The sequence below is a fragment of the Mycobacterium sp. genome, assembly GCF_965230835.1.
In the GTDB taxonomy this organism is placed as follows: Bacteria; Actinomycetota; Actinomycetes; order Mycobacteriales; family Mycobacteriaceae; genus Mycobacterium.
On the sequence record NZ_CBDDLW010000002.1, the window covers coordinates 4,727,677 to 4,785,347 of the forward strand.

The 57,671-nt window shown below is 62.5% G+C and carries 50 protein-coding genes, 4 pseudogenes and 2 riboswitches (2 of these 56 only partly in view); of the genes and pseudogenes, 17 read left to right on the forward strand and 37 right to left on the reverse strand.

Annotation, left to right across the window (positions count from 1 at the left end):
• Window positions 1-237, forward strand: partial view of an IS256 family transposase gene (locus ACO07W_RS21595; protein WP_421840121.1) — the 3' portion only. Its footprint begins 1,101 nt before the window's first position; only the last 237 of its 1,338 coding nucleotides appear in the window; its start codon lies beyond the left edge, outside the window; its stop codon occupies window positions 235-237.
• Between the two features lie 49 nt (window positions 238-286).
• Window positions 287-1,093, forward strand: coding sequence for an SDR family NAD(P)-dependent oxidoreductase (locus tag ACO07W_RS21600; RefSeq protein WP_421839996.1), 807 nt, complete (start codon window positions 287-289; stop codon window positions 1,091-1,093).
• Window positions 1,094-1,211: 118 nt separating this feature from the next.
• Here ACO07W_RS21600 and ACO07W_RS21605 read toward each other — a convergent pair whose 3' ends face one another.
• Window positions 1,212-1,454, reverse strand: a complete 243-nt coding sequence (locus ACO07W_RS21605; RefSeq protein WP_421845602.1) for a hypothetical protein — start codon at window positions 1,452-1,454, stop codon at window positions 1,212-1,214.
• 318 nt (window positions 1,455-1,772) lie between these two features.
• On the opposite strand from ACO07W_RS21605, the gene ACO07W_RS21610 reads away from it, so the two are divergent.
• The 3 genes from ACO07W_RS21610 to ACO07W_RS21620 all read left to right on the forward strand — a co-directional run bounded on the left by ACO07W_RS21610 (window position 1,773) and on the right by ACO07W_RS21620 (window position 4,955).
• On the forward strand, window positions 1,773-2,450 hold the full coding sequence (locus tag ACO07W_RS21610) for an SDR family oxidoreductase (RefSeq protein WP_421845603.1): 678 nt from the start codon (window positions 1,773-1,775) through the stop codon (window positions 2,448-2,450).
• Between the two features lie 40 nt (window positions 2,451-2,490).
• Window positions 2,491-3,414 carry an LLM class F420-dependent oxidoreductase gene (locus ACO07W_RS21615; protein WP_421845604.1) on the forward strand — a complete coding sequence of 308 codons (924 nt, stop codon included), beginning with the start codon at window positions 2,491-2,493 and terminating at the stop codon, window positions 3,412-3,414.
• Between the two features lie 140 nt (window positions 3,415-3,554).
• Complete coding sequence (locus ACO07W_RS21620; RefSeq protein ID WP_421845605.1) at window positions 3,555-4,955, forward strand: NAD(P)/FAD-dependent oxidoreductase; 1,401 nt, start codon at window positions 3,555-3,557, stop codon at window positions 4,953-4,955.
• Between the two features lie 104 nt (window positions 4,956-5,059).
• Here the strand turns inward: ACO07W_RS21620 and ACO07W_RS21625 are convergent.
• Window positions 5,060-5,215 (reverse strand): annotated as a pseudogene (locus ACO07W_RS21625) (PE family protein); the annotation flags it as partial.
• Between the two features lie 293 nt (window positions 5,216-5,508).
• Window positions 5,509-5,631: a hypothetical protein gene (locus ACO07W_RS21630; RefSeq protein ID WP_421845606.1), complete on the reverse strand. Its 123-nt coding sequence runs from the start codon at window positions 5,629-5,631 to the stop codon at window positions 5,509-5,511.
• Window positions 5,632-5,920: 289 nt separating this feature from the next.
• On the opposite strand from ACO07W_RS21630, the gene ACO07W_RS21635 reads away from it, so the two are divergent.
• The gene (locus tag ACO07W_RS21635) at window positions 5,921-6,502 is read left to right on the forward strand and encodes a WXG100 family type VII secretion target (RefSeq protein WP_421845607.1); all 582 of its coding nucleotides are present in this window, start codon (window positions 5,921-5,923) and stop codon (window positions 6,500-6,502) included.
• A gap of 111 nt (window positions 6,503-6,613) precedes the next feature.
• On the opposite strand, the gene ACO07W_RS21640 is transcribed toward ACO07W_RS21635, so the two are convergent.
• The 7 genes from ACO07W_RS21640 to ACO07W_RS21670 are packed head-to-tail and all read right to left on the reverse strand — an operon-like array spanning window position 6,614 to window position 11,393.
• Window positions 6,614-7,258, reverse strand: a complete 645-nt coding sequence (locus tag ACO07W_RS21640) for an urease accessory protein UreD (protein ID WP_421845608.1) — start codon at window positions 7,256-7,258, stop codon at window positions 6,614-6,616.
• A complete protein-coding gene (ureG, locus tag ACO07W_RS21645) occupies window positions 7,258-7,929 on the reverse strand; it encodes an urease accessory protein UreG (RefSeq protein WP_421845609.1) in 672 nt (223 codons plus the stop codon). Before ureG ends, ACO07W_RS21640 begins: the two co-directional genes overlap by 1 nt.
• Before the next feature lie 11 nt (window positions 7,930-7,940).
• The gene (locus ACO07W_RS21650; protein ID WP_421845610.1) at window positions 7,941-8,576 is read right to left on the reverse strand and encodes an urease accessory protein UreF; all 636 of its coding nucleotides are present in this window, start codon (window positions 8,574-8,576) and stop codon (window positions 7,941-7,943) included.
• Window positions 8,576-10,309 (reverse strand): urease subunit alpha, encoded by a 1,734-nt coding sequence (locus ACO07W_RS21655; protein WP_421845611.1) that lies wholly within the window; start codon window positions 10,307-10,309, stop codon window positions 8,576-8,578. Before ACO07W_RS21655 ends, ACO07W_RS21650 begins: the two co-directional genes overlap by 1 nt.
• Window positions 10,309-10,620 (reverse strand): urease subunit beta, encoded by a 312-nt coding sequence (locus ACO07W_RS21660; protein ID WP_421845612.1) that lies wholly within the window; start codon window positions 10,618-10,620, stop codon window positions 10,309-10,311. The genes ACO07W_RS21655 and ACO07W_RS21660 overlap by 1 nt, the downstream gene beginning before the upstream one ends.
• Window positions 10,617-10,919 carry an urease subunit gamma gene (locus ACO07W_RS21665; protein WP_421845613.1) on the reverse strand — a complete coding sequence of 101 codons (303 nt, stop codon included), beginning with the start codon at window positions 10,917-10,919 and terminating at the stop codon, window positions 10,617-10,619. Before ACO07W_RS21665 ends, ACO07W_RS21660 begins: the two co-directional genes overlap by 4 nt.
• 48 nt (window positions 10,920-10,967) lie before the next feature.
• Window positions 10,968-11,393 (reverse strand): PaaI family thioesterase, encoded by a 426-nt coding sequence (locus tag ACO07W_RS21670; protein WP_421845614.1) that lies wholly within the window; start codon window positions 11,391-11,393, stop codon window positions 10,968-10,970.
• Between the two features lie 325 nt (window positions 11,394-11,718).
• Here ACO07W_RS21670 and ACO07W_RS21675 point away from each other — a divergent pair, with 325 nt between their 5' ends.
• The 8 genes from ACO07W_RS21675 to ACO07W_RS21710 all read left to right on the forward strand — a co-directional run bounded on the left by ACO07W_RS21675 (window position 11,719) and on the right by ACO07W_RS21710 (window position 23,713).
• Window positions 11,719-12,135 carry a BlaI/MecI/CopY family transcriptional regulator gene (locus ACO07W_RS21675; protein ID WP_421845615.1) on the forward strand — a complete coding sequence of 139 codons (417 nt, stop codon included), beginning with the start codon at window positions 11,719-11,721 and terminating at the stop codon, window positions 12,133-12,135.
• Window positions 12,136-12,149: 14 nt separating this feature from the next.
• Window positions 12,150-13,100: a M56 family metallopeptidase gene (locus ACO07W_RS21680; RefSeq protein ID WP_421845616.1), complete on the forward strand. Its 951-nt coding sequence runs from the start codon at window positions 12,150-12,152 to the stop codon at window positions 13,098-13,100.
• Window positions 13,101-13,227: 127 nt separating this feature from the next.
• The gene (gene gndA / locus ACO07W_RS21685) at window positions 13,228-14,679 is read left to right on the forward strand and encodes an NADP-dependent phosphogluconate dehydrogenase (protein ID WP_421845617.1); all 1,452 of its coding nucleotides are present in this window, start codon (window positions 13,228-13,230) and stop codon (window positions 14,677-14,679) included.
• A 15-nt stretch (window positions 14,680-14,694) separates the two neighbouring features.
• A complete protein-coding gene (locus ACO07W_RS21690) occupies window positions 14,695-16,131 on the forward strand; it encodes a GuaB1 family IMP dehydrogenase-related protein (protein WP_421845618.1) in 1,437 nt (478 codons plus the stop codon).
• A 111-nt stretch (window positions 16,132-16,242) separates the two neighbouring features.
• The gene (locus ACO07W_RS21695) at window positions 16,243-17,625 is read left to right on the forward strand and encodes a hemolysin family protein (RefSeq protein WP_421845619.1); all 1,383 of its coding nucleotides are present in this window, start codon (window positions 16,243-16,245) and stop codon (window positions 17,623-17,625) included.
• Window positions 17,622-18,671, forward strand: coding sequence for a hemolysin family protein (locus ACO07W_RS21700; RefSeq protein WP_421845620.1), 1,050 nt, complete (start codon window positions 17,622-17,624; stop codon window positions 18,669-18,671). Before ACO07W_RS21695 ends, ACO07W_RS21700 begins: the two co-directional genes overlap by 4 nt.
• Before the next feature lie 268 nt (window positions 18,672-18,939).
• Window positions 18,940-21,138, forward strand: a complete 2,199-nt coding sequence (locus ACO07W_RS21705; protein WP_421845621.1) for a malate synthase G — start codon at window positions 18,940-18,942, stop codon at window positions 21,136-21,138.
• 94 nt (window positions 21,139-21,232) lie between these two features.
• Window positions 21,233-23,713: a substrate-binding domain-containing protein gene (locus tag ACO07W_RS21710; protein WP_421845622.1), complete on the forward strand. Its 2,481-nt coding sequence runs from the start codon at window positions 21,233-21,235 to the stop codon at window positions 23,711-23,713.
• Between the two features lie 12 nt (window positions 23,714-23,725).
• On the opposite strand, the gene ACO07W_RS21715 is transcribed toward ACO07W_RS21710, so the two are convergent.
• Window positions 23,726-24,601, reverse strand: coding sequence for an alpha/beta fold hydrolase (locus ACO07W_RS21715; RefSeq protein WP_421845624.1), 876 nt, complete (start codon window positions 24,599-24,601; stop codon window positions 23,726-23,728).
• A gap of 40 nt (window positions 24,602-24,641) precedes the next feature.
• Between ACO07W_RS21715 and ACO07W_RS21720 the strand changes: the two are divergent.
• Window positions 24,642-25,515, forward strand: a pseudogene (locus tag ACO07W_RS21720) (haloalkane dehalogenase).
• 78 nt (window positions 25,516-25,593) lie between these two features.
• Here ACO07W_RS21720 and gcvP read toward each other — a convergent pair.
• The 12 genes and pseudogenes from gcvP to ACO07W_RS21780 all read right to left on the reverse strand — a co-directional run bounded on the left by gcvP (window position 25,594) and on the right by ACO07W_RS21780 (window position 39,283).
• Window positions 25,594-28,407: an aminomethyl-transferring glycine dehydrogenase gene (gene gcvP, locus ACO07W_RS21725; protein ID WP_421846161.1), complete on the reverse strand. Its 2,814-nt coding sequence runs from the start codon at window positions 28,405-28,407 to the stop codon at window positions 25,594-25,596.
• A gap of 237 nt (window positions 28,408-28,644) precedes the next feature.
• A riboswitch (glycine riboswitch) is annotated at window positions 28,645-28,742 on the reverse strand.
• A 90-nt stretch (window positions 28,743-28,832) separates the two neighbouring features.
• Window positions 28,833-29,474, reverse strand: a complete 642-nt coding sequence (locus ACO07W_RS21730) for a MerR family transcriptional regulator (RefSeq protein WP_421845626.1) — start codon at window positions 29,472-29,474, stop codon at window positions 28,833-28,835.
• A 285-nt stretch (window positions 29,475-29,759) separates the two neighbouring features.
• On the reverse strand, window positions 29,760-30,254 hold the full coding sequence (locus ACO07W_RS21735) for a bifunctional nuclease family protein (protein WP_421845628.1): 495 nt from the start codon (window positions 30,252-30,254) through the stop codon (window positions 29,760-29,762).
• Window positions 30,255-30,369: 115 nt separating this feature from the next.
• On the reverse strand, window positions 30,370-31,125 hold the full coding sequence (locus tag ACO07W_RS21740; RefSeq protein WP_421845629.1) for a MerR family transcriptional regulator: 756 nt from the start codon (window positions 31,123-31,125) through the stop codon (window positions 30,370-30,372).
• Window positions 31,122-31,598 (reverse strand): glycogen accumulation regulator GarA, encoded by a 477-nt coding sequence (gene garA / locus ACO07W_RS21745; RefSeq protein WP_421845630.1) that lies wholly within the window; start codon window positions 31,596-31,598, stop codon window positions 31,122-31,124. Before garA ends, ACO07W_RS21740 begins: the two co-directional genes overlap by 4 nt.
• Window positions 31,599-31,839: 241 nt before the next feature.
• Window positions 31,840-32,244 (reverse strand): glycine cleavage system protein GcvH, encoded by a 405-nt coding sequence (gcvH, locus tag ACO07W_RS21750; protein ID WP_421846162.1) that lies wholly within the window; start codon window positions 32,242-32,244, stop codon window positions 31,840-31,842.
• Window positions 32,245-32,270: 26 nt separating this feature from the next.
• Window positions 32,271-33,090, reverse strand: a pseudogene (locus ACO07W_RS21755) (DUF881 domain-containing protein).
• Window positions 33,091-33,165: 75 nt separating this feature from the next.
• Window positions 33,166-33,498, reverse strand: a complete 333-nt coding sequence (locus ACO07W_RS21760) for a small basic family protein (protein ID WP_421845631.1) — start codon at window positions 33,496-33,498, stop codon at window positions 33,166-33,168.
• A gap of 58 nt (window positions 33,499-33,556) precedes the next feature.
• Window positions 33,557-34,480, reverse strand: a complete 924-nt coding sequence (locus ACO07W_RS21765; protein WP_421845632.1) for a DUF881 domain-containing protein — start codon at window positions 34,478-34,480, stop codon at window positions 33,557-33,559.
• Complete coding sequence (locus ACO07W_RS21770; protein ID WP_421845633.1) at window positions 34,473-35,102, reverse strand: CDP-alcohol phosphatidyltransferase family protein; 630 nt, start codon at window positions 35,100-35,102, stop codon at window positions 34,473-34,475. The genes ACO07W_RS21765 and ACO07W_RS21770 overlap by 8 nt, the downstream gene beginning before the upstream one ends.
• A 137-nt stretch (window positions 35,103-35,239) precedes the next feature.
• On the reverse strand, window positions 35,240-37,564 hold the full coding sequence (gene secA2, locus ACO07W_RS21775; RefSeq protein ID WP_421845634.1) for an accessory Sec system translocase SecA2: 2,325 nt from the start codon (window positions 37,562-37,564) through the stop codon (window positions 35,240-35,242).
• 57 nt (window positions 37,565-37,621) lie between these two features.
• Window positions 37,622-39,283 carry an acetolactate synthase gene (locus ACO07W_RS21780; protein ID WP_421845635.1) on the reverse strand — a complete coding sequence of 554 codons (1,662 nt, stop codon included), beginning with the start codon at window positions 39,281-39,283 and terminating at the stop codon, window positions 37,622-37,624.
• 93 nt (window positions 39,284-39,376) lie between these two features.
• Between ACO07W_RS21780 and ACO07W_RS21785 the strand changes: the two genes are divergently transcribed.
• A complete protein-coding gene (locus ACO07W_RS21785) occupies window positions 39,377-41,296 on the forward strand; it encodes an ABC transporter ATP-binding protein/permease (protein ID WP_421846163.1) in 1,920 nt (639 codons plus the stop codon).
• Here the strand turns inward: ACO07W_RS21785 and ACO07W_RS21790 are convergent.
• The 4 genes and pseudogenes from ACO07W_RS21790 to ACO07W_RS21805 all read right to left on the reverse strand — a co-directional run.
• Window positions 41,293-42,780: an FAD-binding protein gene (locus ACO07W_RS21790; RefSeq protein ID WP_421845637.1), complete on the reverse strand. Its 1,488-nt coding sequence runs from the start codon at window positions 42,778-42,780 to the stop codon at window positions 41,293-41,295. The genes ACO07W_RS21785 and ACO07W_RS21790 overlap by 4 nt on opposite strands.
• The gene (locus tag ACO07W_RS21795; protein WP_421845638.1) at window positions 42,777-43,277 is read right to left on the reverse strand and encodes a VOC family protein; all 501 of its coding nucleotides are present in this window, start codon (window positions 43,275-43,277) and stop codon (window positions 42,777-42,779) included. Before ACO07W_RS21795 ends, ACO07W_RS21790 begins: the two co-directional genes overlap by 4 nt.
• A gap of 137 nt (window positions 43,278-43,414) precedes the next feature.
• Window positions 43,415-44,098: a TetR/AcrR family transcriptional regulator gene (locus ACO07W_RS21800; RefSeq protein WP_421845639.1), complete on the reverse strand. Its 684-nt coding sequence runs from the start codon at window positions 44,096-44,098 to the stop codon at window positions 43,415-43,417.
• A gap of 75 nt (window positions 44,099-44,173) precedes the next feature.
• Window positions 44,174-44,689 (reverse strand): annotated as a pseudogene (locus tag ACO07W_RS21805) (hypothetical protein); the annotation flags it as partial.
• A gap of 117 nt (window positions 44,690-44,806) precedes the next feature.
• Between ACO07W_RS21805 and ACO07W_RS21810 the strand changes: the two are divergent.
• Window positions 44,807-46,081, forward strand: coding sequence for an IS256 family transposase (locus ACO07W_RS21810; RefSeq protein ID WP_421840071.1), 1,275 nt, complete (start codon window positions 44,807-44,809; stop codon window positions 46,079-46,081).
• Window positions 46,082-46,123: 42 nt separating this feature from the next.
• On the opposite strand, the gene ACO07W_RS21815 is transcribed toward ACO07W_RS21810, so the two are convergent.
• From ACO07W_RS21815 to mycP, 10 genes are all read right to left on the reverse strand, one after another.
• Entirely contained in the window at window positions 46,124-46,300 is a 177-nt protein-coding gene (locus tag ACO07W_RS21815) for a hypothetical protein (RefSeq protein WP_421845640.1), read from the reverse strand.
• A gap of 113 nt (window positions 46,301-46,413) precedes the next feature.
• Window positions 46,414-47,325, reverse strand: a complete 912-nt coding sequence (locus ACO07W_RS21820) for a sterol desaturase family protein (RefSeq protein WP_421846164.1) — start codon at window positions 47,323-47,325, stop codon at window positions 46,414-46,416.
• Window positions 47,326-47,386: 61 nt separating this feature from the next.
• A complete protein-coding gene (locus ACO07W_RS21825; RefSeq protein WP_421845641.1) occupies window positions 47,387-48,115 on the reverse strand; it encodes an MgtC/SapB family protein in 729 nt (242 codons plus the stop codon).
• Window positions 48,116-48,254: 139 nt separating this feature from the next.
• On the reverse strand, window positions 48,255-48,575 hold the full coding sequence (locus tag ACO07W_RS21830) for a DUF732 domain-containing protein (protein ID WP_421845642.1): 321 nt from the start codon (window positions 48,573-48,575) through the stop codon (window positions 48,255-48,257).
• A gap of 112 nt (window positions 48,576-48,687) precedes the next feature.
• On the reverse strand, window positions 48,688-50,097 hold the full coding sequence (locus ACO07W_RS21835) for a PPE family protein (RefSeq protein ID WP_421845643.1): 1,410 nt from the start codon (window positions 50,095-50,097) through the stop codon (window positions 48,688-48,690).
• Between the two features lie 79 nt (window positions 50,098-50,176).
• Window positions 50,177-51,457, reverse strand: a complete 1,281-nt coding sequence (locus ACO07W_RS21840; protein WP_421845644.1) for a PPE family protein — start codon at window positions 51,455-51,457, stop codon at window positions 50,177-50,179.
• A gap of 945 nt (window positions 51,458-52,402) precedes the next feature.
• Window positions 52,403-53,548, reverse strand: coding sequence for a PPE family protein (locus tag ACO07W_RS21845; RefSeq protein WP_421845645.1), 1,146 nt, complete (start codon window positions 53,546-53,548; stop codon window positions 52,403-52,405).
• Between the two features lie 385 nt (window positions 53,549-53,933).
• Window positions 53,934-54,109: riboswitch (M-box (ykoK) riboswitch) on the reverse strand.
• An 89-nt stretch (window positions 54,110-54,198) separates the two neighbouring features.
• Window positions 54,199-56,031, reverse strand: a complete 1,833-nt coding sequence (eccA, locus tag ACO07W_RS21850) for a type VII secretion AAA-ATPase EccA (protein ID WP_421845646.1) — start codon at window positions 56,029-56,031, stop codon at window positions 54,199-54,201.
• The gene (gene eccE, locus ACO07W_RS21855) at window positions 56,028-57,245 is read right to left on the reverse strand and encodes a type VII secretion protein EccE (RefSeq protein ID WP_421845647.1); all 1,218 of its coding nucleotides are present in this window, start codon (window positions 57,243-57,245) and stop codon (window positions 56,028-56,030) included. The genes eccA and eccE overlap by 4 nt, the downstream gene beginning before the upstream one ends.
• Window positions 57,242-57,671: the end of a type VII secretion-associated serine protease mycosin gene (mycP, locus tag ACO07W_RS21860; RefSeq protein ID WP_421846165.1), read on the reverse strand. 1,352 nt of this gene lie beyond the right edge of the window; 430 of the gene's 1,782 nt are visible here — the last part of the coding sequence; the start codon falls outside the window, past its right edge; it ends in the stop codon at window positions 57,242-57,244. Before mycP ends, eccE begins: the two co-directional genes overlap by 4 nt.

The following is a 57,671-nucleotide window of genomic DNA, read 5'->3' on the forward strand; positions in this document are numbered from 1 at the left end:
ACTAAGCGACGGACCAAGGTCATTGGCCGATTCCCCGGCGAGACCAGCGCCATCAGCCTGGTGTGGGCCGTGCTCGACCGCGCCTCGGCCGGTTGGCGCGGCCTCACCATGACACCGGTCGGCACCCGACTGCTGCAAGACCTACGCCGATCCCTGCTCGACTCACCCCGCCAACTGCGACCGCCTCAAAGTCAAGCACCTACCGGCCAGGCAGATCCCGTCTCCGCCACGGCGTAGCGAGGCGCACGCACGCGTGACGACGCCCACCCGGTCCCAGTAAGGGGAGGTGAGGGAAACCGTTTGCCACGGCGGCGTGGCCGTGGTCGATAGCCTGCACAATGTGGATCTGAATGGGATGACAGCGGTGGTGACCGGCGCAGCTAGTGGCATCGGGCGCGCGTTGGCGCATGCACTGGCCGACCGTGGAGCCAACCTCGTGCTCGCCGACATCGACACCGTCACATTGAGCGAAGTTTCGCAGTCACTGGGGGCACAAGCGGTTCCCACTGACGTTGCCATGCCGGATGCGGTCGAATCGCTCGCTGAAGCCGCCGGCGACGCCCGGGTCGTGTGCCTGAACGCCGGAATCACCGGTAGGAGCTTTGGTGCTCCGTGGGAAGTGGCCGCTCCTGACTGGAACAGGGTGTTCGCGGTCAACGTCGGTGGCGTTGTCAACGGCTTGCGTGCGTTCGTACCCAGACTGCTGGCCGCGAACCAGCCCGCGCACATCCTGATCACCGGCTCATTGGCTGGGGTGCTGACCTTTCCCAGCGGCGGCGCTTACGGACCCTCCAAGCACGCCGTCGTGGCCGTGGCCGAACACACCGCGCTGGCACTGGCCGACACGCCGATCGGCGTGAGCATGATCTGCCCCGCCCTGGTCTCGACAGGCATGTCCACCGACGGCATCGACCCCGCCGAGGTCGCTGCACAGGCGCTGGCCACTATCGACCGCGGAATCTTCGCTGCGGTCCCACCCGACTGGCAGCGCACCCTCATCACCGCGGCATCGCGTCGCGCCACTGGTCAGCGTCCCGAATCGCCTGCGGTCGCCACCTCGACCACGCAGAAACAACCACCAGCGCCCTCATAGCCCAAACATCGCCGGCGCACGAACCACGACCGGCCCGTACAACCCCCAACCCGCGAATCGACCTGCCGCCGAACCAGACGCCCGTATGCTAACAGCGGAGCGAAACTGGCCCTGCCTTTTACACCGGCATCTGGACGCAGCCGAAATCGAATTCGATACTTGCGCCGGGGTTATCGGTCCTGAACAGAACACCGAGCTGAGTGAACGCGGGCTTCAGCGAAGCCGCAGCGAACACCACAACCGGCCCGGAGACTCGCGATGGTTGGGCGGGCCGAGAAGAGGCTGCGTCGGAGTTGCACGCCGCCGAACCCATGGCCAGAATCGGCGCCACCAACGCTGCCAGCAGACCGACTCGACGCATGGGTCAAACCTATCCCTGCGACAATGTTCGAAACCGAGATGGGTAATCCTGGTCCGGCCAAAGCCGAGGAAAACGGCTCAACCTGATTTGTGACGCACGATTAGGTCTCCAAAGCACCTTCTGGCCGTAGCGGTACAGAATTTCGCCGAATTGCTACTGTCCAGTAACATCTACCAGGATTGACGCCATACGGCGCTTAGATCCCAGGCAACGACGCTGTCGTATGCGAACATCAGAACAGGGCCTAATGTGCTCGACGGCGGCATAACCGCTGGTAAGCCGGCAAGGCCTGGGTTCAACGTTGAACACGAGGAGGTCATGGCAATGGAGGTTGTGGTCACCGGCGGGGATACCGATCTGGGGCGCACTGTAGCCGAAGGCTTTCGCGACGATGGTCACAAAGTCACGCTGGTGGGAGCTCGCCGCGGCGACCTCGAGGTGGTCGCCAAGGAACTCGACGTGGATGCGATCGTCTGCGACACCAATGACCCGGCCAGCCTGACCGAGGCACGGAGATCGTTCCCACACCACTTGGACACTATTGTCAACGTTCCCGCGCCGTCGTGGGACGCCGGCGACCCCCGCACCTACTCGTTGTCCGACTCAGCCAATGCATGGCGTACGGCGCTCGACGCGACGGTCCTCTCGGTGGTGCTTACGGTGCAGTCCATAGGTGATCACCTGCGCTCCGGCGGCTCAATTATCAGCGTGGTGGCCGAAAACCCGCCAGCGGGTAGCGCTGACGCCTCAATTAAGGCCGCTCTTTCGAGCTGGGTTGCCGGGCAGGCGGATATTTTCGGCACTCGCGGCATTACGGTAAATGCCGTAGCGTGCGGGCGCAGCGTGCAGGCCGGATACGACGGCCTCTCCCGGACACCGGTATCGGTCGCTGCGGAGATTGCAAAACTGGCGCTATTCCTCACCACCCCCGCGGCTCGCCACATAACCGGACAAACTCTGCACGTCAGCCACGGCGCGCTGGCTCACTTCGGCTGATTCCCTTTCGCTTTCCGCAGCGATCGATACGGTAGACGGCGTGGCTATTCGGCTGGGTCTGCAGATCCCCAGCTTCTCCTATGGGACCGGCGTGGAAAATCTCTTTCCGTCGGTCATCTCCCAGGCGCAAGAGGCCGAAGCGGCCGGCTACGACTCGCTCTTCGTGATGGACCATTTCTACCAGTTGCCGATGTTGGGTACGCCCGATCAGCCGATGCTAGAGGCCTACACCGCCCTGGGAGCGCTGGCCACCGCGACCGAACGCATCCAGCTGGGCACGTTGGTGACAGGAAATACCTACCGCAACCCGACCCTGCTCGGCAAAATCATTACAACCCTTGACGTGGTCAGCGCCGGTCGGGCGATTCTCGGTATCGGGGCCGGATGGTTCGAGCTCGAACACCAGCAGCTGGGCTTCGAATTCGGTACCTTCACCGACCGGTTCAACCGGCTCGAAGAGGCACTGCAAATCCTCAGCCCGATGATCAAGGGTGAGCGTCCGACATTCTCCGGTAAGTGGTACACAACCGAATCCGCGGTAGCTGAGCCGCGCTATCGCGACCACATCCCGATCATGATCGGCGGCGGCGGCGAGAAGAAGACCTTCGCAATCGCGGCCCGCAACGCCGACCACCTCAACATCGTCGCGGCCCTCGACGAGTTGCCGCGAAAACTCGCGGCGTTAACTGCCCGCTGCGAAGAGGCCGGACGAGACCCTTCCACGCTAGAGACCAGCCTGATGCTGACGATAATCATCGACGAGAACGTCACCCCGGACGCCCTTCCCGCGGAGGTCGGTGGTCGCGTGGTGATAGGCAGCCCAGCACACATTGCCGCCCAAGTTCAATCCCGCGTGCTCGACGCCGGTGTCGATAGCTTGATCATCAACCTTGCCGCGCACGGCCACACTCCGGGGGTCATCACCACTGCCGGTGCGGCGCTACGCCCGTTACTCGACATGTAGCCGCCGGTTGCGCTCGGCAACGCAGCCGGATGTGGCTGATTGCACATGCCCCTGCCTGGGCTTGGAGGGGTCGAGTTGACTACCGTGGTAGTTAAATTGAATCGCCGTCAATAGGATCCCTTTATAGGAGCAGCGGAAACATGAATGCCCAGCCAGAACCCACAGTTGGATCCGGCCGTCGGCATCGAGTTGTCATCATCGGATCTGGATTCGGCGGCCTCAATGCGGCAAAGAAACTCAAGCGAGCAGACGTCGACATCAAGCTGATCGCCCGTACCACCCATCACCTGTTTCAGCCATTGTTGTACCAGGTGGCAACGGGGATCATTTCGGAGGGAGAAATCGCTCCCGCGACCCGCGTCGTCTTGCGCAGACAACGCAACGTGCAAGTGCTGCTGGGCAATGTCACCCACATCGACCTCGCCGGCCAGCACGTCGTGTCGGAGTTACTCGGCCACACGTACCAAACACCGTACGACAGCCTTATCGTCGCAGCCGGCGCTGGCCAGTCATATTTCGGCAACGACCACTTCGCCGAATTTGCACCCGGTATGAAGTCAATCGACGACGCCCTGGAGTTGCGTGGGCGAATCTTGAGCGCGTTCGAGCAGGCTGAGCGATCAGGAGATCCTGAACGGCGAGCCAAACTGCTGACCTTCACCGTTGTCGGGGCTGGCCCCACGGGGGTCGAAATGGCCGGGCAGATCGCCGAGCTATCTGAACACACGCTGAAAGGCGCGTTTCGGCATATCGACTCGACCAAGGCGCGAGTGATCCTGCTCGACGCCGCCCCCACTGTGCTGCCACCGATGGGTGAAAAGCTGGGCAAGCGAGCGGCTGCACAGCTCACGAAACTAGGTGTGGAGATCCAGCTGAACGCGATGGTCACAGACGTCGACCGCAACGGCCTCACCGTTAAGGACTCCGACGGCAATATCCGGCGCATCGAGTCAGCCTGCAAAGTCTGGTCTGCCGGGGTCTCGGCCAGCCCGCTGGGCAAAGACTTAGCCGAGCAATCATCCGTCGAACTCGATCGGGCCGGCCGCGTTCAGGTACTGCCTGATCTGTCGATCCCCGGACATCCGAACGTGTTCGTGGTCGGCGATATGGCCGCTGTCGAGGGCGTGCCGGGGGTGGCGCAGGGCGCCATCCAGGGCGGCAAGTACGTCGCGACTGCGATCAAGGCCGAACTCGCCGGTGCTGACCCGACACAGCGCGAACCGTTCCAGTATTACGACAAGGGTTCAATGGCCACGGTTTCGCGGTTTTCAGCAGTAGTCAAGATCGGCCCGGTTGAGTTCAGTGGCTTCATCGCGTGGCTGATGTGGCTGGTGTTGCACCTCGTCTATCTTGTCGGGTTCAAGACCAAGGTCGCCACGCTGCTGTCGTGGACGGTAACCTTCATGAGCACTCGTCGCGGCCAGCTGGCCATTACCGACCAACAAGCGTTCGCGCGAACGCGCCTCGAACAGCTGGCCGAGCTGGCCGCAGAGGCGCGGGGCACCGAAGCCAGCGAAGCTGATTTGTCGACGGTTGTCTGATCCCTAGCCGCCGCCGACCAGGCCGCTTCCATGGGGGTCGGGGTTGTCGATGGCACCCGATTTGCTTGCCGCGCCGCAGGCCAGGCGTAAGACTGGGACTCCGCGGCTTGATACCGGTCCGCGGCGAACTTTGTCGCCTTGACAAACCGAGCGTGACAGCTCGCCGCTTGGGCACTAAGCCCGTCATACGCCTGGGCGTACTCAGAATGGGCCGCCACGATACCGGCCGATACCTCATCGGCGGCGCCGCAACCACGCAGGTGATTCCGGCCGCCGCCGACGCCTGTCGGACTTTAGCGAGAGATTTTTCTTCCTCTTACGGTTCGTCGGCCGCTAATTTGCACAATGCGCCACGGCAGTTGACACCCGATGCGGTGACGTCCCTGGAACTGTGATCGCCCAGGCGCTAGAGGCGATGGTCGTTGTCTGCGCGCTGAGCAACCCGGTCTGTCAGGTCGGCGGTTCGCCGACCTGAATCGGCGAGCCAGGCCGCTACGTTCACTTCACGACACGCCGACTCGACCACATACGTCACGTCTTCAAACACGAAATCTCACGAGACACGATCGCTCAGATTATTTTCCGCATTATGGCTGATGTTTTCCGCACCGCAGAGTTCGATGATTGACAGAACATCGCTGGGGAAGGGACGCGCATTTGCCATCTTTTCGCGCACAGACGCCACGGTGTCACGAAGGCACCGATTGTAGACCCGGCAGGGATGAAGCAGTTGGTCGCAGCGCCAGCCGATCGATACACCGTCCTACGTGTCGCTAAAAGGAGAATTTGGCGGCTTCTTCCCCGACTAACTGAGGCACCCGGTGACGCAGAACTGCCACACCGTGTCCGGCAAGGATCACCCTTCAGCTCAGGCCAGCAATACGGTCAAAGCCATAGCTCGCGTGCGCAGCAGAATAGTGACGCGCCTTTATCCAGGGCCCTAGACGACTGAAAGAAGGTGCACCATGACAGCTCCTAGCGGACATTGGTCCGACGACGCCAACCCTGACTATCTGGGGCCACCGCCCGCGAAGTGGCCTCGATTAGGCGATTATGTTGACCCCGGGGTTCCGGATCCGCATGCCGCCGTGTATTTCCCGCCTATCGAGGATGACGAGTTGGAAGTTGTCGACTTTACACTCGACGAGGCGTTGAACTCCTACACGGAGGACTTTTCGATTCCGGCTTCTCACGAAGACGCCCGAAATCCAGGTCACGCAGTTATGGATTGGCAAGTTGCGAGCACTGACAGCAGCGCCGCGCCTAACCAAATTCTTGTTGATCCAGCCGCCATCGCACAGGGCGTAGCGGCTTTACAACAAAGAATTGATAAGGCTCGCGATATCAATGCCGAGACCAAACAACTAACAGAGGACATAGCCAAGACCTCTCAGGGCGCTTTTCTTGAAGAATTCCAGGAACGGTCGCAGGTATTGCTTGAAGGCACTGATCGAGTTGTTGACGAAGCCGGCGATGCGGTTCAAAAGGTAAGTCAAAAGGCCGATGATTTTATGGATATGGACGAAACGTCAGCTGCACGGTACTAGAGCTCTTCGGTTATCGACGCCCATCACCGAGAAAACCTCGCTCGCGACCAAGCGGTCGAGCAAGATCCACCTTCGGCCTAAAAACCTGGGGCCCCGCTGGCCGAGCACACCCTAGCCGGCTAACCGATCGGCCTGCCAGGTAATCAGTGTTCCACCGCCGGCCAACGTAAGCACCACCGCCCCTGCATCCACAGCGGTGGCAAATGCCGTTGCCGGATAACGTAACTCGTTGACAGTAGCGCGTGGCGCGGCGAGAACATCGTCAGCCAAAGATCCGGCGCCTAACTCCACCCGGTGGCGCAGCAGCGGGTGGTCCTGGCAGTCAGCGTAGAACAATCCAGACCAGAATCCTTGTTTCTCATTGCTCCTGCCGACCTGCACTCGCTCGCGAAATCGGACTTGACCGTCGTCGACAACATGCAGGGCCACGTTCGACAAATGCCGGGCTGCAGCGGCCACTATCGTCGGCTCGAGATCCACCTCGAGGCGTCCGGCTACCTCAATCTCCCAGCGGGCATGAGACGTCGGGGAGTCCGCTCCCGGCAACGCCACGGTAGCTGCCGCGCTGCGCAGTTCGAGCCGGGCGCCCCGTTCGACAGTCACTCGAATGTCGAGGGTGTCACCGCCCAGCGGGGTGGCCGCCGTCGACACCAGGTAGACCACATCGGGTGCGATAGCGCGCGCCTGGATGCCACCTCGACATTGGATACGAGGCAGGTGATTTGCCCTCGCCACCAAAAGGACCTGCGACTCCATCAGCGCGCGGCGGCCAGCTGACTTCGCACCCAGGTCAGTACCTCGCTGGCGGCCGGATCCTCGGTCAGCGACTGCAACACCGTCGGAGACCCGTTCCGCACCGCGTTGGCGTCGCGGGCCATCACCTGCAAATCAGCACCGACCAGGGAAGCCAAGTCCGTTTTGTTGACCACCAGCAAATCTGAGTAGGTCACTCCGGGCCCGCCCTTGCGCGGCACCTTATCGCCGCCCGCGACGTCGACCACGAAAATCTGCGCATCCACCAAGCCCGAAGAGAAGGTAGCCGTCAGGTTGTCCCCACCGGACTCGACCAATATAAGGTCCAGCGAGTCGTGAGCAGCCACCAAGTCGTCGATCGCGTCCAAGTTGGCGGTGATGTCATCGCGGATCGCGGTGTGCGGGCAGCCACCGGTCTGAACCGCGGCTATCCGATCATCCGGCAATACCGCATGTTTACGTAAGAAGTCCGCGTCCTCGGTGGTGTAGATGTCATTGGTAACTACCGCGAGCGACAGCTCGCCCCGCAGCTGCCGGCATAGAGCGGCAACCAGCGCCGTCTTGCCAGAGCCGACTGGTCCGCCAATACCGATTCGCAGCGGCTCGTCCGGCCGGCGCACACGCCTTGGCCGATCGGGGTGGCTGTGCGAGTGGGAGTGGGCTTTTGATGACACTCGTTTACCTTTCAAGAGACGAACAAGGGCCGCTCACGTTCGGCGTGACGTTGCGCCAATACGTCAAGGAGCGGATCGGACAAATCAGCCAGGCCGGCAGTTGCTTCGATGGCGGTATGTTCACATAGCTCGGATTGCCGAAAGGTCACCGCGGTTACCTCGGCAGGGTCCAGCGCCAGCAGTCTTTGGGCTGCGGTGGCCGAGCCCGTCATCGTCGTGTAAATGAGATGCAGAGCGGTGTGCTCGGGGCTTAGACCAGTGATCGCTCCGACCCGACCGGCTGCCACTGCCAGATGCGGCCGCCCGCCGAGATCATCCCAGCCCGCGTCGGGCCAGATCCGTCGCGCCAGACGCGCCAGGCCCCGGCCTTGACTACGGGATGCCTCTCTGGTCGCCGACGCCGGGGTTCGCGCATCCGTTTGTCGGTCCGCGTCGTCGAGCGCCAGATCACCGCGCTGCACTGCGACCGCAATCGACGCCGTAACCAACCCTTGGGTGCGGATTCGCCGTTTCAAGAACGCTTCTAGAGTTGCCAGGCTATTCACCAAGCCCCCACTGACAGCTTCTTCGATGCCGCCCGAGTGCACGTGCGCACCCGTGGGCAACCGCGAGTCGGCTAAGGCGAGCAGCATCACAAGGGAAGTCATTAGAACAGGAAATACCGTTGCGCCATGGGAAGTTCGGTAGCCGGCTGTTGTTCCCATACCTGTCCGTCAATGCGCACGGTGAAGGTGTCAGAGTCGACTTCGATGCTGGGCAGCGCGTCGTTGAGTGGCAGATCAAGCTTACCGACCGAGCGCACATCGGCTACCGGAACCAGACGCCGGTCGACTGCCAGCCGGTCCGAGAGGCCCGCATCGATCGATTGCGGTGCCACGAAATGCACAGAAGTCGCCGCGGCCGCAGCGGGGACGGCGCCGAACATCGGCCGAGGAAGCACTGGCTGAGGGGTGGGAATCGACGCGTTCGCGTCACCGATTGCCGCCCACGCGATTGCGCCGCCCTTGATCACCGTGTGCGGGCGCACCCCAAAGAACGCGGGCTCCCACAACACCAGGTCGGCAAGCTTGCCCACCTCAATGGAACCGATTTCATGATCCAGGCCGTGCGCCACAGCCGGGCAAATGGTGTATTTCGCGACATAGCGGCATACCCGGTTGTTGTCGGCTGCTCCGGCACCGGACCGATCACCGGGCAGGGCCCCGCGGCGCGCTTTCATCACATGCGCCGTCTGCCAGGTGCGCAGTACCACCTCGCCAACGCGGCCCATCGCCTGGGAGTCACTGCCGATCATGGAGATTGCGCCCAGGTCGTGCAGGAGGTCCTCAGCGGCGATCGTGGACGGGCGGATCCTGCTCTCCGCAAACGCCAAGTCCTCCGGTATGCGAGGGTTGAGGTGGTGACACACCATCAACATGTCGAGGTGTTCGTCAAGTGTGTTGATGGTGTGCGGGCGGGTCGGATTCGTTGAGCTGGGAAGCACATTCGGATGTGCCGCAATGGTGATGATGTCTGGAGCGTGCCCACCGCCGGCCCCTTCGGTGTGGTAGGCGTGAATCGAACGCCCAGCAATCGCGCCAATGGTGTCTTCAACGAATCCGGTCTCGTTGAGGGTGTCCGAATGCAGGGCTACCTGCACACCGGCGGCGTCGGCGACGGTCAAGCAGGCGTCAATAGCAGCCGGAGTGGAACCCCAATCCTCGTGCAGCTTGAACCCTGATACGCCACAGCGAACCTGCTCCCACAACGCCTCAGGATTCACCGTATTGCCTTTGCCAAGCAACGCGAAGTTGACCGGCCAGGAATCCAGCGCTTCCAACATGCGGCCCACGTGCCACTCACCGGGAGTGACGGTCGTTGCCTTGGTTCCCACCGCCGGACCGGTGCCACCACCGACGATCGTCGTGGTCCCTGCGCAGAGCGCTTCGGTGATGATCTGCGGACAAATCAAGTGGATGTGACAATCGACGGCGCCGGCGGTGAGAATGCGTCCGTTGCCCGCGACGATTTCGGTGGACGGTCCAACCACCAGCTCAGGATGTACCCCGGCCATGATGTCGGGATTTCCGGCCTTACCGATAGCCACGATGCGACCATCGCGAATCCCGATGTCGGCCTTGATGATTCCCCAGTAGTCAATAATCACCGCGCCAGTGATCACGGTGTCGGGTGCGCCCTCGGCGCGCGTCGCGCGCCCCTGCCCCATCGACTCGCGCAACACCTTGCCGCCACCGAACACCGCCTCGTCACCGGCCAGTCCTGGCCCCCCGCTGCGATCCTCGGTGATCTCCACAAGCAGGTTGGTGTCGGCAAGCCGGATTCGGTCTCCGGTGGTGGGGCCGAATAGCGCAGCGTAGCGCTCCCTGGACAGCCGAGCCATCAGCTGTCCAGCGCTCCAGGCGGGTTCAACGTGAGACCGTGCACCTCGCGTCGCCCCCTCAGCGGAACCAACCCGACGGTCTGGACCACCCCGGGTTCGAAACGGACCGCGGTGGCCGCCGCGATATCCAGACGATGGCCACGCGCCGCACCGCGATCGAAGGACAACGCCGCGTTTGCTTGCGGCAGGTGCACATGACTACCGACCTGCACAGGACGATCGCCAGTGTTGACGATCTGCAACTCGAGTCGTTGCGCTGTCGCGTTGATCTCGATATCGCCGCTGCCGTAGAGGATTTCGCCCGGAATCATGTGATCGGATGATGGACGGTGACCAGTTTGGTGCCGTCTGGAAACGTTGCCTCCATCTGAACATCGTCGAGCATCTCTGGCACTCCCTCCATGACGTCGTCGCGACCCAACACTTGGCAACCGCTGACCATCAGCTCAGCGACGCTACGACCGTCGCGTGCACCTTCAAGAATGTGGTCGGCGATGACCGCAATAGCTTCCGGGTGGTTGAGGCGTAAACCTCGAGCCCTGCGCCGACGGGCTAGTTCGGCGGCGTAGGACAACAGAAGTCGCTCCTGTTCGTGCGGCGTCAGACGCATGATCTGGGATCCTGCCACGCCGCTGCGACGCTGGCTCAGCAGCCGCGGTCAACCGCCCGGCTGCGCCTCCAGGTTCTGCAGCCGTACCTGGCCCCGGGCCACCACCCGGTCAGTGTCGTCGGTGAGCGTGACCAGCCACAACTGCTGCCGTCGGCCGCGGTGCAGCGGTTCGGCACTGCCGTAGATCATGCCGGAGGTGATGGCCCGCAGGAAGTCGGTGTTGTTGTTGACACCGACCACACTGCCGCCACCATTCTCGACGATCCACCTGAAGGCCGCCATGCTGGCCATGCTCTCGATCATCGAACAGTAGACGCCACCGTGCACCAGGCCCATGGGCTGCAACAGCTCGGTCTTGACTTCGAGCTGAGCGCGAGCACCATCGGGGCCGATTTCGGTGATTTCCAGCCCCAGATGACTGTCGAATGGCGATATGAGAGGCGCCGAGGAGTCGGAGCCAAGCGGCGATTGCACGTACTTGTGTCTACACCATCAGGAGATTGCAGCCCGTCCGTCGCCCACCGTGCACGTTCGAGCCGAACCGAGAAACAGCCGAGCCCCGCGCAAGGCACGGGGCTCGGCGATCGAGTCGACCGGGGGTCACTGCAGCCCTCAGGACTCCGCTGCGGTCAGCTGTAGCTCGACAGAGCTATAGTAGGCAAGGCTGCCCTAATTTCGCAAGCTCCTGGCGCTTGATAACCAAACAAGGACCAGGCGAGCCCGCCACCTAGGCCGAGTTACGACAGTCAGTAGTAATCCGGAGTAAACTGACTTCAACGCCGACGGAGATGAGCGAACTATGGTCAAGTTGACGCGGCTGGGGAATCTGGAAAGTGCGGTAATGGATCACTTGTGGTCCACGCCGGAGGCCCAGACCGTTCGCCAGGTCCACGACGCACTATCGACACGACGCGATCTTGCCTACACCACGGTGATGACCGTGCTGCAACGCTTGGCCAAGAAGAATCTGGTCTCCCAGATTCGCGACGATCGGGCCCATCGCTACGCACCAGTGCATGGTCGAGACGAGCTGGTAGCCGGGTTAATGGTTGACGCGCTGGCCCAGGCCGCGGACTCTGGCGGGCGGCAGGCAGCGCTGGTGAACTTCGTCGAGCGAGTCGGCGCTGACGAGGCAGATGCACTTCGGCGTGCACTCGCCGAATTGGAGGCGAGCCAGCACGCTTCGCAACCGGCTGGCGCTCCAGCGGAGGACTGAGGAAGACTAGCAGCGTGTCCGCGCTGGCCTTCGCCCTCCTCGCAGTGCTGCTGGTCGGCCCAACGCCGGCTTTGTTGGCACAAGCGTCATGGCCGCTGCGCGCGCCTCGGGCCGCGATGGTGCTGTGGCAGGCAGTCGCGGTGGCAGCGGTACTTTCCACGTTCAGTGCCGGAATCGCCATCGCGAGTCGTCTGCTCATGCCCGGCCCCGACGGGCGACCCACGGCTGGCTTTGTCGGCGACGCCGGCCGCCTCGGTTGGCCTCTGTGGGCGGCATACATCGGCGTGTTCGCCCTGACTGCGCTGGTAGCCGTCCGGCTGGTAGTCGCGGTGGTTCGGGTAGCCGTAGCCACGCGGCGGCGACGAGCACACCACCGCATGGTGGTCGACCTCGTCGGGGTCGGACGCGAGGCGGGACTCGCCGAGCCCTACGCCCGAACGCGCGACCTGCGCGTCTTGGACGTCGCACAGCCGCTTGCCTACTGCTTGCCCGGCGTACGCAGCCGCGTCGTGGTCAGCGAGGGCGCGTTGGCCACACTCACCGACACCGAAGTCACGGCGATCCTCACCCACGAGCGAGCTCATCTGCGCGCCCGCCACGACCTTGTCCTGGAAGCGTTCACCGCGGTACACGCGGCTTTTCCGCGGATCGTCCGCAGCACTAACGCCCTGGGCGCAGTGCGGTTGCTCGTCGAGCTCCTCGCCGACGACGCCGCAGTGCGCGCTGCCGGACGCACCCCCCTAGCCCGCGCATTGGTTGCCTGCGCCGCCGGGCAGGCGCCGTCGGGCGCATTGGCCACCGGAGGACCTAGCACGGTAGTCAGAGTGCGCCGATTGTCAGGACACGGCAACAGCTTGATGGTTTCGGCGGCCGCATACTTGGCAGCTGCCGCAGTGCTCATAGTGCCTACTGTCGCCCTGGCCGTACCGTGGCTCACTGAGCTGCAGCGGCTGTTTGCGTTTTAGAGCGCCGAGCCAAACACCTTGCAAGCACCAAGCGTCCGCTGTGCCACAGTGAGTCCGAACAGCTTCGACAAAACTACATAATTGATTCTCTGACTTGAGAGGCGAAGACATCTTGAGAGGCGAAGACATGAGTTCGTCGGAATGGAAACCCGCAAGCGCGCAGATTGGCGTCACCGGCTTGGCCGTAATGGGTTCGAACATCGCCCGGAACTTCGCCCGGCACGGCTACACCGTGGCGCTGCACAATCGATCCATCGCCAAAACCGATGCGCTGTTGAAAGAACACGGCTCCGAAGGAAACTTTGTGCGCAGCGAAACTGTCGCCGAATTCCTTGCCGCGCTGCAGACTCCGCGCCGGGTCCTGATTATGGTCAAAGCCGGCGACCCCACCGATGCAGTCATCAACGAACTCGCCGACGCTATGGAGCCCGGCGACATCATCATTGACGGCGGCAACGCGCTGTACACCGACACGATGCGCCGCGAGAAAGCTATCCGCGAACGTGGCCTGCATTTCGTCGGCGCTGGCATCTCTGGCGGCGAAGAGGGCGCCCTCAACGGGCCATCAATCATGCCTGGCGGACCGGCCGAATCCTATAAATCGCTGGGTCCCCTGCTTGAAGAGATCTCCGCTCACGTCGACGGCGTGCCCTGCTGCACACATATCGGCCCCGACGGTTCCGGGCATTTCGTCAAGATGGTCCACAACGGGATCGAGTATTCCGACATGCAGCTGATCGGCGAGGCCTATCAATTACTACGCGACGGTCTAGGGCTCGGAGCGACACAGATCGCCGACGTGTTCACCGAGTGGAATAAGGGAGAGCTAGACAGCTATCTCGTCGAGATCACCGCGGAAGTGCTGCGGCAGAGGGACGACAAGACCGGTAAACCCCTCGTCGACGTGATCCTCGACCAAGCCGAACAGAAAGGCACCGGGCGCTGGACCGTTAAGTCCGCACTGGACCTGGGCGTGCCGGTAACGGGGATCGCGGAAGCCGTCTTCGCCCGCGCGCTGTCAGGCTCGGCCGAACAACGCGCTGCCGCCAACGGACTGGCTGCAGGCACCCTGGGTGACAAGCCGGCCGACCGGGAAACATTCACCGAAAACATACGACAGGCCCTGTACGCCTCGAAGATCGTCGCCTACGCGCAGGGCTTCAACCAGATCCACGCCGGTAGCGCCGAATACGGCTGGGACATCACGCCAGGTGACCTCGCCACCATCTGGCGTGGCGGCTGCATCATCCGGGCGAAGTTTCTCAACCGCATCAAGGAAGCATTCGACACCGACCCCAAGCTGGCGAGCTTGCTCGTCGCGCCATACTTCCGCAGCGCCGTCGAGTCGGCCATCGACAGTTGGCGGCGAGTGGTATGCACGGCGACTCAGCTGGGTATCCCAACCCCGGGCTTCTCCTCGGCGTTGGCCTACTACGACGCGTTACGCACCGAGCGACTGCCCGCCGCCCTCACCCAGGCTCAACGTGACTTCTTCGGCGCGCACACTTACGGACGAATCGACCGACCCGGCAAGTTCCACACGCTGTGGAGTGGCGACCGAAGCGAAGTTACGGCCTAGCGAGTTGGATGCGCGATGAGGTTTCTGGATGGGCATCGACCCGGGTACGACCTGACGTACAACGACGTATTTATCTTGCCGAATCGCTCCGCAGTTACGTCGCGCTTCGATGTCGATTTGTCCACCGCAGACGGCTCCGGAACTACCATTCCGGTGGTGGTCGCCAACATGACCGCAGTAGCCGGGCGGCGGATGGCTGAGACCGTGGCCCGCCGTGGTGGTATCACGATTCTGCCTCAGGACCTGCCGATCCCGGCCGTGCAGCAGACGGTGGAGTTTGTCAAGAGCCGTGATCTGGTCCTCGACACACCGGTGATGCTGGCCCCCGACGATTCGGTTTCCGATGCGACTGCCCTGATCCACAAGCGGGCGCACGGCGTCGCGGTGGTCGTCTTCGAAGGCCGCCCGATCGGGTTGGTCCGCGAGTCGTCCTGCATGGGCGTAGATCGCTTCACTCGGGTGCGTGATATCGCCGCGACAGACTTCGTGACGGCCCCGGTGAACACCGACCCGCGTAAGGTCTTCGACCTTCTCGAGAACGCACCAATCGACGTCGCAATAATGACCGCAACCGACGGCACCCTGGCCGGAGTGCTCAACCGCACCGGCGCGATCCGAGCCGGCATCTACACTCCGGCCACCGACACGGCCGGACGGCTCCGCGTCGGCGCGGCCATCGGCATTAGCGGAGACACCGCCGGGAAAGCTCAAGCTCTCGTTGAAGCCGGCGTCGATGTCCTGGTCATCGATACCGCACACGGCCACCAGGTGAAGACGCTGGAGACGATCCAGGCTGTCGCGTCCCTAGGTTTGGGCGTTCCCCTGGCTGCCGGCAATGTGGTATCGGCTGAGGGCACCCGGGATCTCCTCAACGCGGGGGCGAACATCGTCAAGGTCGGCGTCGGCCCCGGCGCGATGTGCACCACTCGGATGATGACTGGTGTCGGTCGGCCGCAGTTTTCTGCTGTACTCGAATGCGCCTCTGCGGCAAAACAACTCGGTGGTCACGTGTGGGCAGATGGCGGAGTCCGACATCCACGAGACGTGGCCTTGGCTCTAGCGGCCGGCGCATCAAACGTGATGATCGGGTCGTGGTTTGCCGGCACCTACGAGTCACCCGGGGATCTGATGCATGACCGCGAGGAGCAGCCATACAAGGAGAGCTACGGTATGGCGTCGAAGCGCGCGGTTGTCGCTCGCACCGCCGCGGACAGCTCCTTCGACCGCGCCCGCAAGGCACTATTCGAGGAGGGAATCTCTACGTCACGAATGGGCCTCGATCCCAACCGCGGCGGCGTCGAGGATCTGATCGACCACATCACCTCTGGTGTACGTAGCACATGCACCTATGTCGGTGCCTCAAACCTCGCGGAACTACATGACCGCGCCTCAATCGGGGTTCAGTCAGCGGCGGGCTTCGCCGAAGGTCATCCGCTGCCCACGGGCTGGTGACTCGATTGTTGGGTACTGCGCGAGCATCGCTTGCTTCCAGGGCACACAGCTACCCGCACCGGACGCTTAAGCGCGTCTCATGATTGAGCGACAACGACCGCCGAGGCGCCGATGAACCTGAACGGAACCATCGGCAACGTGTTGGCCATCTTGGCGCTCACCTTCGGCACCGCAGTGTTCGTGGCGGCCGAATTCTCGCTCACCGCGCTGGATCGCAGCACCGTCGAGGCCAACGCGCGCAGCGGTGCCCCCCGCGACCGCTTTATCCGTCGCGCGCAGCACAGGCTGTCGTTCCAGCTTTCAGGTGCCCAATTGGGCATATCGATCACTACCTTGGCGATCGGATACTTGACCGCACCGCTCATGGCCCAATTGCCTCGTCCAGCATTGGCCGCAATCGGAATATCCGACCGGGTATCTGACGGCCTCACGACATTCCTGGCACTGGCGATCGTGACATCGGTGTCGATGGTATTCGGCGAGTTGGTCCCAAAATACCTCGCCGTGGCGCGCCCGCTGCCGACCGCCCGCACCGTAGTCATCCCGCAAGTCCTGTTTTCGCTGCTGTTCACCCCCGCTATCCGATTGACCAACGGAGCCGCAAACTGGATCGTTCGTCAGCTGGGCATCGAGCCCGCCGAGGAGCTTCGATCTGCGCGAACACCGCAGGAACTGGTGTCACTGGTGCGTACTTCCGCGCGAAGCGGCTCGCTGGATGACGCCACCGCGTCGCTGATGCGCCGCTCGCTGCAGTTCGGCACCCTGACCGCCGAGGAGCTGATGACACCGCGGTCGAAGATTGTCGCGCTGCAGACAGACGACACCATCGCCGACCTTGTCGCGGCCGTGGCTACATCGGGGTTCTCGCGTTTCCCGGTAGTCGACGGTGACCTCGACGAGACAGTCGGCATCGTATACGTCAAGCAGGTATTTCAAGTTCCGCCCGCTGATCGCGCGCACACGCTGCTGACAACCGTCGCCAAACCGGTCGCGGTGGTGCCATCGACGCTGGACGGCGATTCGGTAATGGTCCAGATCCGCGCCAATGGTCTGCAAACGGCCCTGGTGGTCGACGAATATGGGGGCACCGCGGGGATGGTCACCGTCGAGGACTTGATCGAGGAGATCGTCGGCGACGTACGCGACGAGCATGACGACGCGACACCCGATGTGGTAGCCGCTCGCGGCGGATGGCGAATATCGGGTCTGCTACGCATCGACGAAGTAGACACCGCCATCGGGTATCGAGCCCCCGAGGGGCCATACGAAACGATCGGCGGATTGGTACTCCGCGAACTCGGTCACATCCCGGTGGCTGGCGAAACGGTTGAACTGACGGCATTGGACTCCGACGGCCTACCGAACGACTCGCTGCGGTGGCGAGCGACGGTTGTCAAGATGGACGGCCGCCGCATCGACGTGCTTGAGCTGACTCAACCGAGCGGACAGCTGGGAAGCAGTCCGGCTTCCGGCAAGAGACGGCGCCGACGATGAACGCAATGGCGGTGCTGCTGGCGATTCTGTTGATCGGCGCGAACGCGTTCTTCGTCGGCGCGGAATTCGCGCTGATCTCGGCCCGCCGAGACCGCCTCGAAGCGTTGGCCGAGCAGGGCAAGGCGAGCGCGGTCACCGTAATCCGGGCCGGCGAGAGGCTGCCCTCGATGATTGCGGGCGCTCAGCTGGGCGTCACGGTGGCCTCGATCCTGCTCGGCCGCATCAGCGAACCGGCAGTTACCAAGCTGCTGCAAACATCCTTCGCAAACCTCGGCATACCCCCCGCGCTATTACACACACTGTCGCTCGCGGTCGCGCTGGCCATTGTGGTGACATTGCATGTGCTGCTCGGCGAGATGGTGCCGAAGAACATCGCGCTCGCTGGGCCCGAACGCACGGCGATGTTGCTGGTGCCCCCGTACCTGATCTACGTGCGCGCCGCGCGCCCATTCATTGTGTTCTACAACATGTGCGCAAACGCAATACTGCGGATGGTGAGGGTGCAGCCTAAGGACGAACTTGACATCACCGTGTCCACAGTGGAGCTCAGCGAAATGATCGCCGAATCTGTCTCCGAAGGTCTGCTGGATCATGAGGAGCACACTCGACTGACCCGGGCGCTGCGGGTTCGCACCCGCGTGGTCGCCGACGTGGCTGTTCCACTGAGTGATGTGCGGGCAGTGACAGTCGCCGCGACAGGCTCCGGGCCGACGATCGGCGCGGTCGAAGAGGCCTTGGCCGAGACTGGCTACTCCCGGTTTCCGGTCGTGGACCGCAGCGCACGACTGATCGGTTACCTGCATATCAAGGATGTGCTGACGCTCGGTGACGACCCACACACCGTGATCGATCTAACGTTGGTTCGGCCATTACCACAGCTTCCCCAATCCCTGGCGCTGCCCGACGCCCTCTCGCGCATGCGCCGCAGCAACAGTCACCTGGCTTTGGTGACGGGCGACGACGGCACCGTGGTCGCCATGGTGGCGCTCGAAGATCTGGTGGACGACCTGGTCGGCACCATGCGTGACGGGTCTCCACAAGACTGACAACTACAGTGCTCCGATAGAAAAACCCAAGCCAATGTCCAAGTGCGGCTATGCAGTATCGCTCGCCTGATGGCCGTCGTGCACTGTTCTTACCTATGAGTGCGACAAGCTGATCGCCGGTATCCGATTGCGGTCTGGGCACGTGCGGCGCGTCGCGCTTCTAGAGCGGAGCTGTTAGGGCACTGTGACCTGCAGACGCGGGTCGCCGGATGAGGTTGTCATGCTACCGGCCGGTAGGCTGTGCCCATTGCCAGTGAGGGAGGAAGTAATGAAAAGTCACGTGTCGGCGGGCAGCTTGCGCGTCGCTCGGGTCCTCTACGACTTCGTGAAGAAGGAGGCCCTACCTGGTACCGGCATAGACACCGCCAGCTTTTGGGCGGGCGTCGACAAGGTCGTAACCGACCTCACCCCACAGAACCAGGCTCTGCTGAAGACCCGAGATGAACTGCAAGCACAGATCGACAAATGGCACCGTCACCGCGTGATTGAGCCGCTCGACATGGATGCATACGGCAAGTTCCTCACCGAGATCGGCTATCTGCTCCCAGAACCAGATGACTTTACGATCACCACATCGGGCGTCGACCCGGAGATCACCACCGTTGCCGGACCACAGCTGGTTGTGCCAGTTCTCAACGCGCGGTTTGCGCTCAACGCTGCCAATGCGCGGTGGGGCTCCCTCTACGACGCCTTATACGGCACCGACGTCATCGCCGAAAGCGACGGCGCCGAAAAAGGCACCGGCTACAACAAGATCCGTGGCGACAAGGTGATCGCCTACGCCCGGAAGTTCCTGGACCAGTCGGTACCGCTGTCGTCGGGGTCCTACTCAGACGCCACTGGTTTCACCGTCGACGACGGCCAGTTGCTGGTTTCTTTGCCGGGCGATGAGCTGTCCACAGGAGTACTAGCCAACCCCGAACACTTCGCCGGCTACACCGGCGAGCCCGACTCGCCGACCTCGATCCTGCTGGTCAATCACGGCTTGCATATCGAGATCCTGATCGACCGAGAGTCGCAGATCGGCGCGACCGACCGGGCGGGCATCGAAGACGTGATTCTCGAGTCGGCGATCACCACGATCATGGACTTCGAAGACTCAGTGGCCGCCGTCGACGCCAAGGACAAGGTGCTCGGCTACCGCAATTGGCTCGGCCTGAACAGAGGCGACTTGGCCGCAGATGTGGACAAGGGCGGTGCTGGGTTCACCCGGGTGCTCAACCAAGATCGCGGCTACACCGCGCCCGACGGTAGCCAATTCACGCTGCCGGGACGCAGCCTGATGTTCGTTCGCAACGTGGGTCACCTGATGACAAACGACGCGATTCTCGACGCAGACGGCAACGAGGTGTTTGAAGGCATCATGGATGCCCTGTTCACCGGCCTCACCGCAATCCATGGGCTCAAAGCCAGCGGCAGCAACGGGCCCCTGGTGAACAGCCGAACCGGGTCCATCTACATCGTCAAACCGAAGATGCACGGTCCCGCCGAGGTCGCTTTCGCGTGTGAGCTGTTCAGCCGCGTCGAAGACGTGCTGGGGTTGCCTCAAGGCACGATGAAAATCGGCATCATGGACGAAGAACGCCGCACCACATTGAACCTGCGGTCGTGCATCAAGGCCGCTGCGGACCGCGTGGTGTTCATCAATACCGGATTCCTGGACCGAACTGGCGACGAGATCCACACGTCAATGGAGGTCGGCCCGATGGTGCGCAAAGGCACCATGAAGAGCCAGCCATGGATTCTTGCCTACGAAGACAACAACGTCGACGCCGGCTTGGCCGCCGGGTTCGCCGGCCGCGCCCAGATCGGCAAAGGCATGTGGGCCATGACCGAGCTGATGGGTGACATGGTCGATCAGAAGATTGCCCAGCCCCGCGCCGGAGCCAGTACAGCCTGGGTGCCCTCACCCACCGCCGCCACGCTGCACGCGATGCACTACCACCAGGTCGACGTGGCCGCGGTGCAACACGCTCTTCTCGGTAAGAAGCGCGCCACGATCGAACAGTTGTTGACCATTCCACTAGCCAAAGAGCTGGCATGGGCACCCGAGGAGATCCGCGAAGAGGTCGACAACAGCTGTCAGTCCATCCTCGGCTACGTGGTGCGTTGGATCGACCAGGGTATCGGGTGTTCGAAGGTGCCCGACATCCGCAATGTGGCTCTTATGGAAGACCGCGCTACGCTGCGGATCTCTAGTCAGTTGCTGGCCAACTGGCTGCGCCACGGGGTAATAACCAGCGAAGACATCCGGGCCAGCCTGGAGCGGATGGCGCCGCTGGTAGACCAGCAAAATGCCGACGACGCCGCGTATGTTCCGATGGCTCCCAACGTCGACGACAGCATTGCTTTCCTAGCCGCCGAAGAGCTGATCTTGTCCGGCGGACAGCAACCCAGCGGCTACACCGAACCGATCTTGCACCGCCGGCGTCGTGAGTTCAAAGCCCGGGCTGGTGGCGGCCGCTAGCGGCCCGCTGAGAATTTGGGCCCATCGGCCAGATCCGCAGCGCGACTTGGCTTGAATTGCGGCAGGCTTCGAGGGAGAGGATGCAGAGACCGCTATGGGTAGGCACAGCAAGCCCGACCCCGAAGATTCCGCTGACGAGCCACTGACCCAACGCCCCGCGGAACATCCGGGCCAGCGGCGCGAGATCGGCGAACTCGACGAATACCCGCTTATTCCGCTTGCTCACGACCATGAGGGTTTCGAATATCTAGACACATACCCCGATTTTGATGAGCCGACATATTCCGACCCCCTGAGCAACTACCACTACCCGGGCGCGGACCACACCTTCCAACAGCTACCACGCGCCGACAACCCGACCTACTACGACTACTACCCCACCAACAACACCTACCCACCAAACGCAGACATCCAGCTACAACCACACACCGACGACCCAGCCGACTACGACCACTACCCCACCAACAACACCTACCCACCAAACGCAGACATCCAGCTACAACCACACACCGACGACCCAGCCGACTACGACCACTACCCCACCAACAACACCTACCCACCAAACGCAGACATCCAGCTACAACCACACACCGACGACCCAGCCGACTACGACCACTACCCCACCAACAACACCTACCCACCAAACGCAGACATCCAGCTACAACCACACACCGACGACCCAGCCGACTACGACCACTACCCCACCAACAACACCTACCCACCAAACGCAGATGACGACTACCCTGACTTTCCCCGCCGGCCGGCAAGTTCAGCCGCGCGTCCGAAGTCACCGACACACCCGACGTCCCCGCGAGTCGGCGCCAGCCATCGAGGACTCGGCGACTGGCGCGGCGGGCACCGCAGCGTAGGTGGGCGACGGGGGGTCAGCATCGGGGTGATCGCGACACTGGTAACAGTCTTGGTGGTCGTCGCCGTCGTCATCGTCTGGCGCTTCTTCGGCAACGCGCTGTCCAATCGATCGCAGACAGCCGCTGCAAGCTGCGTGAGCGGCAACGATACCGTCGCAGTCATCGTCGACCCGTCGATAGCCGAGCACGTCAAAGACTTCGCTGACGACTACAACGCGTCGTCCGGCCCGATCGGTGACCGCTGCGTAGATGTGACTGTCAAACCGGCCGGGGCTGATGCTGTCATCGCGGGGTTCATCGGCAAGTGGCCACCTGAACTCGGCAACCGACCCGGTCTGTGGCTGCCCGGCAGCTCGATCTCTGCCGCGCGGCTCAACGCAGCCGCCGGCAAAAAGACAATCAGCGACAGCCGCTCGTTGGTCACCTCACCGGTGCTGCTAGCGGTCCGGCCCGAACTTGAGCAAGCCCTCACCAACCAGAACTGGGCGGCCCTACCCGGCCTACAAACCGACCCGAACGCCATGACCGGTTTGGGCTTGCCGGCCTGGGGATCACTGCGACTGGCACTGCCGATCGCGGGCAACAGCGATGCATCGCTCCTGGCCGGTGAGGCAATAGCAGCCGCGTCGGCACCCGCCGGCGACCCACCAACCGCAGGTAGCGACGCAGTGCGCAAGCTGGTGTCCGGGCAACCCAAGCTCGCCGATGACTCCCTGACGGCCGCGATGAATGCGCTGCTGAAGTCCGACAATGCGGCAACCGGAGCAGTGCACGCGGTGGTCACCACTGAGCAGCAGGTATTCGAGCGCGGCCAATCGATGTCAGATGCCGAGTCCAAGTTGGGTTCCTGGCGCCCGCCAGGGCCAGTCGCGGTGGCCGACTATCCGACTGTGCTCCTCAACGGTTCGTGGCTGTCAGAAGAGCAGACTACAGCTGCCAGCGCATTTGCCCGATTCATGCACAAACCCGAGCAACTCGCCAAACTGGCTAAAGCTGGTTTCCGCGTGGAGGGAGTCAAGTCGCCGAGCAGTCCCGTCACGAGTTTTGCGACGCTGCCTTCACCATTGCCGGTTGGTGACGACGGAATGCGGGCAACGCTGGCCACCACCATGACCTCGCCATCAGCCGGAGTAGCCACGACCATCATGCTCGACCAGTCGTTGCCAACCGAAGAAGGCGGCAAGACCCGCCTTGCCAACGTGGTTGCCGCACTTAACAATCGGATCAAGGCGCTGCCACCGAGCTCAGTGGTCGGCTTGTGGACATTCGACGGTCGTGAAGGTCGAACGGAGGTGCGGGCCGGGCCCTTGGCCGACCGTGTCAACGGTCAGCCTCGCTCGACAGCATTGACCACCGCATTGGACAAGCAGTCTTCGTCGGAAGGCGGCGCGGTCTCGTTCACGACGCTGCGCCTCATCTATCGCGAAATGTTGAGCAATTTTCATGAAGGCCAAGCTAATTCGGTACTGGTGATCACTGCGGGGCCACACACCGATCAAACCCTCGACGGGGCGGGGCTGCAAGCCTTTGTCCGCGCTAACGTCGATCCAGCAAAACCTATCGCCATCAACATCATCGACTTCGGTAGCGACGCCGACCGCGCAACCTGGGAATCCGTTGCCACGCTTAGCGGCGGCAGCTACCAGAACCTGAAAACGTCGGCTTCACCCAGCCTTGCGAAAGCCTTGGATGCATTCTTGGGCTGAGCTGAGCCCGTCTTAGTCGCCGAACAACAGGGACAACGCGGCTTCAGCATATGCCTTCGGATCCTCGAGCTGCGGGTAGTGTCCCAGGCCGGGTAGCTCAATCGAGTCGGCGTTCGGGCGAAGTTCGCGCAATCCGCGGAGCACGTTCGTCGTCGCCACTGGATCACCAAGTCCCCATAGGAAGCCGAGCGGTTTGGGCCAGTCACGAATGGCAGCGTGCCAGCGGCGCGCGTAGCGTTCCCGCTCGTCGAGATAACTGATTAGCAGATGCGGAATGCGATTTCCGGCATTGTGGCACAACAACTCCCACTGGGAATCGGCCTCAGCCACCGAGAGGGGATGTTCTTCTGAAAACAGCTTGGCGAATTCTCGCTTGAAGCCTCCGCGGTTGACCAGCCGCGCGACAATTGGGCCGAGCGGGCCGCGCAGCACTTGCTGGATCGGCCGCAGACTGGCGCGCTCTAGGATCACACTGCCGTTGCTCAGCACCGCACGGCGCAGATCGAACGGCAGGCGGCCCTCCAGATCACGGGCGAACAGTTCCGTCGTCACCGACGTGCCCATATCATGAGCAAGCACCACCAGTGGGGCGGTCGCCAACCCTTCCGTCTTAACGACCGTTTCTACCAGGTCTGCCTGCTCGAGCAGGCTGTAGTGGTGCGGGCGGGGCTTATCGGACAAGCCGAAGCCCAAAAAGTCAATCGTTATCCACGCGTGGCCGGCCAGGTACGGGAGCACTTCGCGGAAGTCGAAAGAACTAGACGGATAACCGTGCAGCAGGAGAATCGTCGGTGTTTCACCCGGTCCGGACCGGACGAATACCTTGCCTACTGGTGTGGGCAGCCACCGGCCACCCGCACGCCAATCTCGGACCCTGTGCGATGTCACACTTTTGGCATACCATCATCTGCACTATCAGAGGAGTGCAATGGGCCCCGAATTCAACCCGTTTTTCGTCCCGGATCCGAAGCTCTACCCATTCAAGTCACGCTGGTATGACAGTCAGCAAGGCCGCATCCACTACGTCGATGAGGGAGACGGCCCCCCCGATTCTGTTCTACCACGGCAATCCGACCTGGAGCTTTCTGTACCGCGACATCATCGTCGCACTGCGCGGCCGCTTCCGTTGTATCGCACTAGATTATCTCGGATTCGGTCTATCGGAGCGCCCGCCGGAATTCGGGTACACCATTGACGAGCACGCGCGGGTCGTGGGCGAGTTTGTCGACCACCTCGGTCTCGACGGTTACGTGAGCATGGGTCAAGACTGGGGTGGGCCAATTAGCATGGCCGTCGCGGTCGAGCGTACCAATCGGGTACGTGGAATCGTGTTGGGCAATACCTGGTTTTGGCCAGCGAATACACCGACGATGAAAATATTCAGCCGGGTCATGTCTAGCCCCCCACTCCAGGCTGCCATCCGACGCCGGAACTTCTTTGTCGAACGGCTCATTCCCGCAGGTACCGAGCATCGACTGAGCGACGCGGTGATGACGCACTACCGGGCCGTACAGCCAAACCCAGCCGCACGGCGTGGAATCGCAGAGATGCCCAAACAGATCCTGGCCGCCCGCCCGTTGCTGCAACGGCTAGCCAGGGAGGTGCCAACCAAGCTCGGCGCAAAACCCACTGTATTGATTTGGGGGATGAAGGATTTCGCATTCAAGCCCAAAGCCACAATCCCCCGGATGCGCACCACCTTTACCGACCACGTCCTCGTCGAGCTGCCCACGGCCAAGCACTTCATCCAGGAAGACGCCCCCGACCGGATCGCCGCGGCCATCACCGAACGCTTCGGCTGAACGTGCGACCGTCGTGGGCTGATCGCGCGCGACCAAACCGCGACGCCCGATTCTGCTCAGCCGACCTGCCTTGGCGCCTTAGACAAAAACCTCCACTGGCGGGCACGCGCAAACGAGGTTGCGGTCGCCGTATGCGCCGTCAATACGACGGACAGGGGGCCAGACCTTGGGGCGAAACTCGGTGCCCAACGGATATGCAGCTTCCTCCCGCGTATAGGGATGATTCCATTCGGACACCAATAGGCATCTAGCCGTGTGCGGTGCGCCGGACAGCGGATTGTCGTCGGCCGGCCACAGCCCTGCCCCGACTCGGTCGATTTCGGCGCGGATACTGATCATCGCCTCGCAGAAGGCATCCACCTCGGCCAGGCTCTCACTCTCGGTGGGCTCAACCATGAGGGTTCCAGCCACCGGGAAGCTCATAGTCGGGGCGTGAAAACCATAGTCTGTCAATCGTTTCGCCACATCGTCGACGGTGATACCGGTTGATTTTGTGATACCGCGCAGGTCCAGAATGCATTCGTGAGCAACCATGCCATTGTCGCCGGTGTAGAGCACCGGGTAATACTCGTCGAGACGACGGGCTATGTAGTTGGCCGACGCGATAGCGGTTAGGGACGCCGCCCGTAGGCCGTCGGCTCCCATCATCCGAATGTATGCCCAGGTTATCGGCAAAATCGACGCCGACCCGTACGGAGCCGACGACACCGGGTGCCCAGCCGGCAATTCGGAGTCAAAGGGATGACCCGGCAAGAACGGGGCCAAGTGCGAGCGCACTGCAACCGGGCCGACGCCGGGGCCACCACCGCCGTGCGGGATACAGAAGGTTTTGTGTAGGTTCAGGTGGCTCACATCGCCGCCGAACTTGCCCGGCCGGGCCAGGCCGACCAGCGCGTTGAGGTTGGCGCCGTCGACATAGACCTGTCCCCCCGCGTCGTGCACGGCGGCGCAAATGTCTGCGATGTCCTGCTCATAGACGCCGTGCGTGGACGGATAGGTGATCATGAGCCCAGAAAGCCGTTCGGCGTGCTCAGCGACCTTCGCCCGCAGATCGTCGAGATCGACGTCGCCGTTGTCGTGACAACCGACCACGACCACCCGCATACCGGCCAGCGCCGCGGACGCGGCGTTGGTGCCATGTGCACTGGACGGGATCAGACAAACGTTGCGGTGCGACTCGCCCCGGCTGGCGTGGTACTCGTGGATCGCCAGCAGACCAGCATATTCACCTTGGGATCCCGCGTTGGGCTGTAGCGACACCGCGTCATAGCCGGTGATCTGCACGAGCCAACTCTCCAGCTCGGCAATAAGCCGACGCAAACCCGAGGTGTCGGCAGCCGGCGCGAAAGGATGCTGGCGCCCGAACTCTGGCCAGGTGATCGCCTCCATTTCCGCAGCGGCGTTGAGCTTCATCGTGCATGAGCCGAGCGGAATCATACTGCGGTCCAGCGCAATATCCTTGTCCGCTAGTGCACGTAGATACCTCATCATCGCCGTCTCGGTGCGGTATTGGGTGAAGGCAGGGTGCGTCAGGAACTCCGACGTGCGAGTCGCAATGCCAGCGCGGGCCGGTGGGGCGGCCGCAACACCGAAGGCGTCTAAAACCGCCTTCACGTGCGCATCGGTCGTGGTCTCGTCACACGCCACCGACACGTGGTCGGAATCTACCCGCCACAAGTTGATGTTGTTGGCCTTGGCTGCGGCGACAACCTCATCGGCGCGGCCGGGCACTCTCGCCAACACGGTATCGAAATACTTGTCGTGCACCAGCGCATCGCCCAGCGCGCCAGCCAAGGTCTCAGCGTGGGCATGCACACGACGCGCAATGCGAGTTAGCCCGTCGGCACCGTGATAACTGGCGTACATCGCCGCCATCACCGCCAGGAGCACCTGCGCAGTGCAGATGTTGCTTGTCGCCTTGTCACGGCGGATATGTTGCTCGCGGGTCTGCAAAGCCAGGCGGTACGCGGGCACTCCGTCGCTATCCATAGACACACCGACCAGCCGGCCGGGTAATTGACGGGCATGATTGGTGTGCACCGCCAGGTAGCCGGCGTGCGGGCCGCCGAATCCCATTGGCACGCCAAATCGTTGAGTTGTGCCGAACGCCACGTCGGCGTCGATTTCACCGGGCGCCGTCACCAACGTCAAGGCCAACAAGTCAGCACCGATGGCGACAAGGGCGCCACGTTCGTGGGCCTGCTGAACTAGAGCCGTCCAGTCCGTGACCCGGCCGCTCGCCCCGGGCAGCTGAGTGATGACACCGAAGAACTCACCGTCGGGAAGGCCCCCACGCAGGTCGGCGGTAACAATCTCGATGCCCAGCGGTTTGGCTCGGGTGGCTAGCACCGCAGCGGTCTGAGCGAATACGTCCTCGTCAACTGCCAGCCTGTGAACCGAGCCGCGGGCCGCGCGATACATCAAAGCCATGGCCTCAGCGGCCGCCGTACCCTCGTCGAGCATCGACGCGTTTGCGATCTCGAGGCCAGTAAGGTCGGTTACCAAGGTCTGGAAATTCAATAGTGCTTCCAGTCGCCCTTGACTGATCTCGGGCTGGTACGGCGTGTAGGCGGTGTACCAGGACGGATTCTCCATGATGTTGCGCAACAAGACCGGGGGCGTAAAAGTGTCGTAGTACCCTTGCCCGATCATCGACACAGCGACGGTGTTGGCGTCCGCCAGCGTCCGCAGCTCGGCCAGCGCTTCTGCCTCGCTAGCGGCCGGCGGTAGCCGATCCAAGCCCGCGGCGGAACCGGCTTCAGTGAGCGAGTCGCGGATCCCGGCCGGTACCGCCTTGACTGCCAGATCATCAAGCGAGTCGACACCGATTACCGCAAGCATGGTTTCGACTGCCTTGGCGTCGAGGCCGATGTGCCGGTCTGCGAAGTTCAGCTCGCGGTTGGGTGTGTTCAGTTCAGGCACTCCGGACTCCTGACATTTCGGACAGACACCACCGTCGTCAGCTGCACGGTCGGCACACGGCCGCACTGTCGCCAAGCTGACGCTGTGGCCCTCTCCCTCTGTCGTCCACCCGAGCCGGGCGCCTGAGAGATTCGACAACCCGATTAGGTCGCCTTTCCCCATGGGCGGGTGAGCCGAGCAGTCGGATCACCGCTTTCCAGAGACATCGGGACTCGCACGGTCCGGGGGCCTGAGAGATTGACGGAGAGGTGTTGCTCCTTCGGCGTCCGTAACTGGCCGTCACGAAACTCTCCCGCGCGAGGCGATGCAAAACGCATTTTACCCTGCGCAAGCGAATCAGGGGCGAATGAGAGCGCGATTTGCCGCCTGCGCGTGATGCGAACGGCGATGACCGGCTAACCGATTTTGCGGTCGCGGTGTTTACGTCGGGACGCCAATTCGTCCTCGGGCGTGGCAATCGACTCACCGCCGTCGGCACGCTCTCCGTGGAAGTCGGCGATAACACCGGTCAACTCGCGCATCGCACCGGACACGGCAATGCCGAACACTCCCTGGCCACCTTGCAGGAGGTCAACGACTTCTTCGGCTGACGTGCATTCATACACAGTGGTGCCGTCGGAGAACAAGGTGATATTGGCGAGATCCCGGACGCCACGCTGGCGCAAATGATCGACTGCGACCCGGATGTTGTGCAAAGAGATCCCGGTGTCAAGCAAGCGTTTGACAATCTTGAGAACCAAGATGTCCTTGAATGAGTAAAGCCGCTGGCTGCCTGATCCTGCCGCGCCGCGGATCGACGGGACCACCAGCGATGTCCGCGCCCAGTAGTCCAGCTGGCGGTACGTAATCCCAGCTATCTGACAGGCGCTCGGCCCGCGATAGCCGACCAGCTCATCGGGCACGGAATCGTCCGGGAACAGGCCGGGCTGCACGGATTCGCCCGCCGAGGCGTCGCCTTGGCCACCACGGTTACCGCCGGTCGCGGTATCCACATGGTTCACAAGGCCGAGCTGGTCTTGACGTGGCTGCTCGCTCACGGTGTTTCCTCTCGCCGATCGCGCTCTTGTCACTAGCTGCACCCCTACAGCCACATATGCCAGGCCTGAGTCTTAGAGAGCATACGCGCTGCGCTGCTCTCGGCACTCATTAAGTCGTGGTTAAAGTATGGCGGTTGCCCCGACTGATGGATGCAATCCACCAGGCGTGTCGACGTCGCAGTGTGCGAGATGAGACCGGTCCGTGACATCGACTGCGGCAGCAAAGGCCCTTCCTCGATGCCCTCACGGCGCGCATCAGCACAGGACCGGAGCCCGATCACCCGGCTACGTGGCCTTGAAATCGTCTGGTGAGACACTGTCGAGAAACTCCTTGAACTTCTCCACCTCATCCTCGCGCACCGTGCTACTGGCTTCCTCGTCACTCTCATCGGGGATCAGTAGCCCCGCCTGGGCGAGCACTGCCTCCTCGACGTAGATCGGAACACCCACCCGCAGTGCGATCGCCACCGAGTCAGAGGGCCGAGCCGATACCGTGATGTCGCGGTCGAAGATCAGATTGGCGTAGAAAGTACCTTCTTGCAAATCGACGATCCGCACCTCTTTGAGTGAATGCCCAAGAGCACCAATGAGATCCCTGATCAGATCATGCGTCAGTGGCCGAGGTGGCTCGACGCCCTGCTGCTCCAGCGCAATGGCTGCAGCCTCCGCTTGGCCGATCCAGATCGGCAGATACCGGTCACCGTTGGCTTCGCGCAGTAGCAACACTGGCTGGTTCTGCGGTTGCTCGACGCGAATGCCGACAACACGAACTTCACCCATCTGTGTCTGCCCTTCGCACATGCCGCCGTGTCCGACTCAGTTCGTCCGACGACACGGTGAACGTCATGTCTCCATCATGCCGTCAAACGTCAAGCTGTCGAAGGAAGTCTAGTCCTCAGCGGTGCAGAAGGTCGCGAACGGCCGACTTGATCAACGACGTATGCAAAGTGATGGCTAGTGCAGCGACTTCGCGGGCCAGATCGTCGGCACGGTCGCGGGCGCCCGCCTTGCCGGCCTTCACCAAGGGCCCGGTGATTTGAGCGATCAAATCTGACTGTCGATCTGCCGCGGAACGGAAGGCACGCAGGTGCCGCGGTTCGACACCGTATTCGGATAGCGCCCGCGCGCACTGGAGAATCACCACCGCGTGCTCGTCAAAGAAACGGCCCGGTCCGGTGGTTATCACGCCGGCTTTGATCAGAGCGGACAGGAACTCATCGTCTACCCCCGAGCGCTCCAAGAGATCTTCTCGGCTGAGTCTGACCTGGGTAGGCGCTACCGCAGCGGTATCCGACCCAACCCCAGATCCGGCTCCGTCGGAATTACTTCCCCCAAGCGACACCAATCGCGGTACCTGGTAAGCAGATCCGAACGACGGCAATTCGCCGTCCGGCTGAGCGTCCAACTGAGCCCTGATCACCTTCAGGGGAAGGTAGTGATCCCGCTGGGCGGTCAGAATAAAACGCAGCCGCGCACAGTCGTAGGCGGTGAACCTCCGATATCCCGATGCCGCACGCTGCGGTGTCACCAACCCTTCCGACTCCAAGAACCGAATCTTGGAGATGGTGACATCGGGAAAATCCGGCCGCAGCAGGTCTAAGACCGTCCCGATCGACATCCCGCTAAGAGCGGGGCTATCGGGTGCGCTCACTGGCCTCCGGATCCTCCGTCATCATCACCTTGCTTGGGCCCGGTCAGAAACACCAAGCGGAACTTGCCGATCTGGACTTCGTCACCGTTTGCCAGTATCGCCGAATCAACAGGCTCGCGGTTGACGTACGTGCCATTGAGGCTACCGACGTCAACGACATTGAAGCTGTCACTTTCCAACCTGAATTCGGCGTGGCGTCGGCTCACCGTGACATCGTCGAGAAAAATGTCGCTGTCGGGATGCCGACCGGCCGAGGTAATGGCCTGGTCGAGCAGGAATCGAGATCCCGCATTGGGTCCTCGTTTGACGACCAGCAGCGCCGAGCCCGCGGGGAGCCCCTCGACCCCCGATACCGAACTCTCGGCGCCTGCTTGCGCGGGAGCGTCCAGTTCGCTGAGGAAGTCGGCCCGGAAGACTGAGGTCGTCTCCACGGTAACTTCATCAGAAGTCTCGTCTTTGTCCTTGCCCGTCACCCGCTGCTCCTCACTGGCCGCTGTGGCGTTGTCTGACCGGACCATCCGGCCGGCTTCCCGCTAGGATTTATCGCCTGTATTGCGTTCACTGTCCCAGGTGTTGATGAGTCGACCGTACCGCGCAGCGGCCGGAAGTGTGCTCACCATCACATGATCGTAAGCGCGACCGCCCGGCTCCTTCTAGGTTTGTCGCAGGGCGCGTGTCGTTGTCGCGAAACGTTGGCTGGGACCATATCAATCGTCATTCAGTCAACGTGCCGCGGTAAGCGTCAGGATCGAGCAGTGTCGCCAAAACCGACTCCAGAGCAGCCACATCGCCGCTATCGACCTGGACATCCAGCAGCCAACCAGCACCGTACGGGTCAGTGTTCACCAGTTGCGGATTGCTTTCTAGGTCGGCATTGACTGCGATCACCTTCCCAGAGAGTGGCGCAAAGAGGTCCGAAACAGATTTCGTCGATTCCACTTCCCCGAAGGCTTCGCCAGCCGTCACTCCGGCACCGAGGTCGGGCAGCTGAACGAAGACAACGTCACCTAGGGCCGACTGCGCGAAGTCGGTGATCCCGATTCGCACCGTGTCCTCCGCACTGCGGCGAATCCACTCGTGCTCGGCGGTGTAGTGCAAGTCGGCCGGGATATCGGTCACGTTAGTCCTGTTCTGGTCGGAGTTGGTCACTTGACGGGCTGAGCGTATTGGTGCGGTTTTGGCTGCCGCAAGGTGGTCACGTCCACGCGTTCGACCTCCTGCACGAACATCCGCCCGCCAACGCGTTTGATGCTATCCTTCGCCCCTCCGGGAATATTCATGGCCGCGGCCAGCGTAGACGGATCACCAATCGCCATAATCGAATAGGGCGGCGACAGGACCCTGTTATCAATGGTCAGCGCGCCTGGAGCACCGGTGACCCACGTATCGACTCCGACCCGTATGGATTGATGCCCATCGTTAATCTCGATCGCTTCGGCACCGGCGGCACGCAACTCGTTGATCACGTCAAGCATCGCTTCCGGAGCTACTCCGGGCCCCGGGTCCTCGATATTGATCGTGACGCCCGGTCCGGTGGCACCCACGGCACCGACCAGGATCGATAGCGCCGCCAATCTGGCCTGAGCGGTTTCGATGGCGGCCTGATCGGTGTTGCCGGACGCCTGCAACGCGTTCAAGGTGTCCTGCAGATCAGCTACTTCTGTGTTCAGCGTCGCCTCGCGTTGCCGCAGCGAGTCCAACAGCACTAACAGGTCTGCGGGACGTGCCGTCTCCAGCGAGTCACCGGACTCGGTCTGGCGAACCTGTGTGACAATCGCGACTCCCAAAAGCAGGCACAACAAGATTGCCAGCGTCCCGAAGACCAGACGGGAGCGACTGCCCCGCGCTAGGCCGGACAGGCCCCGTTCGGTGCAGCCGTCCAATGGCGGGCCGCGGCCGATCCGGCGGCAACTGGTGGCGGCCTCGGCGCGCGCCATCGGAGGCTTCGGAGTCTTCCTGGTGGATTGCCTCGTCGCGAGTTTTACTGGCACCAGATTCCTGGGATTCGGGGGATCTGAACTCACGGTGACCTCACCTCCGTCATGCTCCAAACAGGCGGCGCCGCAGCGCAGCGGTGTTTCCAAAGATCCGAATGCCCAGCACAACGATGATCGCAGTGGACAACTGGGTGCCTACCCCCAGTTGGTCACCGACGTAGACGATCAGGGCGGCAACAAAGACGTTGAACACGAACGAAACCACAAAGACTTTCGGGTCAAAAATCCGCTCGAGGTAGGCACGCAACCCACCGAATACCGCGTCGAGCGCCGCGACCACCGCGATCGGCAAGTAGGGCTGGATGACTTCGGGCACGCTGGGATGGAAAACCAAACCCAGCACGATGCCGACCGCAAGCGCTGCGATACCGATCATGCGCGCGAGCTTCCCGTCGCCGTTTGTGTCAGTGGGATCTGTCTCACCAGCACTTCTCTCACTTGGGCCCAATCTCTTTAGCGAACTTGACGTCCCGGACCGCTCCGGCAGGCAGCGCGAGCCCGTCGCCGACGTCCACGCTCACACCGACGCCGTAGGCGACCTCCAACAGCCTAAGGCGCTGCAGGCCGGGACTTCGTTCGAAGTCGTCGGCCATTGTGCGCGGCGGCCCGACGGCAAGGATCGTATAGGGACTCATCGTCGGATTGTTGTCCACCAGGATCGCTCCGCCAGCTTGCCGGATGGTCACGTTCGGCCCAATCCGTGCGCCATCGACCGAGATGGCTTCCGCCCCACTCGCCCACAACGAGTTGACGACGAGCTGCAAGTCGCGGTCCAGAATGATCTGCTGGCTGCCACTCACCCGCTGCTTAGATACATCAGAGAGGTTCGGACCGATTCCGGGGTCGGTCACCGTCACGTCCAGGCCCGGGCCGATGACGGGTGTGCTGGCTGCCGCCAGACTCAGTGTGTCGAGGCCGATCAGCAGCCGCCGCCCCTCGGCGTCGTCGGCAAGCGCACGTCGCTGCACGTCGTCAACTTTGGCCGAAAGCGCACTGCGCCGCTGGGCCAATCTGGCTGCGGCGGTCTGCGTTGAACGCACGCTGCTCGCCAGCAGCTGCTGAGCTGCGCGCAGGCCAGGTGCAACCGAGCGGGCCTGGGCGACTGCCGTCGCAAAAACGGCAGCCACGAGAGTCGCGGCCAACGCCTGCCAAACCCAGTTGATCACGCGTATTCGGCCATTCGGTGCTGCCGCGCATCGGCTCCGTTCGGCGGCAGCTGCGGCGTAACCCGGATCTAGATGCTCGGACAACAACTTGCGTAATAGCGACGGCACCGGAATGTGCCCTGGCCGCGCCGCGTGAGCGCTGTGGCCGGCATTGGGGTCGTAACCGCCGAGCATCCGGTCAGACTCAGCCATCGTTACCTGCTTGTCGGGCGACCAACTGATGGCTCCGGTCCTTGAGTTTGGGCAGCCGGCGCACCACCATCGTCATTTGCACCGCATACAGCACGAACGCCCACAGGTATGCATACATACCCCAGATCAGAAACCCCCAACCGCCGGCCCCCAGCACACGACTCCAGGTCGCATCCCATTGCCCCATCAGGATCATGGGAAAGCCGACCATGAGAGCGAAAGTTGCCGCCTTACCCACATAGGTCACCGGAAGTGCAGACAGGCCGCGGCTCCTCAGCAGCGGCAGGGTGGCAGCCAGCGCGGCGTCGCGAGCCAGCAAGGTAGCAATAAACCACCACGGCATGATCCCGCTCAACCCCAATACAACGGGAACGGTAACCATGTAGAGGCGATCGACAGCTGGGTCCAGCAGCACGCCCAGCCGCGACGACTGGTTCATCAACCGGGCGATCTTGCCGTCCGCCCAGTCAGAGACACCGCTGAACACCAGGATCACCACCCCCCAGCCATTGAGATGCGCGACCAACATGACGTAGACAAATACCGGGATGAGCGCCAAACGGACCGCACTCAGCAGGTTGGGTACCGTCAGCACTCGATTCTCGGTGAGTACCGGCTCCATGAGGCGTGACCTTAGCTCGGCGACGATGCGGCCCGCACAACGGACCGTGGAGGAAGCGAGGGTCAGGCCCCGCTCGGCAAAGACTCGGTGCGCGCAACCGACCGTCGCGGCGCTGCCGAGCGATGGTTTGAGCAGGCTCAGCGGAACACGCCGGGCAGACTCAGGGTAGACAGCGTGTCATCCGACAGCGGATTGTCATTGACCATGTAAGTCCAGGTCGATGTCGGCCGGGCCAGCTTGGACAGATCCAGGCCCGGTTCCTCGTCGAGAACGTTTGCGGTCTCGAACGTCTGCTGGGCCGCCTCGATGGCGTCGGCAGCCAATGACGCGAAAGCGTCCACGGCCATCCGGTGAAATTCGTCGAGGGGATTCTGCCGCCCCAATGCGCGGAGGTGGATGCTTTCACGGATGTCGGCCAGAAATGCCAGGTGATCAGCCCAGCCACGGTCGAGGTGATACAGCATGATCAGCCGGCAGATCTTCTCGAGGCGCTCTTCAGACAGCTCTTCAGACAGATCCGAATACCGCGTCGGCGCCAGCTCAGCAAGCTCTTCACGCGCAGTTGCGGTGCGCAGCAGCGCATTACGCCGATCGACAATAATGGCGCGTTGCTGCGCTATCAATTGGTTGTACCGCCAGGTGTTCGCGTGAACGTCAAGCAACCGTCCTTCCGCCACTCGCTGGGCGTGGTCGAGCAAACCACTGGCCCGAGGGCTGACGATCTGGCCGTCCTCGTCGGTTTCCGTCGGGAGTTTGTTGCTGTCGAGGTTGGCGGCCATAACATCGTCCTCCCAGCTTGAGAAGAACACCGACGACCCCGGGTCGCCTTGACGTCCGGCTCGACCGCGCAACTGGTTGTCCAGCCGCTCGGTGTGGTGCCGCCCGGTCCCCACCACGTGCAACCCACCGAGTTCGGCGACCCTATCGTGGTCGGACTCGTCGGATCCGCCAAGCCGGATATCGGTGCCCCGCCCCGCCATCTGGGTAGACACCGTGACCTTGGCGAATTCGCCGGCCTCGGCGATCACCTTGGCCTCCTCGGCGTCATTCTTCGCGTTGAGCACCACGGCGGGAACCTGACGGCGCAGCAGCTGCTCGTGCAGCTCCTCGGATTCGGCGACATCACGGGTTCCTACCAGGACCGGCTGGCCCGTCTCCTGTACTTCAGCGATGTGCTCAACGATCGCGTCGTTCTTGGCCGCAGCGGTGATGTAGACCCGGTCAGACTCGTCCTGGCGGATGGTTGGCGTATTGGGCGGTATCGGCGAGACACCGAGCTTGTAGAACTGGCGCAGCTGCTCACCAGCGGCCAGGGCGGTGCCGGTCATCCCGCATACCGTGGTGTAGCGGTTGACCAGTGCCTGCACTGTGATGGTGTCGAGAACCTCGCCTGTCTCAGTGGTTTCGATACCCTCCTTAGCTTCGACTGCCGCCTGAAGGCCGTCCGGCCAGCGCTGCAGTTGGGCGATGCGCCCGCGCGAGGAATTGATCAGGTGCACCGCACCATCTCGGACGATGTAGTGCACGTCGCGCTGCAACAGCACATGCGCGTGTAATGCGACGTTGACCTCGGTCAGCGTGGTCCCGACGTGTTCCTCGGAGTACAGATCGATACCGCCGAGCATCTTTTCGACTTTGCGCGCGCCCGCTTCAGTCAAGTGGACGTTGCGGCTGTCGGAATCAGTGTTGTAGTCAGTGTTTACCGCTAACTGTCCGACCAGACTGATGATCTCGAGCCGCGGCGTCTCCCGGTGGGTGGTACCGGCCAGAACCAATGGCACTAACGCTTCGTCGACCAGCACCGAATCCGCTTCGTCGATGAGCGCCACATCCGGGTTGGGCGACACCAGGTCAGTGACATCAGTCACGAGTTGATCGCGCAGCACGTCGAAGCCGATCTCATTGATCGACGCATAGGTGACGTCGCAATCGTATGCAGCCCTGCGGTCCTCACCAGACGACTCCGCGGTGATCCAGCCGGCCGTCAGGCCCATGGCCTCAAGGAGCGGGCCCATCCACTCTGCATCACGGCGGGCCAGGTAATCGTTGATCGTTACCACGTGCACGTGCCGACCCGCCAGCGCGTAGCCGGCAGCCGCGATCGCACCAGCCAGGGTCTTACCCTCGCCGGTAGCCATCTCGATCACGTCGCCGGCCAGCATGCGCAGTGCGCCAAGCAGCTGCACGTCGAACGGTCGCAGCCCAGTCGACCGCTCGGCGGCTTCCCGGGCGATCGCGACAAACTGTGCGATGTCGGCAGAATCTGCGAGATCATCGAGGTTCAGCAGCCCAGCGGCCTTTTTTAGTTTTGCGTCGTCGAGCTTGGCGGCTTCCTCGTCGTACTCAGCCGAAGCGGTTACCTCGGTGAGGGAGCGACTCCGGTTCTTGTCGGTGCTGGCGCCGAGAAGCCGCCAAAATCGGCCGCTCAGACGGCCCGGTTGAGCGCGCGTGGTCTTAGACACAGCCCAACGGTACGCGTTGATCAAACGTGCGCGGTTCCCGTAACCCCGTCTGGCTAATCAGGCTAAGTTCGATCGACGTGGATAGGCTACCGCCGGGTCGGTGAGGATGTTGACGACAGCCGGCAGCCCGCTACCGAAAGCGCGTTCCAGTGCCGGGCGCAGCTCTGCGGGCTCCGATACCAGCTCACCGTGGCCGCCCAAGGCACGCGCCACCTCGTCATAGCGGGTTTCCGGACGCAATTCCGCCACTACCGAATAGCCGTACAGCGCTTCCATTGGGTGCTTCTCCAAGCCCCAGATGCCGTTGTTGCCGACCACGGAGACCACCGGCACGTTGTGCCGCACCAAGGTGTCCCATTCCATGCCGCTGAACCCGAACGCACCATCGCCCTGCAGCAGCACAACCTGGCGATCCGGCCACGCCAGTTTGGCGGCCAGAGCGTAGCCAGGACCCGAGCCGAGGCAGCCGTAGGGACCGCTATCCAGCCAGGCGCCGGGCAGATAGCTGTCAATCACCCGACCTGCATACGACCCGAAATCTCCAGCGTCAATAACGACCATGGCATCGCGATCAAGCATCAAGGCCAGCTCGGCATACACCCGCATCGGATGCAGTGGGGCCCGCTGGTCGCCGAGTTCGGCTTGCTCGCGACCGCGCGCCGCGGTCTCGGCGGTCCGCAGCTCGTCGATCCAGTCCTGACGGTCCGTTCGAACGGGCCCAACAGGCTCAGTCAGCGCCAACAAGATTGTTGTCAGATCCCCGTAGAGCCCTGCGTCAACAGGCCGCGGATGTTCGCGGTCGGGTGCGACGCGGTCCACGACGACGAGCTGTGTCTGCGCCCCAAACACCCCGCCAAAACCGAGCCGGAAATCCATGGGCACGCCGACGATCAACGCTAGGTCCGCCTCGCTCAAGGCTTTTGCCCGCGTCCGCGAGAAGGCCAGCGAATGGTCCGCGGGTACCACGCCGCGGGCCATTCCGTTCATTAGCACCGGGATCCGCCTGTCCTCGGCCAAACGCAGTAGTGCCGCCTCCCCGTGCCCCCACCACACATTGGTTCCCGCCATGATTACCGGACGCTGCGCCGCCGACAACAAGCCTGCGACACGGTCGAGGGCTTGCCCATCCGGAACGCGGTCCGCGGGCGCGTCCACCAGAGCACCCGGACGGGATTCAACATCGGGGTCTTGCGAGTTTGCGAACACAAAATCCATTGGGAAGTCGACAAACGCCGCGCCCGACGGAGCGGCGACTGCTGCTCGCAGCGCCTGGTCGACGAGCCTGCCGGCTTCGTCGGCCGAGCCCGCGGTCGCTGCGAAGCGAGTCAACGGCGCCACAAACGGCACGTGGTCGATCTCCTGCAACGACCCCAGGCCCCATCGCTGAGCAGGAGCCCGGCCACCGAGTACGACCAAGGGCGACTGGTTCTGCTGCGCGGCCGCCATCGCACTCATCCCGTTGGTAACGCCTGGGCCCGCGGTTAGAGCTGCCACACCCGGCACCCTGGTCACCTTCGACCAGCCTTCCGCGGCGAAGGCTGCGGTCTGCTCGTGTCGGGTGTCGACCAGACGGATACCCTCGTCCCGACAGCCGTCGTATATGGAAAACAGGTGACCGCCTGACAAGGTGAACACGGTGTCGATACCGCTGGCCTTGAGCCGACGAGCGATGAGCCGGCCAGCATGCATGGTCTCGGTGGGGACGGCGTCGGTACTCATATCGGCAGCCTAGCCACCCCCTTCGGGTACCTTCGCCAGAGGATTTCTTTTGGGGACCATCCAGTACATCTGCCGGGTAAGGAGACTTTGACGTTGGGCCCGAAACCGTTTACCCCGTCCATCGATTGGTCCGCGGCGTTCCTGGATTCCCTTTGGTGGACCACCAAAGCGTGGGCGATCAGCGCGGTCTGCGTCTTGGCCGTGCTCGTTCTGCTCCGTTACTTCACGCATTGGGGCCGTCAATATTGGCGAATCACCCACCCATACTTCATCGGCCCCAGAAGTGTCGGGGTGTGGCTAATGCTTGGTGTCCTGCTGCTTTCAGTGGTGCTGGCAGTGCGCCTGAATGTGCTGTTCAGCTATCAAGGCAATGATCTGTACACGGCGCTGCAAATAGCATTCCAAGGCATTGCCGCTGGCGACGAGAAAGTCAAACGCTCTGGGATAAGCGGATTCTGGATGTCAATACAGATTTTCTGCTTGATGGCAGTTCTGTATGTCGCCCGTGTGATGGCTGACATCTATTTGATGCAGCGTTTCATCATCGCATGGCGAGTTTGGCTAACCAACCACCTCACCGATGACTGGCTCGAAGGCCGGGCCTACTACCGCGACTTGTTCATCGACGAAACAATCGACAACCCCGACCAGCGCATTCAACAGGACATTGACATCTTCACCGCGGGGGCCGGCGGCATCCCAAACGCCCCCTCCAACGGGACGGGCAGCACACTTCTCTTCGGGGCCGTCCAATCTATTATTTCGGTAATTTCCTTCACCGCAATTCTGTGGAATCTCTCGGGGGAACTAAAGATCTTCGGACTATCTTTCCCGCGCGCGATGTTCTGGACTGTCATCATCTACGTGTTGCTCGCCACGATCATCGCGTTCTATATCGGGCGCCCATTGATATGGTTCAGCTTCCGCAACGAAAAGCTCAACGCCGCTTTCCGCTACGCCCTAGTGCGATTGCGAGACGCCGCCGAAGCAGTGGGCTTCTACCGCGGCGAAAAGGTGGAGCGTGCGCAATTATCACAACGGTTCAAGCCGGTAATCATCAACTACCGGAGATACGTCAACCGTAGCATCGCTTTTAATGGCTGGAACCTCTCGGTAAGCCAGACAATCGTCCCGTTGCCCTGGGTGATCCAGGCGCCGCGATTGTTCGCTGGCCAGATCAGCTTCGGCGATGTCACCCAGACAGCAATGGCCTTCGGGAATATTCACGACTCTCTCTCTTTCTTCCGGAACCACTACGACGCATTCGCCGGCTTCCGTGCTGCGATCATCCGGTTGCACGGGCTGGTCGATGCCAACGACAAGGGCCGCGCGCTACCGGCCGTGCTGACCCGGACAAGTGCGGAAGGGGGCGTTGAGCTAGCCGATATCGAAGTGCGCACTCCTGCCGGCGATCGACTGGTCGACCCACTTGATGTGCGGTTGGACCGTGGCGACTCGCTGGTGATCACCGGACGCTCCGGTTCGGGCAAGACCACACTGCTTCGCAGCCTGGCCGAACTCTGGCCGTTTGCGTCTGGAACCCTGCACCGTCCCGGCGGCGACAAAGCCACAATGTTCCTGTCGCAGTTGCCTTACGTGCCGCTGGGCGATCTGCGTGGCGTGGTCTGCTATCCGAATGAACCCACTGACATCACCGACGACACCGTGCGCGAAACGCTGACGAAGGTGGCCCTGGCCCACCTGGGTGACCGGCTCGCCGAAGAACGGGACTGGGCCAAGGTGCTCTCCCCCGGTGAGCAGCAGCGCATCGCTTTTGCTCGCATCTTGCTCACCAAGCCCGACGCGGTGTTCCTCGACGAAAGTACGTCGGCGCTCGACGAAGGTCTGGAATTCGCGCTCTACCAAATGCTTCGAAGGGAGCTACCGGACTGCGTGGTCGTCAGCGTAAGTCATCGGCGAGCGGTCGAACTTCACCACGAACGAGAACTCGAACTGCTCGGCGGCGGCCCATGGCGACTGGGCCGGGTTGAGAGCGAGCCGGCACACGCCTAACCCTGCTCAGCGTTATCGGGTTTCGCGCTGGCACTCGCAGCTGCCGCCTTAGTTCCGGCTCGGCGGCCGAAAAACGAGCCCTCGCCTAGCTGCGTGCCGCTGGCGTATCCCTTACCGTCCTGGGCAATGTTGGAAGCGCATGCTCCTACCGCGTACAAACCGGCGACAGCCGAGCCATCCTCTCGCAGCACCTCGCCGTCCACGGAGGTGGCCAGTCCCCCGACAGTGAATCCGGCGTACATCGCCTTCCCCAGCGATAAGTCGAACGCGCCCCAAGGTCCTTTGTCTTGCGGCGCAAGGAAATCCGGTTGCTTGTGAAAATCGGGATCCGCGCCAAGCGCGGCGTGGGTGTTGTAGCGGTCCAGCGTCGCGGAAAGATTCCCCTGCGGGATGCCGAGTGCGGCTTCCATTTCGACGACGGTTTCCCATCCGTCGATCAACGGGATCAGGGGCACCTTGGGGCGCTCCAGGTGCGCTTCGTCGACGATCAGAAAGGCCGCGCTGTCCGGCTGATCCATCACGAAACCGGCTGTCCTGGAATGGTAGGAGTCTTCGTTGACGAATCGCTGACCAAGTTTGTTCACGATAATTCCGGTGAGCAGGATCGCTGGGGGGTATGGCGGTGCCGTAATGAAGATCTGATCCATATGCTGGGTAGCGCCGCCGGCCGACACGCCCATCCGGATGCCCAGTCCGTCGTCGTAGGTATTGCCAAGCACGAACGGCTTCTCGGCCAGCTTCGGTGTGTACATCGCGACCATGTCGGAGTTCATCACAAACCCGCCGGCTGCGATGATCACTGATTTCGCCTTGATCGCACCAGTTTCGGCGAACCGCTTCCACATCACGCCGGTTACCGCGCCACAAGCGTCTATGACAAGTTCGGTCGCGCCGGTCTCGTAGCGAACCTGTACACCCAGACTCGCTGCGCGCTTCAGCAGCAAGTCGATCACCATACCGGCCCCGCCGGTATCACCCGGCACCGGGACCTTGTGTCCGCGTGGCGCCGGCACCGCCATCTCAACGAACGGCCATACCTTCTCATTGCCGGTAAACATCAGCCCTTCGGTGTTGGGTTGAATCACCGCCTTGCCGGGAAAGTAGCTGCGCTCAAACTGAAAACCGAGGTTCTCTAGCCAGTTGAAATGCTCGACACTGCCGTCGCAATACGCACGAATCTTGGTGGGCTCAGGCTGCCGTGAAACAGCGGTCAGGTACTTGTACATCTCCTCCGGTGAATCTGGGTGACCGGTGGCTTGCTGGACGGCGGTCCCCCCACCGAGGTAAAAGTGTCCTCCGGCCAACGATGTGGTGCCACCTGCGGCGGCGGCACGCTCAAGCACGAGCACCCGAGCACCAGCAGCAGCGGCGCTGACCGCTGCACAACCGCCAGCAATACCGAACCCCAGAACGACGACGTCGACCTCATCCGACCAAGACGCCACCGAGTCCAGGCTAACCGTGGCGGGTATATCGGTGCTCACCGTTGCTCCTGTTTGATGTAGTCGTAGAACGCCCGGATCTCCGGCGAGAGATACGCAATCTCAACAAACGGCACTCCCGCCTTCGGCGCTGACACGTAGGCGAATTGGATCCCACCGGGCATCACGCCCTGCTGTACTACGGCGGCACCTTGTTCAACCGCTTGGGCCAGCGCAGCTTCGAACTGTTCGGGGCTTTCGGCATCCATGCAGATGTGGTGCAACCCCGGACCGTGGTCGCGCAAAAAGTCACTATAGATGTTCTCCCCGCGGACCGGCGAGATCAGCTCCAACTGCATGTCGCCGAGATAGCTCAGCGAGATGCTCGCCACAAAATCAGCAGGCATACCCCGGTAGCTGCAGGCCTCCGGCGCAAAGTGCACATCAGGAATTCGCACCCACTTCCGGACCCCTAACAGGCCGGTGAGGGCCGTTTCAGTGGCTTCCAGGTCTGCAGTTACCCATGCGATCTGCGTGGGTGATTGAACGAGAAGGTTCATTGCCTCGCAGGATAGCCCAGTCTGCCAGCCGGTAAAAATAGTCCCGCGGAGCCGATACGCACTTTGCCCCTATGAGCAGCCACGGCTCCGACAAGTTCACGTGAACACGTTCTAGTTTTGCCCCGCCGGCCAACCAGTCACGACTGGGTCAACAACCCTACGAGCAGCTGCACCTGAGTATCAAACATTGTCTCCCTGTTGGTCAGATCGGCACCGTATTGTCCGAATATTTCCAGGCTGATCGCTCCGACCACGCCCGCCCAGACCGAGAAGCACTTAGCGATGACAAGATCGTCACCGGGAAAGCCGAACTCTTGCCGAATCCGGCCAAAGGCCGACGACATCGTTTGCGGGGCGGGGTCATTGGTCAACATGATGTCTCCGGTGGCAATCCCCGCGGCGATCGCGTCGAGGAACGCGCCGACCACGCCGGCACCCACCCCGGCGGTGCGCTCTGGTGGTGGATGAAATCCAGGAACCGGGCCCCCGAACAAAAGAGCCCAACGAGCAGGATGTTCAAGCGCCCACCGACGCGCCGCCTGTGCAATCGCGATAGCGTCGTCGCTCCAGAGATCAGCAGCGGTGGCATTGCGAGCTCGCTCTACGGTATCGGCCAGGTCAGAATGGGCATCGAGAAGCAGCGCAGTCAGCAGCTCCTCGCGACTTGACACGTATCGATACACGGCCGAAGACACCATGCCCAGGTCGCGGGCGATCGCGCGCAACGATATTCCGGCCGCGCCGCGTTCAACGAGTTGACGCCGGCCAAGTTCGAGAATTTTCGCCTCGATGTGTTCTCGCGAGTCGCTACGTCTACCCACCCAGCCAGTCTGACACAACCGAGATCACCGCTCTGCATTGCTGGCCAGCGCAGCGGGCTCGTTTGGCGCTAGGCCCTAGGCGCGGAGCGAGACACCGAGATCCTCGCGGGCATCATCGGTGGTGGCCTGCCAGGATACTGCCGCGGGAAGGTTCCCCCAGACACTGTTGAAGATCCCAACGATCTGTCCGGGTCCCCCGTTTGGCGCCAGGTACACTGGCCCACCCGAATCGCCCCTCTGGCTGGCGACGCCGCCGGACATAGTGAACCATCCGTTGTTGACGCTCTCGACGGTTCCACAGGTTTCGCCAGTTCTGATGCCGAAATGGCACACCGGTTGACCGGGCTTCACCACCACGCCCGGGTTTGACCTCAGCGGGCGCCCGCTCGGCAAGATATCAGTCACTGAGACATCGTCGGCCAGCACGATCGCCTCGTAGTCGGTAATCACTTGGTCAGTGAATACGGTTGACCCGCTGGGTGTGTTGTCGCGGAAGGCTGCGAGATGGCCGATGACATTGTTGTGTTTGTCGGTAACCGGTCCGCCGCCTCGGCAATGCCCGGCCGTAAAGGCGATTCGGAGGGTCGCGTCTCATCGCTGGTGTAAATGGTCACGGGCGTAGGTTCCGTCGCAACCGACGAAAGCTATGAAGGAGGGGCTACGCCCGTGACCAAGCGAGTATCGCCGATTGAGCGTGTGCGTGTTGAGATGGATCAGTTGTTCGCCGCGACCGAGCGGCCGTTGACCGAGATTTTGGAGGAGGTCGGGCGGTTATCGGTGCGTCTGGTGTTTCAGGTCGCCGTGGAGGCCGAGGTAGAAGCAGTGTTGGGCCGAGCCCGTCACCAGCGTCGGGTTCAGGACGGCCCGGGCGGGTACCGCAATGGGTATCAACCGCCGGCGACGGTGAAGACCACGATGGGCTCGGTCGAATTATGCCGCCCGAAACTACGCGACACCGACGAGCGGTTCTGTTCGCGGCTATTCGGTGCCGGGGTGACGCGCACCCACGCTCTGGAGGCGTTGGTGATTTCGGGATGGGTGCGCGGTTTGTCGGATCGCGACATCGAGGCCGCGTTGGCCGAGGTGCTGGGCTCGCAGGCGGCGTTGTCGCGCTCGACGGTGAGCCGGATTTGTGCGGCCATCAAAGACGAGTTCGCTGCGTGGTCGTCTCGACGCCTTGATGAGCTGGTGTTGGACTACCTGTTCTTGGATGCCTCGAACTTTCGGATGCATCCCAACGCCCCGGCCGAGCCGGTGCTGGCCGCCTGGGGCATCTGCACCGACGGCAAGCCCCTGTTTATTGGGCTGGCCCCAGCCGCAGCGGAGTCGGCTGATGCGTGGGCCGACTTCTTGGCTGACCTGAGGAACCGGGGACTACGCCCGCCGCTACTGGGCATCTCCGACGGGGCGCCGGGCCTGATCGCCGCATGGGAGACCACGTTTCCGGCAAGCCTGCGTCAGCGGTGTCTGATCCATCGCTGCCGTAACGTCATCGCCAAGACACCTGTCGCGGTCCAGGACGAGATCAAAGCCGCGTTCTGGTCGATCTTCGATGACATTGACCAGCCACCCGGCCAGCAGGCCGTGGATGAAGCCACCCGCCGCGCCGAGGAGTTCACCACCACATACCGCGGGCTCTACCCAGCCGCGGTCGCTTGCCTGGCCAACGACTTCGCCTCGCTGAGCGTGCATTTGCGCTTCCCCCGCCAACACTGGACACGCATCCGCCATTCCAACCTCATCGAACGCACCTTCGGAGAATCCCGTCGCCGGGTCAAGGTCATCGGCCGCCTACCCGGCGAAACCAGCTGTCTGTCGCTGGTATGGGCCGTCCTCGACCGCGCCAGCCGCGGCTGGCGCGGAGTCACCCAAACATCAGCGACCAGCCGCCACCTCCAAGAACTACGCCACCAACTGCTCGAGCCACCCCGCCCACTGCATCCCCCCACCACAACAACCACGACCGACACCACCGCCGCGTAACATGACCACCAGGAACATGCGCCCAGCGTTTTTACACCAGTCCTAAGACGCCACCATTCGGAGCACAGGATCGACGTATCCCAGCGTGCAGGCATGGTTGTCCTGGCGGATCTCCATCCCTGGAAACACCTGCGCCGGATTGGCGTGGGCCAGCGCCGGTGACAGCACCGACGCGAAAAACGCGACGGCCACTGAATAGGCAAAGGCAGATACTGTCACGCTGCGCAACATGGACTCCGATCCGTCAAGGTCGGCTCAGCGCCGACTGGCAGGATGGGGTTACGGCTCAACTAACCCCGACGGTATGACTTTCGCTCCGTCGGGTCGCAGCGTTACAAATGCGCCCACAACGGGCTGGCGCCAGTGGATTTCCCAACCGTGCGCGGTTTCCAACCCGGCGGCCCGAAGACGTAGCCCAGCCGATCACGCAGGCAGGTCGCCGACTGCCAGTCGCGGGCGATCGCCAGGTATTCGTGGGTCTGCAGCTTCCAGATGTTGAACGTGTCGACCTGTTGCGTCAGACCGTAGTGCGGTCGAAACAGCTCCGCCTGGAAGGTACCGAACAGTCGATCCCAGATGATCAAAATGCCGCCGTAGTTCTTGTCCAGATAGAGCTGGTCCATCCCGTGGTGCACCCGGTGGTGCGATGGCGTATTGAAGACAAACTCCACTGCCCGCGACAACGTACCGATCCGCTCGGTGTGCACCCAGAATTGGTAGATCAGGTTCACCGAGAATCCGAAGAACACCATCCAGGGCGGGACCCCTAGCAGCGGCAATGGTATCCACATCAAAATTTCGCCGCTGTTGTTCCACTTCTGGCGTAGCGCGGTGGCCAAGTTGAAGTACTGGCTCGAGTGATGCGCTTGGTGAGTTGCCCAGATAAACCGGACCCGGTGAGCTATGCGGTGGTAGGCGTAGTAGAGCAGGTCAACTCCGAAGACCGCGAAAACCCACGTGTACCACTGTGTTACAGGTAAATGCCAGGCCGCCAGATATGCGTATATTCCGGCGTACCCGAACAAGGCGAGTGTCTTCCAGCCAGCCGTGGTCGCCACCGACACCAGCCCCATCAAGATGCTTGCCGCGGAATCGCTGGTGAGGTAGGCGCCCGGAGTCGACCGAGACCCTTCGGCGGTCTCGGCGCCGTTCAGCTTGCGGGCGGCTGTCCACTCGATGAGGAGCAGCAATAGAAAAAACGGGATGGCAAGAAACACCGGATCCCGCATTGGCACCGGCACCATCGCCAAGCAGCCTGCGAAAATGCCCACGTCGAACACACTACGACTCCTAACGGGGCAACGCTCAATCCGCTTGCGGTGTAGCCAGCTCCGGATTGGCTTGCTCACCAGCGTGCCAGTCGACCGCGTAAACGCCCGGTTGCAGCGACAGTTCAGCCACTAATCGCTCAAGCCGGGCAGGAGTATTGCCGTCCATGAGTAGGTGTGCTGTCAACGCGATGTTGTCGCCAGAAGCCTGACCGGTATGGATGCCGCGTAGCGTGATGTCGTTGCTTGTCGTGTGCTGCACGATTTGAGCGCGCGCATACTTGGCGGACTTGGGCCGACAGATCACGTGCACCCGGTAGGGTCGTAGACCTTCGTCCTCTTCACCGACGTTGTCATGGTCTATCAGCCGGCCGAGCGGGCGTCCCAGCAAGTGGATTGCCACTACCGTCCCGGTGGCGATCAACGCGAACACCAGGTGCCCAGAGGCAGCCAGCACACCCACCGCAGCCGAGCACCACAAGGTGGCGGCGGTATTGAGCCCGCGAACATTGAATCCCTCCCGCAGGATTACCCCGCCGCCAAGAAACCCGATGCCAGATACCACATACGACGCGACTCTCGTCGGGCTGGTGTCTTCGGTGACCGCGGCATAGAGCACGAACAGGGTCGCACCCGTGGCAACGAGCGCGTTGGTTCGCAGCCCGGCCATCCGTGCCCGCCACTGCCGCTCCAAGCCGATCAGTGCTCCACAGCCCACCCCTACTGCCAGGCGCAGCGCGAAATCGACAACGCCCAGATTCTGCATGAGTCCGCGCTCCTTTCCCCATCGGCACGATAGCCGCGGAAGCTAACCACACGCGGGTTAACAACAGCTGGATCCGAGGCAAACCGGTCGACTACCGAGCCCCCTGGCGAAAGCCCGTCACGCCCGACCCGGCGCTGAGTCAGGCCTCGTCTAGATGCTGGGGACAGTAATACTTTGCCGAAATCACAGCGAATTGCGATGCGGCCTCCAGGTTGAAGCCTGGATTGTGGATCTTCACGTCGTGGACTAGCTCCAGGCCCGATTCACCACCATTCAGGCACGTGCAGACGGCCTGAGCAGACCCAATGGCTCGACCAGGGTCGCTGTAAGTGATTCCGGCTTGATCCAGAGCAGCGAGAAAGCCGGTGTCGTCGCCAGTGCCATCGCCTGGATGGCCATGCGCGGGCGCGGCCAGTCCAATCATGGCGGAGACTCCGAGCAGCGCGAACAGCGACTTCATAGCTGACCATCTTCCCATGCCGATAGTGTTTCTGCCGAAGCTGCGGAACGGCCAAAATCCTGCTATCCCAGAAATGTTCGGGAGCCGATCAGCGCTAGTGCTTGTCGCGGCGCTAACCGAGCTGGGCATCGGACGGCACCACTTTGGGTTTGTCGCTCTTGGACAGGTGCACCGCGTGAATGCCGGGCTTCCTCGACAGTTGCTCCAGCAGGCTATCGAGACCTTCCTGATCGACGCTGTGGTGCTGCACACTCTCGGGTTTCTGCGAAATTTGCGCCACCAGACGCTTGAGTTTCTCCGGCGAATGGCCGTCTTTTAGGTCCTTTAGCGAGGCGACACGGCCTTTGGCGCCGATTCCGGCCACAGCGCTGGGCGCCCCGGCACCAAAGGCCGCTCCGGCCATTCCCGCCATGGACATCGAACTGAGCAAGCTCCCCTGGCTGACCGCCGCCGCCGACACCGCGCCCGGCCCAGCGGCCGACAACGCCGCAGCTACCGTCCTGATCTCCGGAGTGGCCGCAGCCCAGCTCGGCGGAACCGACAGTTTTCCTACGAGGGTGCCGCGCCCGACACTGGCAGCAACATCATCTGGCTGCACCGAGCCGAACAGCATGCCTCGGCCGAAGTTCGGCGTAACCCCAAGCCCACCCCCCAACGCGTCTATCGGAAGCTCGGCAAAGGCACTCGGCCGCTGGCCGTACTTGAGGGACTGCGATATCGGAAGGTTGACGAGCAGGCCCTCATCATTGAGCACCGCAAGGTTGGCTGAGCCGGCCCTCACTGCGCCGAATACGGTCAGATATGCATCTGCCGCGTTTGGCCCGATAAGTGTGTTAAGGATCTGCGTCACGGCGTCGGTGTAGCCGTTAGCGATGTCCGCGCCGAACTGCAGCAGTGCCGAAATCGGGCCATTGGCCAGGATCGACTGTGCCGCGTTGCCCGCCGACGTGGCCGCGGCCTGACCCACTGCGCCGGATTGTCGGGCCAGCCCGCTCACCTCGACAATCTGCGGCGGCTCGACGAAAGGAGTTATCTGGCTAGCAGCCGCCGCCGAGGCAGTGTAGGTGTCCATCGCGATAGCATCCTGGACCCACATTTCGCCGTATTGGGCCTCAATGGCCGCGATCGCCGCGGTGTTCTGCCCGAAAAGATTGCTCGCCACTAGCGTCGCAAGTTCGCTGCGGTTGGCCGCAATCACTGGCGGTGGCACGTGCGCAGCAAACGCCGCCTCGTAGGCGCTCGCCGCCGCGACGGCCTGGGCCGCGGCTTCGGCGGCCTGCGCCGCTGTGGCGCTCATCCAGCTAACATACGGCGCGACCGCAGCCGCCATGGCCAGCTCCGAAGGGCCGACCCACTCGCCGCTGGTCAGGCCCGAGACTACCGAGGAATAGGACGCAGCCGTCGACTGCAATTCGGCGGCCAACCCGTCCCATGCTTCTGCGGCAACCAGCATCGGCGCCGATCCCGGCCCGGCGTAGATCCGACCCGAGTTGATCTCCGGCGGAAACGCTGCGTAGAACATGTTTAAACCCCCTGCCTGATCGTTCGCTTTTTGATGGCCAGCGTCAGGCCGCTGTCCGTCATCGCCGCAGTCATCGCCATCAGTCCTCGATCGCCGGTATCACAATGATGGTGGCTGCGGCAGGGTCAGCCTCAGCGACGACACCACCAGCAGACCGTGACGCGGCACCACCGCCCGCGGAACCGAACGCCCCAGCGCCCAGCGCCCGTCCCGCCAGGCTCGACAGGGCCATCTGGCTGAAGATTCCGGTCTCGCCAGCACTGGCCGTCGAGGCGGCTGGTACCGCAGCCAGGCTGTTAGGTAGCTCCGAGGCGAGCATCCTCATGGCCGGAGCGGCCTGAGTCCAGCCCGGCGGCACCGACATGCTGCCGACCAAAGCCGCGCGGCCCAGGGAGCCCGATACCTGGCCCCCAGCACTCGGTCCGCCCACCAAGCCTGCGGCACCCAGATTCGCCTCACCCGCCAACGGCGCCAATCCCCCTATGACAGGTTCCGCGGGGGCAAAGAAAGCTTGCACACCCACCATGTTTTGCACGAAGGCGTATACCTGCCCGAACGCCAGGAACGGCCCACCGGGAATAGAAGTGAGCCCCTGAAGGGAGAACGGGCCCACGAGGGTACTCAAGATAGTGGTCAAGTTTTCCAGGTCGGTAGCAATGCCTGTGGGCAGTGTGAGTCCCGGCAAAAGCGATGCCGGTGTGCTGGTAGTTGCCAAGCCTTGCAACGTATTCGGCACCGCGGAGATCAGCTGGGACAACTGCGACCCGATGTCTGTGGCAGCCGAGGCGCCGGTGGCTTGCGCGACGGCGGCTGCTTGACTCGCAGCCCCAGACGGGTTGGTCGTTTGCGGTGGCTCAGTAAACGGCGTCACCTGCGCGGCCATCGCAGAAGCGCCAGCATAGCCGTACATGGCCACAGCATCCTGCGCCCACATTTCCGCGTATGCAGCTTCTGCCGCCGCGATCGCCGGAGTGTTTTGACCGAAGATGTTGGTGGCAATCAGCGTCATCAGCAAGGCGCGGTTCGCCTCGATGACCGGTGGAGGAACCGTTCCCGCGAAGGCGGACTCATATGCGCCCGCCGCAATCCTGGCCTGCGCGGCAGCCACTTCGGCCTGAGCGGCAGTCGTGGTCATCCACGCCACATACGGTGCAGCCGCAGCCGCCATGGACGCTGCCGCGGGGCCATGCCAAGACCCCACCATCAAGCCATCGAGCGTCGAGCCGTAAGCGGCCGCCGCGGAGTGCAGTTCGGCAGCCAGCCCGTCCCAAGCCTCCGCAGCGACCAGCATCGGCCCGGAACCAGGGCCAACATACATGCGCCCGGAGTTGATCTCCGGTGGTAGCGCCCCGAAGTCCATACCTGTTACCTCCGGTCCCCTATATGGCGGTCCCACACATGGGCGCCATGGTAATCACAGCCCTGTAGTTCCGTGGTCGAACCCGCGTTGGTTCTTATGAAACTCACCAAGTACCCAAATACCGGCCAAGTCATTGATACCCACATTTGATTCTGACATACCTGTGCGCGCCCCCGGCTACCACATATTGCACAGCTATCATCACTCCCCCGTTTCAGGTTCCCCGACCCTGATACACGAGCACTCTGCTAAGAAATTATTTGCGTTGAGTTCCACCCAGGTAAGCGCGGCGTAAACAACCCGTATCACCCCAGGTAGCACACCGGTGAGATGAATCAAAAGCCATCGAATGACCTGATGAAACCCCATGGCCAAAGCCCCAAAACACTGACGGTATCGATCAAATATGCCGGCCGCTGGGCATGGCGCACAACAAAGCGAACGACGCCACTGAAAACTACTAAAAAGGTATTACGACACCCACCTTAGCGGACTATAAAAACGCATTTTCGGCGGCTAAAAAGCGTATCCGAAATCCCGGAGAAACGGAAACGATAGAATGGAAAAAACACCCACCGAATTGCCCGCTTCCCGCACATTACAGCGAGCTATCTCCGCCATTGCGGAGGCAGCATGTCCAGGGCGGAACGGACGAGCCAAGTTTCGACGCCCGACCCCATGGCCTGCACATCGTCACCGACACGCACCCGACGCCGAGTGGCCACGCCGCAGCCCGGCCCAGATCCGGGCACCAGAGACACCGGCGTCGCAGAGCCGATAACTCGGCGCCACAACATGCTCTGGCATAACCCGGGAAACGGTCCGCAAGGCGCCGGGTTTCCACCGGCAAATAAAGCTGCTCTACAACTGCCTACACGCTGCCAATTTCCTGGCAATTTTTCCTTAGATATTTGTTTGGCGAGCGACCCTGAAACAGGGGACCATTCACCCGGCAGCCGGTGGGCGCGCCACAAAGGTGGGCCGAAAACCGTATTGAGGCAAGGCGCGGCCGAATCCTTGACCGGCCATGTTCGCCAACGGGATTCCGGGCATGCCAGCTGCCACCGCAGGAGGGGCAACCATCGGCGTGCCCCCCAGCGTCGAGGCCAGCGGGCTGGCAAGGGGCGCCGTCGCAGTCCAACTCGACGGAACCGACAACGTACCGATCGCGGCCGCTTTGCCCAAACCAGCAGACACCGCGCCGCCGAGCCCGGTCGCTGACCCGAGCGGGCCTCCGAGCGCACCACCGGTAAATGCAAGCGAGTCAGCGGCTACGTCGGCATCCTGAGCCGCGTGCATCGCCAGCATGCCAAGGAAGGGCGCAACAGTCTCACTCGGCAAGTAGAGCCCCGACGAAGCCACCGTGTTCCAGATATTCGCGTTCGGCCCCCAGTTGGCCCAGAGATTCTTCAGCCAGGAAGGCACACCCGACCCGGTGGTGGACGCAAGTCCCCGCAAGGCGCTAGGCACTGAAGAAATCAGCTCAGACAACCTCGACTGCTGATGGCCCGCCGCTGCAGCGGCGGCAGCCGATTGCGCGGCCAGCCCCCGAGCGCTGGTCGCCTGCTCCGGTTGGCTAAACGCGCTCAGTTGAGTGGCGGCTGCCGACGCGCCAGCGTACGCGTACATGGCCATGGCGTCTTGGGCCCACATTTCGGCGTATTGGGCTTCATTAGCCGCGATCGCAGGCGTGTTCTGGCCCACTACGTTAGTTGCGATCAACGCCGTCAACTGAGTGCGGTTGGCTGCGACCAATGCCGGCGGCACCGTTTCAGCAAACGCAGCTTCGAAGGCTCCTGCAGCGGCCTCAGCTTGTGCAGCCGTTTGCTCCGCTTGGGCGGCGGTGGTGTTCATCCACGCGATGTACGGCGTAGCGGCGGCCATCATCGACGCTGACGCAGGGCCGTGCCAGTCTTCGCCTGTCAGCGTGGCGAGCACCGAGCCGTAGGAAGCCGCAGTAGCTCGTAGTTCAGCGGCCACCGCGTTCCAGGCCGACGCAGCAGCCAGCATGGGTCCGGAGCCCGCTCCGGAATACATACGGGCAGAGTTGATTTCGGGCGGTAGCGTTGCAAAATCGAATGCAGCGGTCATCGTCAGCCTCTTCCTCTGATTGGCGGTGCTGATGTCGGCGACTTCGGTGGCATCGCAAACCGTGGTCTGCGATCCCGCCACAGGGCAGCGACCAATTCCGCGTCGGGCTGCGCCCGGACCCGCGCCAATACGGCGGTTTCTGAGGCTGTTTACCGCGCGCTCAACTTACACACCGCGCAGGGCGCAGGCGTGCAAATCAGTGAACTATGTTGAGCCAGTTCAGATTGCGGATTCGAAGCCCGGGTCGGATCGGAACGAAATGGTCATCGATCTCTCGCAGGGACTATCACCAGGACTCACTTCGGTCTCACCTCCTCAGGGCCAAGGCATGCGGGGATGCCAGGTGCGCGCACACAGGAGTATGAACCCAGCGAAAACTACTGGGCGTGCACCCCTCTCGTCAGAGCTTTGGCACCACACGGCGTATCCCGCTGTCTCCAGCCGGAAGCCACTTGGGCTCAACCCTTAAGCCGGGAAGAGCTGTCCTGACCCTGGGCGTCTTTCGACGTTCGAGGTCAGTGGCCTATGTCCGTGCAGACGCCTCACCTAGCGAAGTGCTTGCAGAGGCAATGGTCGCACCCGGAGTGACCCGAGTCAAATTGGCGCGCGACCGGCGGGAGTCACCGGCGCGCTTGCAGCTCCGAGATCGCCTAGCTCGTCTTTTTCTCCGCTACCGCAGCACTTAGACCCGCGGCGAGGTCTTCACGAGTCAACTCTTTGAAGCGGCGCAGTTGAGTCGCGCTGAATTCGGCGAGATCGCTGGCCAGTACCGCGTCAAGGTCCTCGTCGTCGAGCCGGAAACTACGATGGTCGCGAGCCTTCTCCACGACATTGCGAACAAAACCGGCGTTGCCGAGCATATCGATACCGCGGATCAGGTCACCATCCTCGGAGTAGCTCTGCTCGGTATAAAACTTTGTATACGCGGGCAACAACACCTGCGCCTCTTCGTCGGTGACTACGTCTTCGTTCTCCTGCCCCATCAGACAGGTCAGCGCAATCAGCTCTTCCGGGGTGTAGCTGAAGAACTCAATCACCGTCGAAAAACGCCGCCGGAGACCCTGATTCACCTCGAGCATTTTTTCCATAGCTTTGGCATAGCCGGCCCCGAACACAACCAGCTCGTCACGATGGTTTTCCATGTACAGCAACAGCGTGTTGATGATGGCGTTACCGTACGGATCGCCCTGTGAGTAGCCGCGCTCGTGCAAGGTATGCATTTCATCAAAGAAGACCGCGCCACCCAGCGCACCTTCGAGCATTTCCTCGGTGTTCTTCTCCGCGTCAGCCATATAGCGGCCCAACACCTTGGTTCGGCTCGTCTCTACGACCAGCGGCTTGCGTAGTACGGTCAACCCGCACAGCTGCTTGGTGAAAGCTCGCGCTACGGACGTCTTCCCGGTGCCGGGCGGTCCGAGCAACAAGGTATGGCGGGACGTCACCGGCACGGGAAGCCCCATCTTGGCGCGAGCCAAATTGACCTTGGTCGTCGACTTGATGAGCTTGATTTCCTTCTTGGCCTGCTCCATGCCGAGCATCGCGTTGAGTTCGGCATCTCCCTCCGCCAAGTATTTCGACGCCATCTCGGCATGGCGCGCGGCCTCAGTCTGGGCACGCGTCGGTGCGCTGTCGGCATCCCATTTGTCCTTGCGGGCCTCAATTGTCTCCGGGTCAGTGACAACTAGTCGAAAGTCCGGATTGTCCAGCGCTTCGCGGGCCGGGGTGAACTTTGCATCCCGCGAGTAGACACGCCGCAGCAGTTCGAGGCCTTCCTCCTCGCGCCCAACGTGCCGCAGGCACATGCCTTGGGTATACAAGGCAACATTGGCCGCGCCCGGTATCCTGTCCCCTTCAATTGCTTCCTGCGCGCGCCGAAAAGCCTCCTCGAACACGCCTAATGACGCGAGCGCCGTGGTGGCCATCGCCGCGCCCGCGGCCTTCAGCTCCGGGTGACGCCACTGCGTCGCCTCTGGGAACTGGGCAAGCACATCCGGCCAGCGGCCGGTACGGAAGTAGAGCACGCCGCGCGCATAGCTAATCAGTTCAGCATCGAACGGATGGCGAGGATCGGTGGTATCGAGCAGTTCAGCCGCTTCCTCATAGCGCTTGGCCTCGGCCAGAACGACAGCGTATGCACAAGCCAGCGAATCCACACTGGTAACTGCAAGTCGCAGAAACAATCCGTCGGAGACCTCAGGACGAAACTGCAGGTCGGTCACACCGAGACGACGGATTTCCCAACCGAAGGTCCTTACCGCCGCCCACGCCCCAGCGAGCACCTCAATACTTTGGTCGCCGGCCAGCACCCGCGCCAGCCAGGCGTCGCACATTCCAGGATCACGCGTAGTAGCCGTGGTGAACATCTTCGTAGCCACCTGGGGGTTGTGGCTGGGCTGGAGTCCATTGACCGAGATACCTGACGCCAGCAACCCGGCGACCATCGCGTTGCGAGCATCTTCGGCAGCCGACTGTGCGCGGGTCATTGCCCTGCAGCTGCGCTCGTCGAACTATCACGCAGCTGGCTGACCGCCAACTCCAGCTCCTCATGGTCAACTAAATATCGGCTAGACACCACCAGGCGGGGGCGGGTCACCGGGGCCGGCAGACTGGCACGCACCGCGGCCAGCTGGCGGCCTGTAAGGCGGTTCAGGCCCGCCGACAACTCCTTGGGCAGACGGCTGTCGGTGTGATAGCGAACCCACGCCGACACCTTGGGCTCACCACCGTCGATGGTCAGCCGCATCGTGATCACGGTGGCCCCCACCTCAGGATTGTCCGCGAGCCACAAATTATCGAGCGTTTCTGAGGTGATCTCGGACGGGGTCACCCAAAAACTGGTGACATAGCCGTTGAAGTGTTTGAGATGACGCCAACCCGGACGGCTCCAAGTCGGCTCCAGATCGGCCAACACGGCGCTGTCCACCTCGGCGAGTTCGTCAGCAGTCAGTGGCCGAGCCGCGCAACTTTGCCCGTCCAGGTCCTGAGCCAGCCGCTCGGTAGCTGCGACCAATGTCGACGCCAACGATTCACGGGACGCCACCGCGGCGACATTGCGCTGCGGATCCATTCTGAGCACCAGCCACGTGCACCGCCGTGCCGCACCGAGCTGATCAGCTACGTGTTCTTCGGACCGCCAACCCTCCGGTCCCCACTCATCGAGCGCGGCCACCTCGGCATCGTTGACCCCGCCGCGCGCGAACACCGACACAATGTCGATAGCGTCAAGGTGGATGTCGAACTGACGCAGCCCGTCGGCCACTGCCGAAATCGGCATCATGGCCGGCACTGCCGCCCGGTGACGATGCCGCCCCGAACGATCTTCGGGCCCACCGTCCACCGCAATCACGGTGACCAACCGACCCTGGTCTTCGCGCACTCCCACTGTGTCGCGACCAAAACGACGGTGGTGATCGACAGCTGGCGTACACCCAGCCGCAAGAGCCGAACTAGGATCAGCCGACCAATCCCACACCCACCCGCCCACTGCGGACGCGAGAGGGATGCCTCGATACTTGACTAACGAGAGCAGCGTCACCACAACCGCAATCCCGACACCGACCCACCACGCCACACGATGATCGGCCTGCCAGGACTCAGGACAGTGACTGGCCACAACAAGGATGACCACGTCTATCAGAAAAACCGTGGTCAACCGAGACCACGACAACGCCAAACCAAACCTGTGTTGAGCCTTCATCGCTTCTTCCGCGATCGCCGCATTAATGTCGCCGTACCGAACACCGCGCCGCCTATCAACAATGCCCCAGTCAAACCTCCGGCAGCCACCCACACTGGCGCCATATTGCGCTCATCGGGCGGCGTCGGCAGTGCCAACGGAGCTGACAGCTGCTTCGGACGCTCGAGCGGGCCTTTGGGCACATGCCATGTAAGGGCTGCTACCGGGTCGATCACACCGTAACCCACCCGGTTGTCCACGCCGTGAGCAGGCGGCCGAGCCGTGCGGATCAACCGGTTGACGATCTGGTAGGCGGTCAAATCGGGAAACTGCGCACGAACGAGTGCGGCTACACCAGACACGATGGCGGCCGAAAAGCTGGTGCCAGCTGGAACCAGCAATGTGTTGTCCGGACCGTCGATGGCGTTGATCAGACCATCGTCACGG

Coding starts and splice junctions, on each gene's coding strand:
- gndA (WP_421845617.1), top strand. CDS start 13,228: ATGAGTTCGTCGGAATGGAAACCCGCAAGCGCGCAGATTGGCGTCACC.
- ACO07W_RS21700 (WP_421845620.1), top strand. CDS start 17,622: ATGAACGCAATGGCGGTGCTGCTGGCGATTCTGTTGATCGGCGCGAAC.
- ACO07W_RS21640 (WP_421845608.1), bottom strand. CDS start 7,258: ATGGAGTCGCAGGTCCTTTTGGTGGCGAGGGCAAATCACCTGCCTCGT.
- ACO07W_RS21830 (WP_421845642.1), bottom strand. CDS start 48,575: ATGAAGTCGCTGTTCGCGCTGCTCGGAGTCTCCGCCATGATTGGACTG.
- ACO07W_RS21840 (WP_421845644.1), bottom strand. CDS start 51,457: ATGGACTTCGGGGCGCTACCACCGGAGATCAACTCCGGGCGCATGTAT.
- ACO07W_RS21660 (WP_421845612.1), bottom strand. CDS start 10,620: ATGATTCCGGGCGAAATCCTCTACGGCAGCGGCGATATCGAGATCAAC.
- ACO07W_RS21690 (WP_421845618.1), top strand. CDS start 14,695: ATGAGGTTTCTGGATGGGCATCGACCCGGGTACGACCTGACGTACAAC.
- ACO07W_RS21735 (WP_421845628.1), bottom strand. CDS start 30,254: ATGGGTGAAGTTCGTGTTGTCGGCATTCGCGTCGAGCAACCGCAGAAC.
- ACO07W_RS21650 (WP_421845610.1), bottom strand. CDS start 8,576: ATGACTTCCCTTGTGATGCTGCTCGCCTTAGCCGACTCGCGGTTGCCC.
- ACO07W_RS21705 (WP_421845621.1), top strand. CDS start 18,940: ATGAAAAGTCACGTGTCGGCGGGCAGCTTGCGCGTCGCTCGGGTCCTC.
- ACO07W_RS21825 (WP_421845641.1), bottom strand. CDS start 48,115: ATGCAGAATCTGGGCGTTGTCGATTTCGCGCTGCGCCTGGCAGTAGGG.
- ACO07W_RS21765 (WP_421845632.1), bottom strand. CDS start 34,480: ATGGCTGAGTCTGACCGGATGCTCGGCGGTTACGACCCCAATGCCGGC.
- ACO07W_RS21760 (WP_421845631.1), bottom strand. CDS start 33,498: ATGATCGGTATCGCAGCGCTTGCGGTCGGCATCGTGCTGGGTTTGGTT.
- ACO07W_RS21620 (WP_421845605.1), top strand. CDS start 3,555: ATGAATGCCCAGCCAGAACCCACAGTTGGATCCGGCCGTCGGCATCGA.
- ACO07W_RS21665 (WP_421845613.1), bottom strand. CDS start 10,919: ATGCGTCTGACGCCGCACGAACAGGAGCGACTTCTGTTGTCCTACGCC.
- ACO07W_RS21675 (WP_421845615.1), top strand. CDS start 11,719: ATGGTCAAGTTGACGCGGCTGGGGAATCTGGAAAGTGCGGTAATGGAT.
- ACO07W_RS21795 (WP_421845638.1), bottom strand. CDS start 43,277: ATGAACCTTCTCGTTCAATCACCCACGCAGATCGCATGGGTAACTGCA.
- ACO07W_RS21845 (WP_421845645.1), bottom strand. CDS start 53,548: ATGACCGCTGCATTCGATTTTGCAACGCTACCGCCCGAAATCAACTCT.
- eccE (WP_421845647.1), bottom strand. CDS start 57,245: ATGAAGGCTCAACACAGGTTTGGTTTGGCGTTGTCGTGGTCTCGGTTG.
- ACO07W_RS21710 (WP_421845622.1), top strand. CDS start 21,233: ATGGGTAGGCACAGCAAGCCCGACCCCGAAGATTCCGCTGACGAGCCA.
- ACO07W_RS21835 (WP_421845643.1), bottom strand. CDS start 50,097: ATGTTCTACGCAGCGTTTCCGCCGGAGATCAACTCGGGTCGGATCTAC.
- ACO07W_RS21655 (WP_421845611.1), bottom strand. CDS start 10,309: ATGGCTCGGCTGTCCAGGGAGCGCTACGCTGCGCTATTCGGCCCCACC.
- ACO07W_RS21820 (WP_421846164.1), bottom strand. CDS start 47,325: ATGGTGCCGGTGCCAATGCGGGATCCGGTGTTTCTTGCCATCCCGTTT.
- ACO07W_RS21605 (WP_421845602.1), bottom strand. CDS start 1,454: ATGCGTCGAGTCGGTCTGCTGGCAGCGTTGGTGGCGCCGATTCTGGCC.
- ACO07W_RS21610 (WP_421845603.1), top strand. CDS start 1,773: ATGGCAATGGAGGTTGTGGTCACCGGCGGGGATACCGATCTGGGGCGC.
- ACO07W_RS21770 (WP_421845633.1), bottom strand. CDS start 35,102: ATGGAGCCGGTACTCACCGAGAATCGAGTGCTGACGGTACCCAACCTG.
- ACO07W_RS21635 (WP_421845607.1), top strand. CDS start 5,921: ATGACAGCTCCTAGCGGACATTGGTCCGACGACGCCAACCCTGACTAT.
- ACO07W_RS21810 (WP_421840071.1), top strand. CDS start 44,807: ATGGATCAGTTGTTCGCCGCGACCGAGCGGCCGTTGACCGAGATTTTG.
- eccA (WP_421845646.1), bottom strand. CDS start 56,031: ATGACCCGCGCACAGTCGGCTGCCGAAGATGCTCGCAACGCGATGGTC.
- ACO07W_RS21780 (WP_421845635.1), bottom strand. CDS start 39,283: ATGAGTACCGACGCCGTCCCCACCGAGACCATGCATGCTGGCCGGCTC.
- ACO07W_RS21695 (WP_421845619.1), top strand. CDS start 16,243: ATGAACCTGAACGGAACCATCGGCAACGTGTTGGCCATCTTGGCGCTC.